At 35.2% G+C, this 57,671-nt stretch carries 52 protein-coding genes and 1 other RNA gene (2 of these 53 cut by a window edge); 48 read left to right on the top strand and 5 right to left on the bottom strand.

The window, feature by feature from the left end:
* The 7 genes from NQ558_RS05220 to NQ558_RS05250 form a co-directional block, all read left to right on the top strand.
* Positions 1–385, top strand: the 3' portion of a protein-coding gene (locus NQ558_RS05220; RefSeq protein WP_040445857.1) for a phosphatase PAP2 family protein. 275 nt of this gene lie to the left of the window's left edge; 385 of the gene's 660 nt are visible here — the last part of the coding sequence; the start codon falls outside the window, past its left edge; the stop codon is at positions 383–385.
* Positions 386–402: 17 nt separating this feature from the next.
* Positions 403–1,449, top strand: a complete 1,047-nt coding sequence (locus tag NQ558_RS05225; RefSeq protein ID WP_040445855.1) for a lysylphosphatidylglycerol synthase transmembrane domain-containing protein — start codon at positions 403–405, stop codon at positions 1,447–1,449.
* On the top strand, positions 1,416–2,147 hold the full coding sequence (locus tag NQ558_RS05230) for a CDP-alcohol phosphatidyltransferase family protein (RefSeq protein ID WP_242652074.1): 732 nt from the start codon (positions 1,416–1,418) through the stop codon (positions 2,145–2,147). Before NQ558_RS05225 ends, NQ558_RS05230 begins: the two co-directional genes overlap by 34 nt.
* Before the next feature lies 1 nt (position 2,148).
* Positions 2,149–2,982 carry a phosphatidylserine decarboxylase gene (locus NQ558_RS05235; protein WP_005358972.1) on the top strand — a complete coding sequence of 278 codons (834 nt, stop codon included), beginning with the start codon at positions 2,149–2,151 and terminating at the stop codon, positions 2,980–2,982.
* Between the two features lie 229 nt (positions 2,983–3,211).
* Complete coding sequence (locus NQ558_RS05240) at positions 3,212–4,069, top strand: transporter substrate-binding domain-containing protein (protein WP_005358969.1); 858 nt, start codon at positions 3,212–3,214, stop codon at positions 4,067–4,069.
* 18 nt (positions 4,070–4,087) lie between these two features.
* Positions 4,088–5,128: an amino acid ABC transporter permease gene (locus tag NQ558_RS05245; protein ID WP_005358966.1), complete on the top strand. Its 1,041-nt coding sequence runs from the start codon at positions 4,088–4,090 to the stop codon at positions 5,126–5,128.
* 11 nt (positions 5,129–5,139) lie between these two features.
* Complete coding sequence (locus NQ558_RS05250; RefSeq protein WP_005358961.1) at positions 5,140–5,913, top strand: amino acid ABC transporter ATP-binding protein; 774 nt, start codon at positions 5,140–5,142, stop codon at positions 5,911–5,913.
* Between the two features lie 182 nt (positions 5,914–6,095).
* Here NQ558_RS05250 and NQ558_RS05255 read toward each other — a convergent pair whose 3' ends face one another.
* Together NQ558_RS05255 and NQ558_RS05260 are read right to left on the bottom strand one after the other, a co-directional pair.
* Entirely contained in the window at positions 6,096–7,028 is a 933-nt protein-coding gene (locus tag NQ558_RS05255) for a DMT family transporter (RefSeq protein ID WP_005358959.1), read from the bottom strand.
* Positions 7,029–7,252: 224 nt separating this feature from the next.
* Positions 7,253–8,224 carry a magnesium transporter CorA family protein gene (locus tag NQ558_RS05260; protein WP_005358957.1) on the bottom strand — a complete coding sequence of 324 codons (972 nt, stop codon included), beginning with the start codon at positions 8,222–8,224 and terminating at the stop codon, positions 7,253–7,255.
* 119 nt (positions 8,225–8,343) lie between these two features.
* Between NQ558_RS05260 and NQ558_RS05265 the strand changes: the two genes are divergently transcribed.
* The 13 genes from NQ558_RS05265 to NQ558_RS05325 all read left to right on the top strand — a co-directional run bounded on the left by NQ558_RS05265 (position 8,344) and on the right by NQ558_RS05325 (position 21,078).
* Positions 8,344–8,814 (top strand): CinA family protein, encoded by a 471-nt coding sequence (locus NQ558_RS05265; protein ID WP_005358954.1) that lies wholly within the window; start codon positions 8,344–8,346, stop codon positions 8,812–8,814.
* Positions 8,815–9,057: 243 nt separating this feature from the next.
* Positions 9,058–9,981 (top strand): homoserine O-acetyltransferase MetA, encoded by a 924-nt coding sequence (gene metA / locus NQ558_RS05270; protein WP_005358951.1) that lies wholly within the window; start codon positions 9,058–9,060, stop codon positions 9,979–9,981.
* A gap of 112 nt (positions 9,982–10,093) precedes the next feature.
* Positions 10,094–11,116, top strand: coding sequence for a DegV family protein (locus NQ558_RS05275; protein WP_005358949.1), 1,023 nt, complete (start codon positions 10,094–10,096; stop codon positions 11,114–11,116).
* 185 nt (positions 11,117–11,301) lie between these two features.
* The gene (locus tag NQ558_RS05280) at positions 11,302–11,820 is read left to right on the top strand and encodes a CarD family transcriptional regulator (protein ID WP_005358946.1); all 519 of its coding nucleotides are present in this window, start codon (positions 11,302–11,304) and stop codon (positions 11,818–11,820) included.
* Between the two features lie 292 nt (positions 11,821–12,112).
* Positions 12,113–12,598 carry a Cys-tRNA(Pro) deacylase gene (gene ybaK / locus NQ558_RS05285; protein WP_005358942.1) on the top strand — a complete coding sequence of 162 codons (486 nt, stop codon included), beginning with the start codon at positions 12,113–12,115 and terminating at the stop codon, positions 12,596–12,598.
* 123 nt (positions 12,599–12,721) lie between these two features.
* Positions 12,722–13,552, top strand: a complete 831-nt coding sequence (locus tag NQ558_RS05290) for a zinc ribbon domain-containing protein (RefSeq protein ID WP_005358939.1) — start codon at positions 12,722–12,724, stop codon at positions 13,550–13,552.
* 219 nt (positions 13,553–13,771) lie between these two features.
* Positions 13,772–15,721 carry an OPT family oligopeptide transporter gene (locus tag NQ558_RS05295; RefSeq protein ID WP_005358934.1) on the top strand — a complete coding sequence of 650 codons (1,950 nt, stop codon included), beginning with the start codon at positions 13,772–13,774 and terminating at the stop codon, positions 15,719–15,721.
* A gap of 86 nt (positions 15,722–15,807) precedes the next feature.
* A complete protein-coding gene (locus NQ558_RS05300) occupies positions 15,808–16,143 on the top strand; it encodes a PqqD family protein (protein WP_005358932.1) in 336 nt (111 codons plus the stop codon).
* 28 nt (positions 16,144–16,171) lie between these two features.
* Entirely contained in the window at positions 16,172–16,516 is a 345-nt protein-coding gene (locus NQ558_RS05305; RefSeq protein WP_005358930.1) for a FeoB-associated Cys-rich membrane protein, read from the top strand.
* A gap of 10 nt (positions 16,517–16,526) precedes the next feature.
* The gene (locus tag NQ558_RS05310) at positions 16,527–17,978 is read left to right on the top strand and encodes an aminoacyl-histidine dipeptidase (protein WP_005358929.1); all 1,452 of its coding nucleotides are present in this window, start codon (positions 16,527–16,529) and stop codon (positions 17,976–17,978) included.
* A 241-nt stretch (positions 17,979–18,219) separates the two neighbouring features.
* Positions 18,220–19,530, top strand: a complete 1,311-nt coding sequence (locus NQ558_RS05315) for an L-aspartate oxidase (RefSeq protein WP_005358927.1) — start codon at positions 18,220–18,222, stop codon at positions 19,528–19,530.
* 123 nt (positions 19,531–19,653) lie between these two features.
* A complete protein-coding gene (gene nadC / locus NQ558_RS05320) occupies positions 19,654–20,508 on the top strand; it encodes a carboxylating nicotinate-nucleotide diphosphorylase (RefSeq protein ID WP_005358925.1) in 855 nt (284 codons plus the stop codon).
* A 12-nt stretch (positions 20,509–20,520) separates the two neighbouring features.
* A complete protein-coding gene (locus NQ558_RS05325) occupies positions 20,521–21,078 on the top strand; it encodes a transcription repressor NadR (protein WP_005358923.1) in 558 nt (185 codons plus the stop codon).
* Between the two features lie 280 nt (positions 21,079–21,358).
* Here the strand turns inward: NQ558_RS05325 and NQ558_RS05330 are convergent, their stop codons facing one another.
* Positions 21,359–22,966, bottom strand: a complete 1,608-nt coding sequence (locus NQ558_RS05330; protein WP_040445851.1) for a CTP synthase — start codon at positions 22,964–22,966, stop codon at positions 21,359–21,361.
* 249 nt (positions 22,967–23,215) lie between these two features.
* Between NQ558_RS05330 and ftsH the strand changes: the two genes are divergently transcribed.
* From ftsH to NQ558_RS05400, 14 genes are all read left to right on the top strand, one after another.
* Positions 23,216–25,189 carry an ATP-dependent zinc metalloprotease FtsH gene (ftsH, locus tag NQ558_RS05335; protein ID WP_005358915.1) on the top strand — a complete coding sequence of 658 codons (1,974 nt, stop codon included), beginning with the start codon at positions 23,216–23,218 and terminating at the stop codon, positions 25,187–25,189.
* A gap of 180 nt (positions 25,190–25,369) precedes the next feature.
* On the top strand, positions 25,370–27,271 hold the full coding sequence (gene uvrC / locus NQ558_RS05340) for an excinuclease ABC subunit UvrC (RefSeq protein ID WP_005358913.1): 1,902 nt from the start codon (positions 25,370–25,372) through the stop codon (positions 27,269–27,271).
* Positions 27,272–27,365: 94 nt separating this feature from the next.
* Complete coding sequence (gene hprK, locus NQ558_RS05345; RefSeq protein WP_040445849.1) at positions 27,366–28,304, top strand: HPr(Ser) kinase/phosphatase; 939 nt, start codon at positions 27,366–27,368, stop codon at positions 28,302–28,304.
* A gap of 9 nt (positions 28,305–28,313) precedes the next feature.
* Positions 28,314–29,255 (top strand): ROK family glucokinase, encoded by a 942-nt coding sequence (locus NQ558_RS05350; RefSeq protein WP_005358910.1) that lies wholly within the window; start codon positions 28,314–28,316, stop codon positions 29,253–29,255.
* 29 nt (positions 29,256–29,284) lie between these two features.
* Complete coding sequence (gene murB, locus NQ558_RS05355; protein ID WP_005358908.1) at positions 29,285–30,187, top strand: UDP-N-acetylmuramate dehydrogenase; 903 nt, start codon at positions 29,285–29,287, stop codon at positions 30,185–30,187.
* A 24-nt stretch (positions 30,188–30,211) separates the two neighbouring features.
* The gene (gene rapZ / locus NQ558_RS05360; RefSeq protein WP_005358907.1) at positions 30,212–31,072 is read left to right on the top strand and encodes an RNase adapter RapZ; all 861 of its coding nucleotides are present in this window, start codon (positions 30,212–30,214) and stop codon (positions 31,070–31,072) included.
* A gap of 20 nt (positions 31,073–31,092) precedes the next feature.
* Positions 31,093–32,058: a DNA-binding protein WhiA gene (whiA, locus tag NQ558_RS05365; protein WP_005358906.1), complete on the top strand. Its 966-nt coding sequence runs from the start codon at positions 31,093–31,095 to the stop codon at positions 32,056–32,058.
* Positions 32,058–32,312: an HPr family phosphocarrier protein gene (locus NQ558_RS05370; protein ID WP_005358905.1), complete on the top strand. Its 255-nt coding sequence runs from the start codon at positions 32,058–32,060 to the stop codon at positions 32,310–32,312. Before whiA ends, NQ558_RS05370 begins: the two co-directional genes overlap by 1 nt.
* A 336-nt stretch (positions 32,313–32,648) precedes the next feature.
* The gene (xth, locus tag NQ558_RS05375) at positions 32,649–33,404 is read left to right on the top strand and encodes an exodeoxyribonuclease III (RefSeq protein ID WP_005358904.1); all 756 of its coding nucleotides are present in this window, start codon (positions 32,649–32,651) and stop codon (positions 33,402–33,404) included.
* 32 nt (positions 33,405–33,436) lie between these two features.
* Positions 33,437–36,922 (top strand): DNA polymerase III subunit alpha, encoded by a 3,486-nt coding sequence (locus tag NQ558_RS05380; RefSeq protein ID WP_259907644.1) that lies wholly within the window; start codon positions 33,437–33,439, stop codon positions 36,920–36,922.
* A gap of 18 nt (positions 36,923–36,940) precedes the next feature.
* Positions 36,941–38,341 (top strand): TrkH family potassium uptake protein, encoded by a 1,401-nt coding sequence (locus NQ558_RS05385; protein WP_005358902.1) that lies wholly within the window; start codon positions 36,941–36,943, stop codon positions 38,339–38,341.
* A gap of 21 nt (positions 38,342–38,362) precedes the next feature.
* Complete coding sequence (locus tag NQ558_RS05390) at positions 38,363–39,010, top strand: potassium channel family protein (protein WP_005358901.1); 648 nt, start codon at positions 38,363–38,365, stop codon at positions 39,008–39,010.
* Between the two features lies 1 nt (position 39,011).
* Positions 39,012–39,779 (top strand): 23S rRNA (guanosine(2251)-2'-O)-methyltransferase RlmB, encoded by a 768-nt coding sequence (rlmB, locus tag NQ558_RS05395; protein ID WP_005358900.1) that lies wholly within the window; start codon positions 39,012–39,014, stop codon positions 39,777–39,779.
* Between the two features lie 238 nt (positions 39,780–40,017).
* The gene (locus NQ558_RS05400; RefSeq protein ID WP_005358899.1) at positions 40,018–40,704 is read left to right on the top strand and encodes a hypothetical protein; all 687 of its coding nucleotides are present in this window, start codon (positions 40,018–40,020) and stop codon (positions 40,702–40,704) included.
* Positions 40,705–40,771: 67 nt separating this feature from the next.
* Here the strand turns inward: NQ558_RS05400 and NQ558_RS05405 are convergent, their stop codons facing one another.
* On the bottom strand, positions 40,772–41,485 hold the full coding sequence (locus tag NQ558_RS05405) for an adaptor protein MecA (RefSeq protein ID WP_005358898.1): 714 nt from the start codon (positions 41,483–41,485) through the stop codon (positions 40,772–40,774).
* A 663-nt stretch (positions 41,486–42,148) separates the two neighbouring features.
* Between NQ558_RS05405 and NQ558_RS05410 the strand changes: the two genes are divergently transcribed.
* The 11 genes from NQ558_RS05410 (at position 42,149) to NQ558_RS05460 (ending at position 54,963) form a co-directional block, all read left to right on the top strand.
* Positions 42,149–43,945: a glycosyl hydrolase family 18 protein gene (locus NQ558_RS05410; protein ID WP_050750928.1), complete on the top strand. Its 1,797-nt coding sequence runs from the start codon at positions 42,149–42,151 to the stop codon at positions 43,943–43,945.
* A gap of 85 nt (positions 43,946–44,030) precedes the next feature.
* A complete protein-coding gene (tadA, locus tag NQ558_RS05415) occupies positions 44,031–44,567 on the top strand; it encodes a tRNA adenosine(34) deaminase TadA (protein WP_005358896.1) in 537 nt (178 codons plus the stop codon).
* 5 nt (positions 44,568–44,572) lie between these two features.
* Complete coding sequence (locus NQ558_RS05420; RefSeq protein ID WP_005358895.1) at positions 44,573–44,695, top strand: hypothetical protein; 123 nt, start codon at positions 44,573–44,575, stop codon at positions 44,693–44,695.
* Positions 44,696–44,754: 59 nt separating this feature from the next.
* Positions 44,755–45,015, top strand: an RNA gene (gene ffs, locus NQ558_RS05425) — signal recognition particle sRNA large type.
* Positions 45,016–45,198: 183 nt separating this feature from the next.
* A complete protein-coding gene (dnaX, locus tag NQ558_RS05430; protein ID WP_040445844.1) occupies positions 45,199–46,779 on the top strand; it encodes a DNA polymerase III subunit gamma/tau in 1,581 nt (526 codons plus the stop codon).
* Between the two features lies 1 nt (position 46,780).
* Complete coding sequence (locus NQ558_RS05435) at positions 46,781–47,119, top strand: YbaB/EbfC family nucleoid-associated protein (protein WP_005358891.1); 339 nt, start codon at positions 46,781–46,783, stop codon at positions 47,117–47,119.
* Between the two features lie 15 nt (positions 47,120–47,134).
* Positions 47,135–47,731, top strand: coding sequence for a recombination mediator RecR (gene recR, locus NQ558_RS05440; protein WP_040445842.1), 597 nt, complete (start codon positions 47,135–47,137; stop codon positions 47,729–47,731).
* Between the two features lie 26 nt (positions 47,732–47,757).
* A complete protein-coding gene (locus NQ558_RS05445) occupies positions 47,758–50,922 on the top strand; it encodes a hypothetical protein (RefSeq protein ID WP_005358883.1) in 3,165 nt (1,054 codons plus the stop codon).
* Positions 50,923–50,941: 19 nt separating this feature from the next.
* Positions 50,942–51,778 (top strand): transketolase, encoded by an 837-nt coding sequence (locus NQ558_RS05450; RefSeq protein ID WP_005358882.1) that lies wholly within the window; start codon positions 50,942–50,944, stop codon positions 51,776–51,778.
* Positions 51,766–52,704 carry a transketolase family protein gene (locus tag NQ558_RS05455; RefSeq protein ID WP_005358881.1) on the top strand — a complete coding sequence of 313 codons (939 nt, stop codon included), beginning with the start codon at positions 51,766–51,768 and terminating at the stop codon, positions 52,702–52,704. Before NQ558_RS05450 ends, NQ558_RS05455 begins: the two co-directional genes overlap by 13 nt.
* 513 nt (positions 52,705–53,217) lie before the next feature.
* Positions 53,218–54,963: an ammonium transporter gene (locus NQ558_RS05460; protein ID WP_156774941.1), complete on the top strand. Its 1,746-nt coding sequence runs from the start codon at positions 53,218–53,220 to the stop codon at positions 54,961–54,963.
* 163 nt (positions 54,964–55,126) lie between these two features.
* Here NQ558_RS05460 and NQ558_RS05465 read toward each other — a convergent pair whose 3' ends face one another.
* Positions 55,127–55,588 (bottom strand): helix-turn-helix domain-containing protein, encoded by a 462-nt coding sequence (locus tag NQ558_RS05465; RefSeq protein WP_005358879.1) that lies wholly within the window; start codon positions 55,586–55,588, stop codon positions 55,127–55,129.
* Between the two features lie 103 nt (positions 55,589–55,691).
* Here NQ558_RS05465 and NQ558_RS05470 point away from each other — a divergent pair, with 103 nt between their 5' ends.
* The 3 genes from NQ558_RS05470 to sdaAB all read left to right on the top strand — a co-directional run.
* Positions 55,692–56,843 carry a serine/threonine-protein kinase gene (locus NQ558_RS05470; RefSeq protein ID WP_005358877.1) on the top strand — a complete coding sequence of 384 codons (1,152 nt, stop codon included), beginning with the start codon at positions 55,692–55,694 and terminating at the stop codon, positions 56,841–56,843.
* 73 nt (positions 56,844–56,916) lie between these two features.
* Positions 56,917–57,282, top strand: a complete 366-nt coding sequence (locus tag NQ558_RS05475) for a hypothetical protein (RefSeq protein ID WP_005358875.1) — start codon at positions 56,917–56,919, stop codon at positions 57,280–57,282.
* A 335-nt stretch (positions 57,283–57,617) separates the two neighbouring features.
* Positions 57,618–57,671, top strand: the 5' end (the start) of a protein-coding gene (gene sdaAB / locus NQ558_RS05480; RefSeq protein WP_005358869.1) for an L-serine ammonia-lyase, iron-sulfur-dependent subunit beta. Its footprint extends 606 nt past the window's final position; 54 of the gene's 660 nt are visible here — the first part of the coding sequence; its start codon is at positions 57,618–57,620; its stop codon lies off the right edge, out of view.

The following is a 57,671-nucleotide window of genomic DNA, read 5'->3' on the forward strand; positions in this document are numbered from 1 at the left end:
AAAACTCATATGTCTTGTTTGCTTTATAATAATGCCAACAACATTAACAAGACCTGAAATTACAGGTACAGGCTTTTGGAATTGGCTTACCTCACTGATATATTCAACGGATGCGGCGGATAATCTTTTCCCGTCCATTCATTGTCTTGAAAGCTGGATATTATTTAGAGGTGTAATGAGATGCGAAAAGCAGGGCACGACAATGAAGATATTTATGTTTGTGTCTGCAATTTTGGTTTTTGCATCTACAGTATTAATAAAGCAGCATGTTGTAATTGATATTATCGGTGGTGTTTTGGTTGTTGAAATAGGTTTATTCCTAGCAAAAAAATTAAATACAAAAAGAATTTTTTATGCTATTGAGAATAAATTAGGTTTAGAGTAGAAAGGCTTGGTAGGATTTTGAAGAGCAATAAGAAACAGATTATATGGTCCTTAATTTTTATAGCTTTAATTGTTTTGACAGTATGGGTTATTGTAAAACAGAATGAATCTTTTTCAATAGAAGGTTTTATAAATTATGTATCAGCTGCAAAATGGCAGTGGATAGCGTTAGCCTTTCTTTGCATGGTAGGATTCATCGTTTTTGAAGGACTTGCTGTTTTACAATTATGCAAGGCTTTTGGATATAAAGAGAAGGTTAAGCGTGGAATAGTTTATTCAGCTGTTGATATTTATTTTTCAGCCATTACTCCGTCAGCTACAGGCGGTCAGCCGGCATCGGCAATGTGTATGATGCAGGATGGAATTCCAGGAGCAGTAACAACGATTGTTTTGTTACTAAACTTGACCTTATACACAATTGCGATTATAGTTATAGGTGCTGTTTGTTTTATATTTAATTTTGATATGTTTAGGCATTTTAGCATTTGGTCAAAATATATGATACTTATCGGATGTGTTGTCCAGTTTGTGTTATTGACGGTATTTCTTCTTTTGGTTTATAAAGAGAAGATTGTTACAAAAATAGCAAATACCGGCATGAAGATATTGCATAAGCTTCATCTGATGAAGAACATAGAAAAGAGACAGGCACATTTGGTCGAAGTGGAAAGACAGTATAAAGAATGTGCGGCAGCAATAAAGAATAATAAAGCAGCTGTATTTAAGGCTTTTATATTTAACCTATTACAGAGAATTTCACTTATTTGCGTTTCTGTATGTGTTTATATGGGCGTAGAAGGAAATATAAAAAGAGCGTTTGATGTATTTTCAGCACAGGGCTATGTGGTTCTTGGTTCAAACAGCGTTCCCATTCCGGGAGCAGTTGGTGCAGCAGATTATCTTTTTATAGATGGATTTGGCGGTATATTAAAAGATCCTGTTAGTATTGAATTATTAAGTAGAGGGATTTCATTTTATTGTTGCATTATAATTTGTGGAATAATTACACTTGGTATTTATTGTACAAAAGCGTGGAAAGGAATGAAGCAGAAGAAAAAATGTTAGGTTTTTATGATTACACTGTTGTTCTTACATATTGCTCAGTAATTTCAGCAGTAATAGGGATTTATGTTTCACTTAGCGGAGCAGGTCATCCATATATTGGAGTAATGCTTTTGTTATTATGTGGTTTGTTTGATACTTTTGACGGACGTGTGGCACGTTCAAAGAAGAATCGTACAGAGAAGGAGAAAGCTTTCGGAGTACAGATTGATTCATTATCTGACTTAGTTGCTTTCGGTGTTTTGCCGGTTTGTATTGGAGTGGCATTATACAACAGAGATAAGTTTGATTTTATTAAAACAGGGAAGGAAAGCCTGTTATTACATATTCCATTTGTAATAATTGTTATTTTGGGAGCGTTATTTGTACTGTGTGCTCTCATAAGACTTGCATATTTTAACATTACAGTGGAAGAAACACAGGGAGACAGCGTAGGCGATGACAAATATTATTTTGGACTTCCTGTTACATCAACAGCATTAATATTTCCAACATTTTTGTTAATGAGACACATTATGCTTATTACATGTCAGATTAACATTTCGTATATTTATTATATTTTGCTAGTTATTGTTGGAATATTGTATATTTTAAAATTCAAGTTAAAGAAACCGGGAACAGCAATGATTTATCTTATGGTTGCTGTTGGTGCAGTTGAATTTTTGGCAGTAGTGTTAATGAAGATTTGTTTTGGAAGATAATATGAAAAAAGAAAGTTCAGGAATTTTAAGATTTTTATATAATACAGTGCCGGGAAGAATGGTACTTAAGATAATTACAAGCCCCACAATTTCAAAAATTGGTGGGGCTTATATGGATTGTAGGGTATCAAAAATTCATATAAAAGGTTTTATAAAAAACAATAATATTGACATGACTCAATACGAAAAAGCTAAATATGGATGTTTTAATGATTGCTTTACAAGAAAGATAAAAAAAGAAATGCGTCCTATTAATATGGAAGAAAATGCATTTATCGCTCCATGTGACGGAAGACTGTCAGCCTATCATATTTCAGAAAACTCGGATTTTTATATAAAGAAGAGTTATTATTCAGTGGCTGATTTAATAAAGAATAGTAAGAAAGCCCCTGATTTTAACGGAGGAGTATGCCTTGTTTTCAGATTGTGCGTAGATGATTATCACCGCTATGGGTATGTGGACGACGGAAAGATAGTAGAGAACAATTATGTGCCGGGAGTTTTGCATACTGTAAGACCTATTGCATTAAACAGATATCCGGTTTTTGTTCAAAATAGTCGTGAGTATTCTGTTATTGAAACTAATAATTTTGGAACAATTGCTCAGATTGAGGTTGGGGCATTAATGATTGGCAAAATCAAAAACCACCAGAAATCAGGCTTAGTAAAAAAAGGTCGTGAGAAGGGTATGTTTCTATATGGTGGTTCAACTATTGTCGTTCTTCTTGAAAAGGACAAAGTTGATATTGATGAAAAGTATTTCCGAAATACTGTCAATGATATAGAAACAAAGGTGAAGTTTGGCAGTACAATAGGAATAAAATCAAGCGATTAGCTAATAGAAAGTTTTATCGTTACATTAATCCTAAATTTATACACGTGAATAAATATTCACAAATTTAGTATTTTATACTTAAAAAAGTTAGGTTTAACCATTAAAAATATTGACACAAAATATTTTGTAGTTTATTATCTAACTTGTGCATAGGAGGAAAGACAATGGTCCAAAGTCCGTTGTCTTTTTTCTACATATAAAATTTATATATTAGAAGGAGATAAAAGTCATGAAGAAGTTTTTAGCAGTAGTAATGACAGCAGTTCTTGCAATGTCTATGATGACAGCTTGCGGTTCTAGCAAGTCATCAGAAGAAAACAAAGACACAACAGCAGCAAAGGCAGAAACAACAAAGGCAGAAACAATCGATGCATCAGGAGTTACATTAGTTTCTGATGGAGTTCTTACAGTTGGAGCAGAAATGGGTTATGCACCATTTGAAACACTTCAGAAAGATGGAAAGACACCTGAAGGATTTGATATTGATATTATTACAGAAATTGCTAAGAGATTAGGTCTTAAAGTTAATTTCATTAACACATCATTTGATGGTATTTTAGGAAAGATTGGAAAAGACTACGACGTAGTTTGTTCAGCAGTAACAATTAATCCTACAAGAAAGAAAGCAGTTCTTTTCTCAACACCATATATTACAAACTATCAGACAGTAGTAGTTAAGAAGGGTAGCGACTTAAAGATTAACAGCTTAAAGGATCTTGACGGAAAATCAGTTGGTGTACAGAAAGGTACAACATCAGATCAGCTTATGTCAGAATACAAGTCAACAAAGACTATTAATGTAGAAGTAGCAGCTAATGACAAGTTATTAAACTGCTTTACACAGTTAACAAATGGTGAAATTGATGCAGTAGTAGTTGATAGTACTGTTGCTGACGGTTTCGTAGCAAAGAATCCTGACAAGTATGAAAAGGCATTTTCAGATAAGACAGAACCTGAAGAATTCGGTATTGCTATTGGAAAAAACAATGCAAAACTTCAGGAAGCTATTAACAAAGCATTAGAACAGATGGATAAAGACGGATTCCTTAAGGATACAGCAGATTACTGGTTCTCATCACAGGAATAAAGGATAGAAAAGGTATTTATGAACACTTTAAAAAGAATTGTAAACGTAAAAGGTTGGAAAAAGAAAACTAAGATAGTTACAATCGTTGTAATTATCGCAATAATTGTTGCAAGTATTTTATCAGCAGTTAAGCCAAGCAGGCTTGAAATGATTAGTCAGGCATCACCTGAGATGCAGAAGATGATTGAAAAAGATGAAACATTAACAAGAAAGAGAGTTTCATCTGCATATAATGACTTAATTATTATTAATTACTCAGCATTTTCAACTTCAGGTGCAACAGAATTAAGTGAAAAGTTTGTTGGTTTTGCAGGAAAGATTTATAAGGCAGACAAGGGAACAGCAGGTATTGTAGGAAAGATGGTAAACTATACATATAGAATGTTAGGCTGTGGAGAGAATATGCTTCATGGTGCAAAGCTTACTATTTCACTTACAACATTCACTGTAATTCTTGGTGTTATTTTAGGTGTTTTCCTTGCATTAGGAAAGATTTCAAAGAACAGAGTGATTAACAAGATTGCAAGTGCATATGTATTCTTCTTTAGAGGAACACCATTGTTGATTCAGTTATTTGTTGTTTATTTTACAGTGCCGGGACTTTTTGGTTTCGCATGGAGAGATTTCTTCTCTGCGGCAGATGCTGACGGTGTATATAAAGGAGCTTTCATTGCGGCACTTATTGCTTTTGCATTAAACTCCGGAGCATATTGTGCTGAAATAGTAAGAGCGGCAATTCAGTCAATTGACAAGGGACAGTACGAGGCAGCTAAGGCTTTGGGAATGAACTATAGCCAGACAATGTCATTAATTGTTATTCCACAGTCAATCAGAAGAATGCTTCCTGCTATTTGTAATGAGTTTATTATGGTATTGAAGGATGCATCATTAGTATTTGCTATTTCACTTATGGATATAACAACTATATCTAACAGTATTATGAATAGTGATGGTTCATACATTGTATTTATTCCGGCTTTAATTATTTACTTAATAATTACGGCATTCTTCACTTATATATTTAACAAGATTGAGAAGAAATTCTCAGTCTATGAATAGGAGGTGCAGTAATGGATAGTAAGTATATTTTGGAAACAGAACATATTAGTAAAAGTTTTGGTTCTTTAGAAGTGTTAAAAGATATCAATTTGAAGGTTAAAAAGGGTGAGGTTATTTGTATTATCGGTCCTTCAGGAGCAGGTAAGTCAACATACCTTCGTTCACTTAACCAGTTAGAAAAGATTACAAGTGGAAAGATTTTCATTAAGGGAGATTTATTCCTTCATAGAGAAAACGACAAAACCGTAGAGCGTATTGCAAAAGAGAAGCAGAAAGAATTATTACTTGAAATGGGAATGTGCTTTCAGAGGTTTAATCTTTTCCCACACAAGACAGTTTTGGAAAACATTATGATTGCACCTATTAAGGTTAAGAATGTTGATAAGGAAACTGCAAGAAAAGAAGCATTGGAATTACTTAAAAGTGTAGGTCTTGAAGAAAAGGCAGATGAATATCCTAATAGATTGTCAGGTGGACAGCAGCAGCGTGTGGCTATAGCAAGAGCACTTGCAATGAAGCCTGAGATCATGTTATTCGACGAACCTACATCAGCTCTTGATCCTGAATTGGTAGGCGATGTGTTGCAGGTAATGAAAGATCTTGCAAAAGAAGGAATGACAATGTTATGTGTTACTCATGAAATGGGATTTGCCAAGGAAGTTGCTGATAGAGTAATCTTTATGGCAGATGGAGTTATTGCTGAAGAGGGAACACCTGATGAAGTATTTAATAACCCACAGAATCCAAGAACACAGAACTTCCTAAAATCAATATTGGAAGCCTAAGGGCTTGATAGGAAATGAATTAATTAGCTAAGAAGTAATAACAGGGCTACAGCTTTGATGATTTAGAATCGTTAAAGCTGTAGCCTTTTTAGTTGTGGTGATAATTGCCCTTTTGCCACCAATTATGGATATTTCGAGGCAAAGTGCTATAAAAATCCGTAATTATACGTATGAAGAGTTATCTACAATGTAATTTTCTTTTTCATTGGTATTTGTGCAAGCACAATTGCCACAAATATAAATATACATCCGAATATTTCCCTTACGGACATTGTCTGGCCCAGTATTATCCAGCCGGCAAGTACGGAGAATACAGATTCCATACTCATAAGCAGTGAAGCCACTGTAGGGTGCAGGCCTTTCTGACCAACTATCTGAAGTGTATAGGCAACACCACATGACAGGACACCTGCGTATAAAAGAAGTATCCAGTTATTAATTGAAGTCAGATTGTGTAGGCAATTCATTATACCTGCAATGGAATGTTTCATATCAACGAAGAACATTGGAATTGATGTACAGATTGCACTTGTCCAAAACTGAATACATGACAGGCGGATGCCGTCAACAAGCGGTGAAAAGTGGTCTATAACAAGTATATGTATTGAAAACGCAAGAGCGCACAAAAGTAACAATGTATCTGCGAATGTTAATGAAAATGAACCATGTATGCACAATAAATAAAGTCCAACCAGTGAAAAGCAAACTCCAATCCAAATATTCAAACCACATTTTTTGCCGAAGAATAAACCAAGTATCGGAACAATAATTATATAGCAAGCTGTTAAAAAACCGGCCTTTCCGGCTGAAGCTCCGAAATAAAGTCCAAGTTGTTGAATATTACTTGCAATAAAGAGAGCTATACCACAGGAAATTCCTCCAATAATTAAGGTCTTTTTTTCTTTTTTAGTCTTAGGTTTCATATAAGTAAGACCGGCGTGATCTAAGATTTTAATAGTAGGTAGCAAAACAATACCACCAATAAAAGCTCTCAGACAATTAAATGTAAAAGGACCAAGGGCATCGCCACCTGAATCCTGAACTACAAAAGCAATTCCCCAAATAAAAGCTGTAAGAAGTAAAAGAAAAGAGTTTTTTAGTTTAAGTGAATTCATAATTTTTTCTCCAAATGTAAATTTAAAAATTATATTTTTGTAAATAAAATATTTGAAAATGTTAAAAAAATCAATAAGATTATCAACTTATGTTAATAAAATATATATGATTCGGTAGGATTGTGAGAGTGCAAAGCAGGTCACAATTTATGCAATAAAGATGTGGGGCGTTTTGACACCCATATCCTAGTATAAAGAAATTGCAAAAAAAGGCAACACAAGAATTACCACCATTTTTTCTTTTTGAAAATTATACATAATATTCCTACAACCAATACACTTATGCCAAATAGCAAAGGATAGCCATATTTCCAATGAAGTTCTTTCATATATTCAAAGTTCATGCCGTACCAGCCGGTGATTAACGTTAAAGGCATAAAAATAGTGGTGACAATTGTAAGAACCTTCATAATGTTATTTTGATTAACAGAAAGTTTCTGCTGATAAACATCTCTTATTTGGGACGTGTATTCCCATATTTGTTGAGACTCATTGCTTAAAGTAAGAATCTGGTCGCAAAGATTTTCAAGTAGCTCTTTGTTGGCATCATTCATAAAAGTTTTCTCTTTTGAAAGTGCCCGACATATATCCATAAGAATAATATAATAGTGGTGAAGTCTAAGTGAGTTTCCACGAAAAGCCAGAATCTGGTCGGCGTTATAGTTATAATTAGAGGAGTCGGTAAGAATATTAAGTTCAAGTACAGACAGATTTTGGCTAATGGAATTAAGGTTTTCAAGGTCATGTTTCAAAATACTTTTTAGCATAAAATAAATAAAATCTTGGCTTTCTTCTATTTCATTAATATTTTCTTCAATAATGTTACTGAAAATATCAGTCAAAAAATTATCGTAATCAACGAAAAGAATACTGCGCCCATTATAAATAAAAGAAAAATTTTTCCGTTCTTCCTGAATGCATGGAATGGAAATGCAACATACAATGGCATCTTTAAAAAAAATAATTTTTGAAAAATTAAAATCACCAATAACAGTTTTGAAGCTGTCAACATAATTCCGGACACTGCCAGAGTTGTAAATATTACCGGAATTATTAGAAAAAATATTATCATTCATAGAATTTTTGTCAGTACTGCAAGAGAGTCTGTTAATATCACTTGCAAGCACAAGCCCGGCGTAGTTTTCATTAATGGAAAAAGTATTCACTTGGGATTTGGCAGATATATCAAAGAACATAAGAACTCCTATAGTTTAATTAAATATTTAACAATATATAGATTTGCCAAAAGTATACATTTTTATTACAAAAAGGTTTATAATAATAATTGCGAAATATTGAAAGGCAGGCGTTTGTAATGAATAAGGCAGAACAGTTAGTGAAATTATTAATAGAAAAAAAATATACAGTTTCTTTTGCGGAAAGTTGCACAGGTGGAAAAATGGCAGCAAGAATAGTTGATGTGCCCGACGCATCAAAGGTTTTGAACGCAAGCATTGTAACTTATGCAAATGAGGCAAAGATGAAGTATGCCAATGTTTCAAAAGACACACTGAAACAGTACGGAGCAGTTAGTGAAAACACTGCAAGAGAGATGGCTGAAGGCGTGGCAAAAGCTAATAACGCAGATGTTGCAGCAGGAATTTCAGGCATAGCAGGACCTACAGGCGGCACGGAGGATAAGCCGGTGGGAATGGTTTGCTTTGGATTCTATATAGACGGAAAAGTTTTTTCTGACACAAAACATTTCGGAAATATTGGAAGAAACAATGTTAGGGACGAAAGCGTTGAGTATGTTTTGGATGTGTTAATCAAAGAATTGTCATAAAGGGATTACAAAAACGATTATAAAAATAATTATAAAAGTAATAATAAAAAATCAGTATATAGGACGAACATGAGAGAATTACTAATAACGGTATTTGCCAAATGCCAAAAATGTGTTAAAATCGTCAAGTATACACTTTATATCAATTAGGGTGAAAGTGCCTGTAATCATATTATTATGTACGAAAATCCGATAAAAACATATTATAGGGTATAAAATAAATTAAAAACAGAGGGTGTTATTATGCCAATAAAAGTTAAACAAAATTTACCGGCAAGAGATATTCTTGAAAATGAAAATATATTTGTAATGACGGACACAAGAGCAATGACTCAGGATATCCGTCCGTTGAAGGTGTTGGTTTTAAATCTTATGCCAACAAAGATTGTAACAGAAACTCAGATTCTTAGAAAATTATCTAATACTCCACTTCAGATAGAAGTTGAGTTTTTGCAGACAGTTACATATCAGTCACAGCATACGGATGAGTCACATTTAAATGAATTTTATAAGACTTTTGATGATGTTAAGGACGATTATTATGACGGACTTGTAATAACGGGTGCTCCACTTGATTTCGTTGACTATGAAGATGTGGATTACTGGGATGAAATATGTGAGATAATGGAATGGTCCAAGAAACATGTACATTGTACATTCCACTTGTGTTGGGGAGCTTTCGCAGGACTTTACTATCATTATGGAATAAGAAAGAGAGACAGGATTCCTAAACTTTCAGGAATTTACGAACATAAATTATTAAATAAGAAGTCACCTTTGTTTAGAGGTTTTGATGATGTGTTTTATGCACCACAGTCAAGAGCTACAGAGGTTACAAGAGAGCAGATTCTTAATGAGCCTGAACTTGAGTTAATGGCCGAGTCAGATATTGCAGGTGTAACAATTGTAAAATCAAAAGACAGCAGACAGTTATTTGTTTTATGTCATTTAGAGTATGATGCAGATACTTTGAAACTTGAATACGAAAGAGATAAGGCTAAGGGAATGAATCCGGAAGTACCATATAATTATTTTCCTGATGATGATCCGACAAAAGAGCCGGTTGTAAATTGGAGATCAGCAGGACAGTTGCTGTGGACTAACTGGATTAACTATTATGTTTACCAGACTACACCATATGACATTAAGGAAGTTGAAAACGAGTAAATCAATAAATATAAATAATTGGTTAATAAAATAGTTTAATCAGGAAAATTATTTTAAAATATTATATAGAAGGTCTTTGACTATTAGATTTTAAATAAGAACGGAGATAAATATGGTTAAAATTATAGCGGACAGCACATGTGATTTGTCAGATGCTACATTAAAAAAATATGATATTGATATGTTGCCTTTATATATTCATATGGGTGAAAACGAATACAAGGACAGGTTAGAAGTTACAGTTGAGGATATTTTTAAATGGTCTGATCAATACAACACTACACCAAAAACTTCAGCACCTTCAATTGAAGATGCGCAGAATGCCATTATTCCATATATGGAAAAGAATGCAGATATTATTATGTTTGCCATTTCAGAAGATATGTCAACAACTGCCAATGTTATGCGACTTGCTGCAGACAATCTTGAATATGAAGATCATGTATTTGTAATTAATTCAGAAAGTCTTTCTACAGGAATAGGACTTTTAGTTGTGGAAGCAGCAGTTATGGCAAAGAAGGGGATGGAAGCAAAAGAGATTGTTGACAGAATCGAATCACTTAAGCCATATGTAAGAGCAAGCTTTGTTGTGGATACACTTAAATATCTTCATAGAGGTGGAAGATGCTCAGCAACATCAGCCCTTGTTGGTAGTGTGTTTAAAATTAAACCACGTATTTATGTTGAAAATGGCAAGATGGATGCCGGAAAGAAGTATCGTGGCAAAATCGAAAAGGTAATTCTCCAGTACGTACATGAAATGGAACAGGATTTGAAAACGGCTAAGAGAGACAGGGTTTTTATTACTCAAACAGGATGCTCCACAGAAGTTGTAAAGTCAGTTAAAGATTATCTTAAAAATCTTAATTACTTTAAAGAAATAATAATTACAAATGCCGGAGGAGTTATTTCAAGCCATTGCGGTCCGGGAACTTTAGGCGTTCTTTTCATTGCAGGTGGGACTAAGTTTGGACCTTACGATAAACAGTTTGACACAAACAAAAACGGTATAATGGAAGATGACGAGAGAGCTGAGGAGGCTGCATACATTCGTCATATGGTTGAGCAGGAGAATATTGAAAACAGTCATGAAGATGACAGTGACGATGAATATGAAAGACAATATGACAATTAAAAATATTTTTTGGATTCAATCATTAACAGTTTGCCTAATATTCTTTTGAAAAAGATTGTATAATATGCCTATGACATTTTTTCACTAAGAAGAGTATAATACTACTTGGAGGAACGCAGAGACTACGTTTACGTCTTTGCGTTTTCTTTGCTCTTTAGGATGTTTTTAGAAGTAGAGGTGACATAATGTTTAACAAAGGAGAATATATTGTACATGGGAGAAAAGGAGTATGTAAGGTAGAGGACATTACCCATTTGGACATTGACGGTGCAGACAAGAAGAGTCTTTATTATGTTTTGATTCCAATGAAGAATCAGGATAGTAAGGTATTTTATCCAACGGACAATGATAAAATACCAATGAGAACTATTCATACCAAAGACCAGGTTGAAGAGATTGTTGAGCATATTAATGAGATTGAGCCTATTTGGATAGACAACGAAAGACAGAGAGAATATAAGTATAAAGAAGTAATAGGATCTTGTGATTGCAAGCAGTTAATAGGAATTATTAAAACATTACATAAAAGAGGACGTAGTAGACTTGCTCACGGCAAAAAGATTACTTATGTGGATGAGAAGTATTTAAGAGAAGCCAAGGAAGTGTTATATGATGAGTTCTCACTGGCACTTGATATTGATAAGCCACAGGTTGAAAAATATATTATAAATAATATTAATGAAAGCGATAAAGCTGCAGAATAAAGAGATAATCTGATAATTGAATTGCAAATGCTAATTGTTATGATAAAGTTACAAATAAGGAAATATTAAGTCGGGGAACAGATTAGCCAATATAAATAATTATGCAAATGACAATGGTCGAAAGGGCTGTTGTCATTTTTTACTTGCCAAATATAGTAACTGTGAATTATAATTAACTAGATTTGTATGCGCTTTTTTGTTAAAAAAATCACAACGTTAGGTGTATGCAATAAAATATTAGGGTTTAGCGTTATACTAATAAGAGCAAAAAGAATAGCAGAAGGTGTTAGACATGAAAAAAAAAGAAAAGACTAATGTTATGAGGGTTCTTGACAGTAAAAAAATAAAATACAATGAGTATTATTACGGCGACACGGAGGCAGTAAGTGGTGTTGATGTGGCTAAGGCTTTGGGACAGAATCCTGAAAATGTATTTAAAACATTGGTAACAACAGGAAAGTCCGGGGAGCATTACGTTTTTATGGTTCCGGTTGCAGAGGAACTTGACCTTAAAAAAGCCGCAAAGGCAGTAGGTGAGAAGTCTATTGCAATGCTTAAGTCGAAAGAGTTGCTTGGACTTACAGGCTACATTCACGGTGGCTGTTCACCAATTGGAATGAAGAAATTGTTTAAGACAACAATTCATAAGACAGCACCGGATTTTGACACTATATTATTTAGCGGTGGAAAAATAGGATTTCAGGTGGAGATACCATTTGAAGATTTTAAGAAAGTAATAAATGTTAACACAGCAGATATAATTGTAGAAGCTGTTTAAAATCTAATAATATATTAATGACAAATGTTATTGAGGTATTAAAGGTTTTATAATTGGAAATACATAAATATTAACAGAGCAGATATAATTTTAAATTCTGTATGAAACACAAGGAGGTAAAAGATGTTTTGTAAAAAATGCGGAAAGTACATACAGCCGGGCCAGAATTTCTGCCCAACGTGTGGAACACCGGTGGAGAACAATAACACCGAAAGTATGGGGGACACAAAAGTTATACCAGGGCTTAATAATATGGAAGATATGGGAGATACAAAGGTTATCCCTAATCTTAATGAATTAGAAAATCAGAAATCTTTTGGAAATAACACAAACTCATTTGACGATATTGATGACAGCGATTTTCCTGAAGAAATCGAATATGTTGAAGATAAAATCGAAGGGTTTGATTTTCCGGAGGAACCTGAAGAAGAATTTGAATTTGATTCAGACGAAAATGAAGAATATGTAGTTGATGATGAAGATGAAATCGATAAGTCAATGATTACAAATGAGAATAAGAAGTTAAACATTATTGCTATTGTAGTTTCAGTTGTAATTGTTATCGGAATAGTAATTGCAGCAATTATTCTTACAAAATCATTTGGAAATGATAACAATAACAACACAGTTGAAACAACAGTAGAAGTAACTACAACAGATGATAGCAGTAATGATGAAAAAACAGATGCAGTAACAGATGACAGCGATGGCGACAACAATGATGATGCCAATTACACAACAACTTACGAAAAGAGTAGTGATGAAACAACAAAGAAAAAGGTGAAAGAAACAACAAAGAAGGATAAAGCGACAAAAAAGCCTAAGACAACAAAAGCACCAAAGGCTACGCCAAAGCCTACGGAAGCACCAAAGGCAACAGAACCACCTGCAACAGAGCCACCTGCAACGGAGCCACAAGTAACAGACGCTTCGGCAGATGAGAAGGTAGAGTAAATAAAATATCCGCCAGGATGATAAAACACGCAAAAGTGTTAATAAATCCGGCGGATTTTTTGCGTGAAGATTACTACTTTTGTTTATTTTATTAAAAAATCACTTTACTTTTTAGTAAAAAGTCCCAGTTGTTCCAGTAAAATAGGGACTTCCCTTTTTTTAATAATTTAGTATAATAGAGTGGTACAGTGAAATATATATTGAGACAGGAGATAAAAAATGGAGAAAAAAAATGACTTTAAGCCATTTATCCCCGCAGACAAGGTATTACCTGAGTTTACAGTAACTTCAGTAATTCTTGGTATGATTTTAGCGGTTATATTTGGTGGCGCCAACGCTTATCTCGGATTAAGAGTTGGTATGACTGTATCAGCCTCAATACCGGCGGCAGTTATTTCAATGGGTGTTATTAGAGTTATTATGAAGAAAGACTCAATCCTTGAAAATAACATGGTACAGACAATTGGTTCAGCAGGTGAATCATTGGCAGCAGGAGCAATTTTCACAATTCCTGCTATTTTTATTTGGGCTTCAGAAAAAGGAAGCGGAATTAGCACACCTTCATTCGTTTCAATTGCATTAATTGCACTTTGTGGTGGTATTTTAGGTGTACTTTTCATGGTACCTCTTCGTACAGCTCTTATTGTAGAAGAACACGGAACACTTCCATATCCTGAAGGAACAGCTTGTGCAGAAGTTCTTTTAGCAGGAGAAGAAGGTGGAAGTAAGTCAAAAGTTGTATTTGCAGGACTTGGAATTGCAGCAGTTTATAAATTTATTGCAGATGGTTTAAAACTTTTCCCTAGTGAAGTTGATTTCTCAATGCAGGGCGAATACACAACAGCAGTAGGTATGGATGTTCTTCCAGCCTTAGCAGGTGTAGGTTACATTTGTGGTGTTAAGATTTCAAGTTACCTTTTTGCAGGTGGTGTGTTATCATACCTTGTTTTAATTCCTGCAATTGCTTACTTCGGTGGCGAATCAGCATCAAAAGTTGTTGATGATGCCGGAAAAGCTATTGCATTTAATCAGTTGTCAGCAAGCCAGATTTGGAGCAACTATACAAGATACATTGGTGCAGGTGCCGTTGCAGCAGGTGGATTAATTAGCTTAATTAAAACATTCCCAACAATGATTAGAACATTTAAACATGCAATCAAGGGATTTGGTAAGAAGGGTGACAGCCAGTTAAGAACAGAACAGGATATTTCAATGAAGTTAGTTCTTGGTGGTTCACTTGTAATTGCAGTTTTAATCTGGTTACTTCCAGAGATTCCTGTTAGCTTCCTAGGAGCACTTATAGTTGTTGTATTTGGTTTCTTCTTTGCAACAGTATCATCAAGAATGGTAGGTATTGTAGGAAGTAGTAACAACCCTGTATCAGGTATGGCTATTGCAACATTAATCGTAACAACATTTATCTTAAAGGCTACAGGCAGCACAGGTGCAACAGGTATGGTATCAGCTATTTCAATCGGTACAGTTATTTGTATCGTAGCAGCTATGGCTGGTGATACTTCACAGGATTTAAAGACAGGTTACATCGTAGGTGCAACACCTAGATTACAGCAGATTGGTGAATTAATTGGTGCTATTGTATCAGCTTTTGCAATCGGTGGAGTTATGTACCTTCTTAACTCAGCATGGGGATTTGGTTCAGAACAGATTCCTGCACCACAGGCTACACTTATGAAGATGGTAGTTGAAGGTGTTATGGGTGGTACATTACCATGGGTATTAATTTTCATGGGTGTATTTATCGCCATCGTTGTTGAAGTTCTTGGAATCCCTGTATTAGCATTCTCAATTGGTCTTTACTTACCAATTTACTTAAGCACACCTATTATGGTTGGTGGTGTTATTAAGTGGTTTATCGATAACAAGAGAAAATATGCTAATGACGAAGAAAGAAAAGACGCATCAGACCGTGGTGTACTTTATGCAGCAGGTATGATTGCAGGTGAAGGTATCGTAGGTATCGTTCTTGCAATATTAGCAGTTGTTAACGTTGCTGATAAGTTAAATCTTTCATCATTATATGGTGAAAGTGGAGCTTTCCAGACAGTTGGTAACTGGGTAGGATTAATTGCATTTGCATTATTACTTTCAACATTGTTCCACTTTACAAAAGGAAAAAAGACTATAGAAGTGGACGCAAAAGAAAAATAAAAAAATAAAAAAAATATGTATTTCAGTGAGAAAAAGGCACTGCTGCAATTATGCAGTAGTGCTTTCTAAATAAAAATGGAGAGTTCATGAAAGAGAAGAAGAATTATATTGATAACATTCCCAGAATTAATGATATGAAATGGGAAGTTTTGGAGGATGGAATAGTAGAAATCACAGTAGAAAATACCGGATTTTATAATAAAGTAGCACAGAGATTATTTAAGAAGCCACGTTACAGTTTTATTAAATTAGATGAATATGGAAGTTTTGTGTGGCAGCAGATTGACGGCAAAAAAAGTATATATGAAATTGGAAAAGAACTTGGAAATAAGCATAAGGGTGCTTCAGATCAGTTATATGAAAGACTTTCAAAATATTTTGGAATATTAGAACGCAATAAATATATTGTTTTTGAAAAATAAAGCCTTAAGGCAGTGAAAAGGATAAAAAATGAAACCATCAACAGTAATTATAGGTATAATTTTATTTGCCATAGTAACAATGATTATATATGGCTGGGGAATTGTAAAACAAAAAAATCAAACAAAGGATTTAATGAATTTGCTTTTTAGCAAAGGACAGGATAAAATAAAAAAGTATTTAAAACAGAATGAATACATTACAATATCGCAAGTTGAGCAGATTTGTGATGGGCTTGAAGCGAAACAGCCTTTTTCGCAAAACAGGGCTGTTGTAAAGAATAAGCAGGACTACGCAAAGAAGCTTATAGAATATATGCTAAAGACTAACCAGATTGAAAAAGAAGGTAGCCGTTATAAATGGCACAAGAAATAAGGAGGACATTATGGCAGTATTATCAGAGTTAGAACCAAACAAAGTGTTTAAGTATTTTGAGGAGATTTGTTCAATTCCTCATGGTTCAAATAATGTAAAACAGATAAGTGATTATCTTGTAGATTTTGCAAAAGCACATAATTTAAAATATAGACAGGATGATGATTTAAATGTAATTATTTGGAAAGACGGATCTAAGGGATACGAAGATTCAGAACCTGTAATTCTTCAGGGACATATGGATATGGTTGCAGTTCAGGAAGCTGATTGCAAGAAAGATATGGAAAAAGAAGGATTAGACTTAGAAATTAACGGAGATTTCATTTCAGCTAAGGGAACATCTCTTGGTGGAGATGACGGAATTGCAGTAGCTTATACATTGGCAGTTTTGGATGATGAAGAAATGGCTCATCCACCAATCGAAGCTATTTTTACAGTAAATGAAGAAATTGGTATGCTTGGTGCAGCATCAATTGATGTTTCAGACCTTAAAGGACGTCTTTTTATGAATATGGATTCAGAAGATGAAGGCGTGTTTACAGTAAGTTGTGCCGGCGGTGCATCAGTAATATGTAAGTTCCCATACAAGAGAGATCTTGTTAACGCTCCTGTAATCGAGATTAAATTACACGGTTTCACAGGTGGACATTCAGGTGTTGAAATTATTAAGGAACGCGCAAATTCAAACTGTGCAATGGCAAGAGTTCTTCTTAACGTATTCCAGAATGTTGGTATGAGATTAGTTTCTGTTAACGGTGGTGAAAAAGACAATGCTATAGCAAAATTAAGTGAAGCAGCAATTGTTGTACTTCCTGACTCAGTAGATAAGGCTAAAAAGATTATCGAAGATACTTTTGCAGAAATTAAGGAAGAGTACAGGGTTACAGATCCTGATGCTAACTTAACTTTAAATGTAAGAAAATCAGATATGGTTGATGCCTTTACAGACGCAGCTACACTTGCAACAATTATTGCAATGGTTAATATGCCTAATGGAGTTCAGAGAATGAATCCTGAAATTGACGGTTTAGTACAGACATCACTTAATATGGGAATTTTAAGAACTGAAATGTTAGAAGTTAAGATGACATTTGCAGTTAGAAGTTCAAGCGAAACAGAAAAGCAGTACTTAATTGAAAAATTAAAATCCCTTACAGAAATCTTTGGAGGAAGCGTAGAAATAGTAGGACCTTACCCTGGATGGGAATATAAGGCAGATTCAAGATTACGTAAGGTAATGGTTGATGCTTACAAGGATTTATATAATGGTGAAGAACCTGTTGTAGAAGGAATTCACGCAGGACTTGAGTGTGGAATCTTTGCATCTAAGTTACCTGGACTTGATGCTGTATCATTTGGACCACAGATGAATAATATCCATACAACAAATGAAGAATTAAGTATTTCATCAACACAGCGTACATGGGAGTTAGTTGTTAAGGCACTTGCAGCGTTGAAGTAGGCAGAAAGCGTTAATGTCAAAGCCGGGTGTTTCCAGATAAATAAGAATTTTTTAAAGAGCGGATGTTTCAGTTGAGCATCCGTTTTTTTTGGAAAAAATCATCTGTAATGACAGAACTTTACAGATTTTCTTCATATGTATTTACAACTGTCTTGTCAGTTCTATATGTTTGTGCTATACTAAGTGACAATGTAGAAAAAATATGGCAATTTAAGTCCATATAGCACATTAGGAGGAAGAAATGCAAACAGATATTTTGATAGTAGGCAGTGGTTGTGCAGGTTTATATTGCGCACTTAATTTGCCGAAGGACAAAAATATATTAATGATTACAAAGGATATAGTAGAACATAGTGACTCCTATTTAGCACAGGGTGGAATGTGTATGCTTAAAGATCCTGATGATTTTGACAGTTATTTTTATGATACAATGAAAGCAGGCCATTTTGAAAATGATACTGCAGCAGTAGAAACTATGATAAAGGAATCACCTGATTTGGTGAAAGACCTTTTAAGTTATGGGGTTGATTTTCAGAGAGATGAAGATGGAAATCTTGCCTATACAAGAGAGGGCGCCCATGCCAGAAACAGAATCGTTTATCACGAGGACATTACAGGCAAGGAGATTACAAGCCATTTATACGAGCAGTGTAAGAAACTTGATAATCTTACAATTAAGGAACACTGGACAATGGTCGATTTGTTAACTAAGGACAATTGCTGCTATGGTGTTGTTGTAAGAAAGGATGACGGTTCACTTGATACAATAACTGCTAATTATACAGTTTTGGCTTGTGGTGGAATCGGAGGTATTTACAGATATTCAACTAATTACAGACATTTAACAGGTGATGGTATTGCAGTTGCAATTAAACATGGTGTAGAATTAAAGAATGTAAACTATGTGCAGATTCACCCAACAACTTTTTATTCAGAAAAAGAAGAGGACAGAAGTTTCTTAATTTCTGAGTCTGTAAGAGGTGAAGGTGCCAAGTTATATAATAATAGTAAGGAAAGATTTACAGAGGAACTTCTTCCAAGAGATATTCTTACGGGAAATATCAGAAAGGAAATGAAGAGAGAAGGCAGCGAACATGTATGGCTTTCAATGAAGACTATTGATCCTGAACAGTTGAAGGAACACTTCCCTAATATTGTTGAACATTGTAAAGAACACGGATATAATGTGCCTGATGAAATGATACCTGTTGTTCCTGCTCTGCATTATTTTATGGGTGGAATAAAAGTAAATCTTCAGAGTAAGACTTCAATGGATCAGCTTTATGCAATTGGCGAAACAGCCTGCAACGGAGTTCACGGAAGAAACAGACTTGCCAGCAACTCATTATTGGAAAGCATGGTTTTTGCTAAGAGAGCTGCAAAAGAAATGACAGCAGAGTTTGATAAGACCAAAACAAAAAGTTTTGACAATGTTGATTTCACACCATATGAAGACAAGAAGAAGCTTGAAGAAGAATACAAGCAGTTAATTAGAGATGAAATCGATAAAGAAAATGCAAAAATGAATGATGAAGAAAAACAGGAAAATTAATCTTCACAATGCTTAAAAAATTGAAAGATTATTTGAAAAGTTGATAAATTATTTGAAAAACATAAAAAAATATTTAGAAAACTAATCGAAATTTAACATAAAAACTAGGAGGAAAAATATAAAATGTTTGATCCAATTACATTAAAATTATCAGTAGATCCACTTATTTTAAGTGCATTAAAGGAAGACGTAACAAGCGAGGACGTAACAACTAATTCAGTTATGAGAGAGGCTTGCATGGGACAGGTAGACCTTATTTGTAAAGAAGACGGAGTTATCTGCGGACTTCAGGTTTTTGCAAGAGCTTTTCAGTTATTAGATGAAAATGTAGAAGTTGATTTGTTAGTTAAAGATGGCGACCAGGTTAAAAAAGGTCAGCTTATGGGAACTGTAAAAGGTGACATCAGAATTCTTTTAGTTGGTGAAAGAACAGGACTTAATTATCTTCAGAGAATGAGTGGTATTGCAACATATACTAATTCAATTGCAAAATTATTAGAAGGCAGCAAGACTAAGCTTCTTGATACAAGAAAGACTTCACCTAATAATCGTATTTTCGAAAAATATTCTGTTAGAGTTGGCGGCGGAAATAACCACAGATACAACCTTACAGACGGTATTTTGCTGAAAGACAATCATATCGGTGCAGCAGGTAGCGTTGAAAAAGCTATCCAGATGGCTAAGGAATATGCTCCTTTCGTAAGAAAGATTGAAGTGGAAGTTGAAAGCTTAGATATGGTTCGTCAGGCAGTTGAAGCCGGTGCCGACATTATTATGTTAGACAATATGGACCATGATGTAATGAAGGAAGCTATTGAAATAATTGATGGAAGAGCTGAAATTGAAGTATCAGGAAATGTAACTAAGGAAAATATTTCTAAATTAGTAGATTTGGGAGTTGATTATATTTCAAGTGGTGCTTTAACACATTCTGCACCTATTATGGATATCTCATTAAAGAATCTTCATCGTATTTAATAGAGGTGAGAAATGGGCGGAGAAAAGAGAAGAGAGAATCTATTAAAAATTTTACAGGAAAGTGAAAGTGCAGTATCAGGAACAAAACTTGCCACAAAGTTTCAGGTAAGCCGCCAGGTTATCGTTCAGGATATAGCATTACTTCGCGCAAAAAATCACGATATAATATCAACACACAAAGGCTATGTACTTCTGGACAAAGGAAACATTCAGAGAGTTTTTAAGGTAAAACACAGTGCCGAAAAGATGCTTGATGAATTAAATCTTATAGTAGATTGCGGTGGTAAAGTGGAAGATGTATTCGTATACCACAAGCTTTATGGAGTAATACGTGTTGAGATGAATATAAAATCCAGAATGGATGCAAAGAGATATGTTGATGGCATAAAAGGAGGTGTTTCTGTTCCCCTTGAACAAATCACCTCAGAATACCATTATCATACAGTAACAGCTGACAGTGTGGAAACATTGAACATAATACAGGACCAGTTAGACAAGCAGGGTTACCTTGTGGCACTGAGAGACTACGAGCCTGTAGACTTCTGGAGTAATACAGAGGCAGAGAGTTAGAAAAATTTTCGGTTGGCAAGAATATAATAATATATAAGTGAACAACAACAAATCAAGCCGGAAATAGCATTTGTAATTGTTAGTAAATAAAATATTGATTAATATGGTTGCTCCGTTGGAATATTGGAGAATGTTCCGGCGGGGCAGCTTTTTTAAATGATTGTAGTGTGAGTGGTGTAATGGTAGGATAGGTATAGTGGTAGCCATAGAAAAGCCGGATTCATTATGAATCCGGCGTATAAATTCATATATTTAATTAGTACAATTCTAATCCAGGGATTTATTTCTGCTTTCCTTTTTCGATTGCTGCATTTACAAATCCTAAGAATAAAGGATGAGGTCTATTAGGACGGCTCTTTAATTCAGGATGTGCCTGTGTTGCAATGAAGAATGGATGTGAAGGAATTTCAATCATTTCTACAATACGTCCGTCAGGAGAGATACCTGATAACTTCATTCCCTTTGAGGTAAGGGCTTCTCTGTAATCGTTGTTTACTTCATAACGATGACGATGACGTTCATGAATTAATTCTTCCCCATATAATTTATAAGCAAGACTTTCTGTATCCAAGTGACATGGATAAGAACCAAGTCTTAAAGTTCCACCGATATCTGTAATACCCTCCTGGTCAGGCATAAGACTGATAACAGGATGTGTAGTTGCAGGATTAAGTTCAATACTGTGAGCATCACGGAAACCAACTACATCTCTTGCAAATTCAACAATTGAAAGCTGCATGCCAAGGCAAAGACCAAGGAATGGAATATTGTTCTCTCTTGCATATTTGATAGAAGCAATCTTACCGTCGATACCACGGCTGCCAAAACCACCTGGGACAAGAATACCTGAAACATCACTGAAGATTTCAGCAGCATTCTCATTAGTAACTTCTTCTGAGTCAACCCATTTAATATTAACAGTGCAACGGCTTGGATAACCGGCATGTTTCAAAGATTCAACAACACTAATGTAAGCATCATGTAATGCAATATATTTTCCAACTAATGCAACTGTAACTTCCTGAACAGGATGCTTAGCTGCGTCAACCATAGCCTTCCATTCGTCAAGGTCAGGTTCAGGACAATCAAGCTTTAAGCTCTGGCAAACAATTTCTGCAAGATGTTCTTTTTCCATTGCAAGAGGAGCTTCGTAAAGCATATCAACTGTAAGGTTTTGAACAACGTGGCTTGCGGGAACATTACAGAAAAGACTGATTTTGTCTTTAAGATTGTCGTCAATTTCGTATTCAGTACGACAAACAACTACGTCAGGCTGAATACCAAGTCTCTGTAATTCCTTAACACTCATCTGGATAGGTTTAGTTTTCATTTCTTCAGATGCAGGAAGATAAACCATAAGAGCTACGTGAATAAGAATACAATTCTCACGTCCAACATCATGCTGGAACTGTCTGATAGCTTCAATATATGGCTGTGATTCAATATCACCAACTGTTCCACCTACTTCAATAATAGCAATTTCAGTTTCTTCTGAAAGACTGCGGTGGAAACGACTTTTAATCTCGTTAGTAATATGCGGAATAACCTGAACAGTTCCTCCACCGAAATCACCATGTCTTTCTTTTTCAAGTACAGACCAGTAAACCTTACCGGTTGTAACGTTAGAATTTCTTGTTAAACTTTCATCAATAAATCTTTCATAATGACCTAAATCAAGATCAGTTTCAGCACCATCGTCTGTAACGAAAACTTCTCCGTGCTGAATAGGGTTCATAGTACCTGGGTCAATGTTAATATAAGGATCAAACTTCTGCATTGTTACCTTGTAACCACGAGCTTTCAAAAGACGACCCAAAGATGCAGCAGTGATACCTTTTCCGAGACCGGAAACAACACCGCCTGTTACAAATACATATTTTACTGCCATGAGACATTCCTCCATTTGTATAATACACTATGATGTTTAGTAGTATTGGGGCTAAACATCATCTAAACATAAAAAATCACCTTACTAGTGTACTACAATCAAAAAATTAATTCCATAGGAATGTAAAAATTTTAAAAGTTTAAATTTTTTTTATCAAAAATTCACATTATTTACAAAGTATATGGTATATTATTAAAGTCTAAAGATATACATAAAAGATATGCAGAATGTAAAGAAAGGGAAGACTTGATGGATAATAATACTAATAGAAATACTAATAGGAATAATTCGAAAAACGATAGGGATAACAAGAATCAAAAGAAAAATCAAATAATAGGCATAGTGGTTGCACTTGTAGCCGCATTTCTTTTTACAACATTAAGCTCATATATAGTTGATTCAATGACTACCAAGGAGATTAGTTACAATCAGTTTATAGCTTTGCTTGAAAATAATAATGTGGAATCAGTTGTTTTCAATAACAATAAGATAGAAATTACACCTAAAGATAATAATGGAAACATTATAAAAGTAAAATATTGGACAACAGAATTAAATGACCCTGAACTTATTCAGGAATTAAAAGAAAAATATACACAGGTAAAATTCAAAGGAGAACAGCAGAGTAGTTCTTCAAGTCTTTTACTTATTTTGCTTGAATGGGTATTACCATTTGTAATGTTCTATGTTTTGCTTACATTCATAATGAAGAAAGCAGGCGGCGGAGCCGGTGGTGGAATGTTTGGTGTTGGAAAGAGCAATGCCAAGGTATATGTTCAGAAAGAAACAGGAGTTACATTTAAGGATGTGGCGGGACAGGAAGAAGCTAAGGAATCAGTAGTAGAATTAGTAGATTTCCTTCATAATCCGGGCAAATATACAGAAATCGGTGCCAAGCTTCCGAAGGGAGCATTGTTAGTAGGACCGCCGGGAACAGGTAAAACATTGTTGGCTAAGGCAGTTGCAGGAGAGGCTAAGGTGCCATTTTTCTCATTGTCAGGTTCAGACTTTGTGGAAATGTTCGTAGGTGTAGGTGCTTCAAGAGTAAGAGATTTGTTTAAGCAGGCAGAACAGAATGCACCATGTATCGTATTTATCGACGAAATTGACTCAATAGGAAAGAGCAGAGATTCAAGATATGGCGGTGGAAACGATGAAAGAGAACAGACATTAAATGCACTTTTGGCAGAAATGGATGGTTTTGATACATCAAAGGGTATTTTAATACTTGCTGCAACTAACAGACCGGAAGTACTTGATCCGGCACTTTTAAGACCAGGACGTTTTGACAGAAGAATTATTGTAGACGCACCTGATTTTAAGGGCAGACTTGAAACTTTAAGAGTTCATTCAAAAGATGTTAAATTAGATGAAACAGTAGATCTTGATGCTATTGCAAACATTACAAGTGGTGCAGTAGGTTCAGACCTTGCCAATATGGTTAACGAAGCAGCAATTAACGCAGTAAAATGTGGTAGAAGAGCAATTTCCCAGGCTGACTTAATGGAAGCAGTTGAAGTTGTAATTGCCGGAAAAGAAAAGAAAGATAGAATTCTCAGCAAAGAAGAAAAGAAGATAGTTTCTTACCATGAAGTAGGTCATGCATTAGTAACAGCATTACAGAAACATGCAGAACCGGTACAGAAGATTACAATAGTTCCAAGAACAATGGGTTCATTAGGATATGTTATACAGGCGCCTGAAGAAGAAAAATATCTTATGTCAAAAGAAGAATTAAATGCAAGACTTGTAACATTCCTTGCAGGTAGAGCAGCAGAAGAAATTGTATTTGATTCAGTGACAACAGGTGCATCAAATGATATGGAAAAGGCTACAAAGATAGCCCGCTCAATGATTGCACAGTATGGTATGTCAGAAAAGTTCGGCTTAATGAGTCTTGAACAGGTTGAAAATCCATACTTAGGCAACAGAACAACACTCAACTGTAGCGACAAGACAGCAACAGAGATTGAAGAAGAGGTTAAGATTCTTCTTAAAGAAAAATACGAAGAAGCTAAGAAGCTTCTTAGAAATAACCGTGCTAAGCTTGACAAGATTGCAAAATTCTTATACGAAAAAGAAACAATCACAGGCAAGGAATTTATGGATATTTTTGAACAGTGCGAGAGAGAAGAAGCTGAAAAGGCAGAAGCTTCTAAAACACAGAATACAGAAAACAATGCAAATGCTGAAAATTTAGATACACAGAATACAGAAGCATAGAATGCAGGTAATTTAGAAACTACTGAAATGTAGAATACAGATTGTTTGTTCAAAAACAAACAGCACAAAGATTATTACCGGATGACTATATGAAAGCTGGCACCTTTGATTATTCAAAGTTGTCAGCTTTCGTAAGTTAGTCTATAGAATAAATACGATTTTATAAAAGCAGGTAGAACAATGGGTGAATTTAATTTTGCGGAAGAACTAAAAAAAATGCCACAGACACCGGGGGTGTATTTAATGCACGATGCCCACGATGATGTTATTTATGTGGGAAAAGCTGTTAATCTTAAAAGGCGTGTAAGCTCATATTTTAGAAAAAGCACAAAAAGAACAACAAAAATAGAATCCATGGTTTCAAAAATAAGAAGGTTTGAGTATATTCTTACAGATTCAGAACTGGAAGCATTAATACTTGAATGTAATCTGATTAAAGAATACAGACCCAAATATAATACAATGCTTATGGATGACAAAACATATCCTTATGTAATGATTACAGTAAGTGAGGATTATCCACGAATTGTTTTGGCCAGAAGGATGAAGAAGGACAATAATAAATATTTTGGACCTTTTACAAGTAGTGCAGCAGTTAAAGATACCATAGATTTGTTACAGAAAATGTATCAAATTAGAAGTTGCAACAAGGCTATTGTAAGTGATGGCACGTATACTGCTGATGGAGAATATAAGAATATTCCAAAGATTAATGGAAGGCCTTGTCTTTATTATCATATTGGACAGTGCAAAGGTCCCTGTCAGGGATATATTTCCAAAGAAGATTACAGGGAAAATATTAATAAAGCCATTAAATTCTTAGAAGGCAATTACACTCTGACAATCAAGGAGTTGGAGGAAAAGATGCAGGAGGCATCAGCTAATCTTGATTTTGAGAAAGCAATGGAATGTAGAGATTTGATTAATAGCATTAATCATGTTGCGGGAAATCAGAAGATTACAACTCATCAGTTTGAGGATAGGGATATTATTGCTTATGCAGAGGAAGGAAACGATGCAGTTGTACAGGTGTTTTTTGTTAGAAATGGTAAGCTTATCGGTCGTGAACATTTTTATCTTACAACTGTTCCGGGAGATACCGGCAAAGATATTCTTACAAGTTTCATAAAGCAATATTATATTGGAACGCCTTTTATTCCAAGGGAGCTTTTGGTGCAGGAAGAGGTGGAGGAGCCGGAACTTTTGTCACAGCTCCTTAGCAGAAATCAGAATTATACAGTTAGAATTGTAAATCCTAAAAAAGGAAGTAAGGAGAAGCTTGTTGAACTTGCAGCAAAGAATGCAGGCAATCTTTTGGAACAAAATAAAGAAAAATATAGAAGGGAACAAAAACGTACTGTAGGTGCAGTGGAGGAAATAGAGGAACTTATTGGTATTACGGGAATCCATAGAATGGAAGCCTACGATATATCCAATACTAACGGTTACGAGTCCGTTGCATCAATGATAGTTTATGAGGACGGAAAACCGAAGCGTAATAATTATAGAAAGTTTAGAATTAAGTCTGTTAAGGGTCCTGACGATTATGCCAGCATGAGAGAAGTTCTTACAAGAAGATTCCGTCACGGAATAGAAGAACGTGAAAAGCTTGATATGGAAGAAAAAGACTACAAACTTGGAAGTTTCAGTAACTTCCCGGATATTCTTATGATGGATGGTGGAAAAGGTCAGGTAAACATAGCTCTTGAAGTTTTGGACAGCCTTAATCTTCATATTCCTGTTTGTGGAATGGTAAAGGACGATAACCATAGAACACGAGGACTGTATTACAATAATGAGGAAATTCCTATAGCAAAGAATTCGGAAGGATTCAGACTGATTACAAGAATGCAGGATGAAACTCATAGATTTGCAATAGAGTATCATAGAAGTCTTAGAAACAAAAAACAAGTACATTCAATACTTGATGACATTTCGGGAGTAGGTCCGGCAAGAAGAAAGGCATTAATGAGAGAATTTAAATCCATTGAAGGAATTAGGGAAGCTACAGTGGAACAGCTTAGTCAGGTTGATACTATAAGCGAAAAAGTGGCAAAGGACATATACAAATTTTTTCATTAATTAATATATACAAAAAAAAGCTGTAATGTTAAAATAATGTATGACAGTGAAAAATGGTCGTGAAGATTATACTTGTAGCGAAAGGAGCAAATTTATGGAAAAAATTAAATTTACAAAAATAATAGAAAACTACAATTTAAAGAATTATATACCTGAAATTGATACGGATAAGATTTATATTAATACTCCGGAAGTTAATAGACCGGCGTTACAGTTAGCAGGTTTCTTTGATCATTTCGATAAGGAAAGAGTACAGATTCTTGGAAACGTGGAATATGCTTTCATTGATAGTATGGAAAGACAGAACAGACTTTGGGTGTACGAAAAGTTAATGAGTAGTGGAATTCCATGTCTGATTTTATGTAGAGGGCATGAAGCAGATGATGATTTGATTGAAGCAGGAAGAAAATATAATGTACCTGTTTTAATGACAGAATGGACTACATCAAGGTTTGATGCAGAACTTACAAGATGGCTTAATGTTCAGCTTGCACCGTGTATTACAATCCATGGTGTTTTGGTAGACGTTTATGGTGAAGGTGTTTTGATTATGGGTGAAAGCGGAATCGGTAAAAGTGAGGCAGCCCTTGAATTAATTAAGAGAGGCCATAGACTTGTAACTGATGATGTTGTAGAAATAAGAAAGGTAAGTGATGAAACATTAATTGGTGCATCACCTGAAATTACTAAGCATTTTATTGAATTAAGAGGTATTGGTATCATAGATGTTAAGGCTTTATTTGGTGTTGAAAGTATTCTTGACACAGCCAATATTGACATGGTTATTAAGTTAGAAGAATGGGATAGAAGCAGAGAATATGATAGACTTGGAATTGAAGATAATTACACAGAATTTCTTGGAAATAAAGTAGTTTGCTATTCTATTCCTATCAGACCGGGTAGAAATGTAGCAGTTATTGTTGAGTCAGCATCAGTAAACCACAGACAGAAGAAGATGGGTTACAATGCTGCCAAAGAATTATATAAACGTGTAACTGACAATCTTATGAAGCAGAATGACGAGGAGGAATAGAAAAAAATTATGAAAAAGTATTGTTTTGGAGTTGACGTTGGAGGAACAACAGTTAAAGTAGGACTTTTTACAGTAGAAGGTCAGCTCCTTGATAAGTGGGAGATTATTACAAGAACAGAAAATAATGGTGAAAATATTTTATTTGATATATGTGAATCATTAGAAGCTAAGTTAGACGAAAAGTCTATTGATTTAGATGAAGTTAAGGGAATCGGCATTGGTTTGCCGGGACCTGTTTTAGATGACGGAACTGTATTACAGTGTGTTAACTTAGGTTGGGGCAAGTTTAATGTATCAGAAAAAATGTCTGAAATGTTCCACGGAATAGAGGTTAAGGTAGGCAATGATGCCAACGTTGCAGCTCTTGGTGAAGCGTGGAAAGGTGGCGGAAAGAATTTTGATGATATCGTTATGGTTACACTTGGAACAGGTGTAGGCGGAGGTGTTATTTTAGAAGGAAAAATTCTTACAGGACATAACGGTGCAGCAGGCGAAATCGGTCACATGCATGTTGAAGATAGTGAAGAACTTAACTGTAACTGCGGCGGTTGCGGATGCCTTGAACAGTATGCATCAGCTACAGGTGTAGTAAGACTTGCAAACAGATATATTGCAAAGAATAGTGAATCAACTAAGATGACAGAATTTGGTGAAGACATTACAGCAAAAGATGTTTTCGACTTGGCAAAAGAAGGAGATAAGGGTGCTGTAGCTGTTGTTGAACAGATGAGTACATATCTTGGAAAAGCCATGGCAAGTATTGCAACAGTAGTAAACCCACAGGCATTTATTATTGGCGGTGGTGTAAGTAAGGCAGGTCAGTATCTTATTGATGCCATTGCAGATGTTTATGTTAAATATGCTTTCCAAGCTTGTAGAGAAGCAAAAATTGCTCTTGCAGAATTAGGAAATGATGCAGGAATTTATGGTGCGGCAGCACTTATAGTATAAAAAGTAACTAGAGGTTTTAGGAGGATTCAATGGATAACGCATTCATAGAAAAGATTAAAGAAGTAGTTGGAGAAAAATATGTAAAAGAGAATGAGAGCATGGCATCTCATTGTACTTTCAGATGTGGAGGAAACGCTGAATTATTCGTAACTCCGGGCAGTATTGATGAGTTAACACAGGTTGTAGCACTTTGTAGAGAGAATGATGTGGAATTTCTTGTTATAGGAAACGGAAGCAATCTTTTAGTTAAAGATGAAGGCTACAAGGGTGTAATAATCGAAGTTAATTCAAGAATAAGTTTTATTGATGTTATTGGTGAAGATATTGTAGCCGACGCAGGAGCAAAGCTTTCAGCAGTGGCAGTTACTGCAATGGAGAACGACCTAGGTGGTTTTGAGTTTGCTCACGGTATTCCGGGCAACATTGGTGGTGCCGTAATGATGAATGCAGGTGCTTATGGTGGAGAAATGAAACAGGTTCTTAAATGGGTTAAGGTACTTGATAATGAAGGAAACATTATTACACTTGATGCATCTGAGCTTGAAATGGGATACAGAACAAGCATTATTGAGAAGAAAGGTTATATTGTTCTTCAGGCAAGAATTGGTCTTAACATTGAATTCTCAGAGGATATTGGTTTGATTATGCAGATGTTTATGCAGAAGAGAAGAGCAAGTCAGCCACTTGAATATCCAAGTGCAGGAAGTACTTTCAAGAGACCTGAAGGATATTTTGCAGGTAAATTAATTGACGATGCAGGGCTTAGAGGATACAAAGTTGGTGGAGCCATGGTATCAGAAAAGCATTGTGGTTTTGTAATTAATTACGATAATGCCACAGCAACAGATGTTATTAATCTTATGAAGGATGTACAGGCTAAAGTTAAAGAGAAGTTCGATGTACAGTTAGAACCTGAAGTTAGAATTATCTAAAGGTCTAAGTATGAGGGAGTACAAATGCGATTAGTAATAGTAACAGGTATCTCAGGGGCAGGCAAAGTAACTGCCCTTAAGATTTTTGAGGATAACGGGTATTATTGCGTAGATAATCTGCCAATAGATTTAATTGAAAGTTTTGCAGATATTCTTTTTGGACAGACTAATGAAAAGAATAAAGTTGCAATTGGAGTAGATATCAGAAGCGGAAAAAATCTTGAGAAGATGTCAGAAGTTCTTAAGAATATGAAAGCAAAAGAACAGAATTATGAGATTTTGTTCTTAGACTGCAACAATAATACTTTAATAAAGAGATTTAAAGAAACACGAAGAAGTCATCCAATGGGTGACAGAGATAGTGTTGAAAATGAAATTAATGAAGAGAGGGCAAAGCTGGAATTTTTAAGAGAACAGGCTGATTATATAATCGACACCAGCAATCTTCTCGTAAAAGAACTAAGAGGAGAAATAGAAAAGATATTTGTTTTAAACAGAGATTACAGAAATCTTTTTGTTACAATAATGTCTTTTGGTTTCAAGCATGGTGTTCCGGCAGATTGTGATTTGGTATTTGATGTAAGATTTCTTCCAAATCCATATTATGTGCCTGAGCTGAAACATAAAACAGGTAATCAGAAGGAAGTACAGGATTATGTTTTGAACTCGCCTGTGTCACACGAATTTCTTGATAAATTAGTAGATATGATTAAATTTCTTATTCCAAACTATATTGAAGAGGGAAAGAATCAGTTGGTTATAGGAATTGGTTGTACAGGTGGTCATCACAGATCAGTAACAATAGCTAATGAATTATATAATCAATTAAATAGTTCAGACGCTTCTTATGGAATCAGATTATCTCATAGAGACATAGACAGATAGTAGAAATAGTAGGAAGTGGCATGAGTTTTTCAAGTAAGGTTAAAAAGGAATTAGCAGGTCATATCAGTAATGCAACACATTGTAGAATAGCAGAAATTGCAGCTATTATTTCTATGTGCGGAAGTGTACTGATAGACGTTGATGAAAAGTATTCCATAAGAGTCAGAACTGAAACCGATTCAACGGCAGAAAAGTTTAAGACTTTGGTGTGGAAAACATTTCATATAGATGCAAAAATTGTTGTAAAAAAGAATGCATATTCAAAAAATGCAGAGACATATACTATTACCATAAAAGATCACAATCAGGCAATGAAAGTCTTAGAGGCAACTAAATTAATTGATGATCAGGGGCAGATAGGAGAGAATCTTTCAGTGACCAATAATGTTGTTATAATGAAAGATTGTTGCAAGAGAGCCTTCATAAGAGGGGCATTTATGGCAGCAGGTTCCATAAGTGATCCTAACAGCTCTTATCACTTTGAAATTAAGTGTAATAACGAAAAAAAGGCTGAGCAATTAATAAAATTACTAAATAAATTTAATATTGAGGCAAAAACAGTTGCAAGAAAAGGTCATTTTGTGGTATATATCAAGGAAGGCGAAGGAATAGTTGATGTTTTAAATGTAATGGAGGCTCCGGTAGCTTTAATGGAAATGGAGAATGTCCGAATCCTAAAAGGCATGAGCAACTATTACAATAGGCAGGTTAATTGTGAGACTGCCAACATTAAGAAGACAGTAACAACTGCATGTAGACAGATAGATGATATTAATTATATCATTGAAAATGAGGGCTTAGAATATTTGCCTGATAAGTTACAGGATATAGCAACATTGCGAGTTGAAAATCCTGACGCTTCGTTGCAGGAGTTAGGTCAGATGCTTGAACCGCAATTAGGAAAATCAGGGGTTAATCACAGATTGAGAAAGATTTGCCAGATTGCAGAGGAAATAAGGGGAATCCCCAAGGAGGAAAGGTTATAATGATAACAAAGGATGTAACAATTGATATTAAGCAGGCTACAGATGCAAGTCCAGTGGCAAAATGCGTACAGTTAGCTAGTCAGTTCAAGAGTAAAATATATATTGAAAATGGAGCTACAAAAGTTAATGCTAAGTCAATCATGGGAATGATGGCATTAGGAATTCTTTCAGGAGAAGAAGTAAAAGTATCTGCTGAAGGAGACGACGAGCAGAATGCAATTGATACAATGGTAAATTACTTAACAGCTAATTAATCGAAAATAGCATGAAATAAAAAATCCTTTCTGTCGGTGACGGAAGGGATTTTTTTGTGGTGATTACGTGTCGTAGATATAAAGCTTGTCCACATTCACACTTATACATATCTGCCCATGGAAACATATTTCAAGCTTTATAGTATAAATTCAAAGGCGATTAAACCTGGTAATTCCCCATAAGTCTTTGCTCTTAATTCTAAAATATAGTATAATTATTTAGTTAGCAGTAAGGTTAATGAGAAGAATATAAAAGAATTAAAGAGTAACATAAAAGTAGACTATAAAAAGAAGAATAACAGTGAACATATATTACCAAAAAGAAAGGAAAAGCTTATGAAACTCATATCATGGAATGTTAATGGAATCCGTGCCTGTGTTACAAAGGGCTTTATGGATTTCTTTAATGAAATAGACGCGGATATTTTTTGTATACAGGAATCAAAGATGCAGGAAGGACAGCTTGAACTAGAAATGCCGGGATATTATCAGTATTGGAATTATGCTGAAAAGAAGGGATATTCAGGAACAGCGATTTTTACAAAGAAAGAGCCAATGGATGTGAAGTATGGTATTGGCATAGAGGAACACGACCACGAGGGAAGAGTTATAACGTTGGAGTTTGAAGATTTCTATATGGTTACATGCTATACGCCAAATTCACAGAACGAACTTAAAAGACTGGATTACAGAATGCAGTGGGAAGATGATTTTAAGGCATATCTTAAGAAGCTTGAAGAATCTAAACCGGTAGTTTTATGTGGTGATTTGAATGTGGCACATAAGGAAATAGATTTGAAAAATCCTAAGACTAACAGAAAGAATGCAGGCTTTACAGATGAAGAACGTGAAAAGATGACTAAGCTTTTAGATGATGGATTCATAGATACATTTAGATATTTCTATCCTGATTTGGAAGGAAAATATAGTTGGTGGTCATATAGATTTAAAGCCAGAGAGAAGAACGCAGGTTGGCGTATTGACTATTTTATTGTATCGGAAGCATTAAAGGACAAGCTTGAAGGTGCTGACATTCACACAGAAATACTCGGCTCAGACCACTGCCCAATTGAACTTGACTTGAATATATAAAGACAAAATAACAATTAAACAGGTGATTATATATGAATTTTGCACATTTACATGTCCATACAGAATACAGTCTGTTGGATGGATCAAGTAAAATTAAAGAAATTACAAAAAGAGCCAAAGAGCTTGGAATGAACAGCCTTGCCATAACAGATCACGGTGTTATGTATGGATGCATAGATTTTTACAGGGCAGCACTTGAAAATGGAATAAAGCCTATTATCGGATGTGAAGTGTATGTGGCACCAGGTTCACGTTTCGAAAAAGAAGCAGGGGACAACGAAGACAGATATTATCATTTGATTTTGTTGGCAGAAAATAATGAAGGATATGCAAACCTTTGCAAAATAGTTTCAAAAGGATTTGTGGAAGGATTCTATTACAAACCACGAGTTGACTATGAAGTATTGGAAAAATACCACGAAGGAATTATTTGCCTAAGCGCCTGTCTTGCAGGAGAAGTACAGAAGTATCTGGCAAGAGGGGAATACGAAAAGGGAAAAGAAGCTGCCTTAAAATATGAGAAAATATTTGGAAAGGGTAATTATTTCCTTGAAATGCAGGACCACGGTATTCCGGAACAGGCAACAGTTAACCAGCAGTTAATGAGAATGAGCGAAGAGTTGGAAATTGACCTTGTTTGTACTAATGACGTAAATTACACTTTTGCAGATGATGTGGAGGCACACGATATACTTCTTTGTATTCAGACCGGAAAGAAGAAAGCTGATGAGGACAGAATGCGTTATGAGGGGGGACAGTTCTACCTGAAATCACCGGAAGAAATGTACCAGCTTTTCAAATACGCACCTCAGGCAATGGAGAATACACAGAAAATCGCCGACAGATGTAATGTTACATTTGAGTTTGGAGTAACAAAGATTCCAAATTTCCCTGTGCCGGAAGGCTACACATCATGGACTTACCTAAAAGAACTGTGCGAAACAGGACTTCACAACCGCTATCCTGTTTTTAAGGGAGAAGTTGACCAGAACTGTCATTTGACAAAAGAAGAACTGGAAGAAAGATTAAATTACGAATTAAATACAATAAAGAACATGGGATATATTGAATATTTTCTGATTGTTTGGGATTTTATTCATTATGCCAAGTCTAACGGAATTGCAGTTGGACCGGGAAGAGGTTCAGCGGCAGGAAGTATAGTTTCTTATTGTTTGGAAATAACAGATATAGAACCTATGAGATATAATTTGCTCTTTGAAAGATTCCTTAATCCTGAGCGTGTATCCATGCCCGATATTGACGTAGACTTTTGTATTGAAAGACGACAGGAAGTTATTGACTACGTAGGTAGAAAATACGGAAAAGACCATGTGGCGCAGATTGTGACTTTTGGAACATTAAAGGCAAGAGGTGTAATAAGAGATGTTGGACGAGTTCTTGATATGCCATATGCTCAGGTAGATAATATAGCAAAAATGATTCCACAGGAGCTTAACATTACTCTTGATGGAGCTTTAAAACAAAATAGAGAATTAAAAACATTATACGATTCAGATCCAGAGGTAAAATACCTTATTGATATGTCAAGAAGGCTTGAAGGACTTCCACGACACGCATCAATGCATGCGGCAGGTGTAGTTATTTGTGGAAAACCGGTAGACGAATACGTGCCATTGTCAAGAGCGGCAGACGGTTCAATTACAACACAGTATATAATGACTACTTTGGAAGAACTTGGACTTTTAAAAATGGACTTTTTGGGGCTTAGAAACTTAACTGTAATACAGAATGCCCAAAGATTCATAAAGAAGAACAGAGGCATAGAACTTGACCTGATGAAAATAGACTACAATGACAAAAAAGTTTTGGATTATATTGGAACAGGAAATACAGAGGGAATATTCCAGCTTGAAAGTGCCGGAATGAAAAACTTCATGAAGGAACTTAAGCCTCAAAGCCTTGAAGATATTATCGCCGGAATAGCTTTGTACCGTCCGGGGCCAATGGATTTTATTCCTAAATATCTTGAAGGAAAAAATAATCGTGATAGCGTTACTTATGACTGCCCACAGTTAATTCCAATACTTGAGCCAACCTATGGATGTATTGTTTATCAGGAACAGGTAATGCAGATAGTTAGGGATTTGGCAGGATATTCACTTGGCCGAAGCGACCTTCTCCGTAGAGCAATGTCAAAAAAGAAACAGGCAGTAATGGAAAAGGAACGCCAAAGCTTCGTGTATGGAAACCGGGAAGAGGGCGTAAAAGGTTGTATCAAAAACGGCATAAGTGAAGAGATTGCAAACAAAATCTACGATGAAATGATAGACTTTGCAAAGTATGCATTTAATAAGTCCCATGCGGCAGCTTATGGCGTGGTGGCTTACCAGACAGCATACCTTAAATATTACTATGCAGCAGAATTTATGGCAGCAATGCTTACTTCTGTAATGGATATTTCAACTAAGGTAGCAGAATATGTTTACTCATGCCGTTCAATGGGAATAGAAATTCTTCCACCGGATATTAACGAAGGTGAAAGTGGATTTTCGGCTAAGGGCAACAGCATACGATATGGACTTACAGCCATAAAGAATGTTGGTAAAAACATTATTGACGGCATAGTTGAGGAAAGAGAAAAACACGGCAAGTACACTGATTTGGAAGACTTTATTACAAGAACAGCCAATCTTGGTGTAAACAAAAGAGCAATAGAAAACTTTATCAAAGCCGGTGCCTTTGATTCACTTAATGCCACAAGAAAACAGATGATGATGGTTTACATTCAGATTCTTGACGGGGTAAACAAGGAAAACAAAGACGCATGGGAAGGCCAGATGTCTATTTTTGATATGGCAGATGACAGTACCAAAGAAAAGTATAAAGTAAAAATGCCTGATGTAGGAGAGTACACCGTTGACCAGAAATTAGCTTTTGAAAAAGAAGTTATTGGAATATATGCCAGCGGTCATCCACTTCAGGCACAGGAACAGAAATGGCGTAAACACATAACAAATATGTCAATTGATTTCACCGAACCTGAAGAAGGGGAAGAGTCAAAAGTTCCTGACAAGAGCAAAGTTGCCGTAGGCGGAATCATTAGTGCCATAACAAAGAAGTTTACAAAAACAGGACAGCAGATGGCTTTCATAACATTGGAAGACTTAGTTGGAACAGTTGAAGTTGTAGTATTTCCAAGACAGTTTGAGAGAAGTCGAATGTTAATGGAAGAAGGTCAGAAGATTTTTGTAAAAGGCGAGGCAAACATAGAAGAAAATTCTGCAGGAAAAGTTTTGGCTAACTCAATTGTATCTTTCGACCAGGTTCCGTCAGAACTTTGGATAGCCTTTAAAGACAAGGAAGAGTACATGGCAAAGGAGAAAGAACTACTTGAAACATTACTTCTTCACAAAGGTGGCGACAAGGTAATGATAGCTTTGGCAAAAGAGCGTCAGCAGAAAGCATTGCCAATAGAATACAGAGTTGATGCCAATAATCAGTTTGTTGAAGAACTAAAGAAAACTTACGGACAGGATTTTGTAAAATTAAGAGTTTAATATTCAAAAGGAATTATAATGACTAATTTAAATATAAATTTTAAGAAAATGCTTAAAGAAACAAAATTCAACGCTGCCAGAATAATAATAGTTGGATTTCTTTGGGTGATAATAGTTGGAACATTAATGCTAATGTTGCCGGTAAGTTCAGCTAAAGGGCAGTGGACGGATTTTGTGACAGCATTATTTACAGCTACCACATCAACCTGCGTAACAGGATTGGTTGTGGTGCCAACTTATGCCTACTGGAGTCTTTTTGGAAAAGTAGTCATATTAATACTTATACAGCTTGGCGGGCTTGGAATTATCAGCATAGCCACAGGCGTATTAATTATAATAGGCAAAAAAATAAACTTAAAAGAAAGACGATTAATTCAGGAGTCATACAATCTTGACACAAGTCAGGGCGTTGTTTTGCACATAATAAGAATATTTTCGGGAACCTTTGCAGTGGAAGGCATTGGAGCAATACTTTACAGTTTTAGATTTATTCCAAAATACGGAGTGGCTAAAGGCGTGTGGTATTCTGTGTTTCATGCAATTTCAGCTTTTTGCAATGCAGGAATCGACCTTCTTGGAGACAACAGCTTTATGGCGTACAAGGGAGATGTGCTGATTAATATAACGACAATGTTCCTTATTGTGGTAGGTGGAATGGGCTTTATAGTATGGTGGGATATTTTGAAAAACATAAATAATATTAGAAATAAAAAGTACCCACTTCGAAAATTCTCTGAAAGGTTGTCACTTCACTCCAAAATAGTTCTTACAGTAACGGCAATTGCAATATTTGGAGGAGCAATCTTAACATTTGCTTTTGAATACAACAATCCTGAAACATTGGGAACTTTAAAGACAGGTGAAAAAATTCTGGCATCATTCTTTCAGTCAGTAACTCTTAGAACAGCAGGTTTTTGCACAATAAATCAGGCGGGGCTTAGAAATGCCTCAGTGCTTCTTGCTTTTCTCTTAATGCTAATGGGTGGCTCACCAATGGGAACTGCAGGAGGAATAAAAACAACAACAGTAGCTTTGTTATTCCTTGATGTAAAATCAGTTGTTACGGGAAAAAACGCAACAGAGGCATTTAAGAGAAGAATAAACAGAGACAACATTAAGAACGCATTGGCAGTGATGACAATGGCCATTAGCATATTAATGATTGCAGTTATAGCACTTACATTTACGGAAACAGGTTCTCTTACCAAGATATGCTATGAAGCATTTTCGGCAATAGGAACGGTAGGTTTAAGCATGAACTTTACGGCAAGTCTTTCTCTTGCAGGCAAGCTAATAATTATCGTTTTAATGTTTTTTGGAAGAGTAGGACCTATAACAATAGTAATAGCATTGGCGAGAAAACGAAGAATAGACCAGCACATAAAGGACTTACCTGAGAAAAAAGTGCTTATAGGATAGATTAAAGAAAGGACAGCATTAATGAAAGAAATCGCAGTATTCGGACTTGGAACTTTAGGAAAAAGCCTTGCCATATCATATTCAAATATGGGTGGAAAAGTTATAGCCATAGACAAGTCACAGGAAAAAGTAGATGAAATATCAGATTATGTTACTTTTGCCATTCGTGCAGACCTGACTGAAGAAAACGTAATTAAAGGTCTTGGAGTGTCAAATGTGGACGTGGCAATAGTTACAATAGGTGAAAACTTTGAGGCAAGCATAATCGTAACTGCCGTATGTAAGGAAATAGGAATCCATTATATAATAGCCAAGGCAAGTGACAAATTACAGGGCAATATTTTAACTAAAGTTGGGGCAGATGAAATAGTTTATCCTGAAAGTGAAACAGGAATCAGAATGGCAAAGAACCTTGCTCACGGCGAAAAGTTTATGGATATTGCAGAAATATCTGACACATTTAGCATAATAGAAGCAAAAGTTCCTGAAAGTTGGGTTGGAAAGAACCTAATGGAATTAAGCCTTAGAAAAAAATATAAATTTAACATTATAGCAATAAAAGAAGAAGGAAAATACAAAATTAATCCTGACGTTAACATTCCTTTTAACCATGGAATGCATTTGGTAGTTTTAGGCGAAACAGAAAAAATGGCAAAGGTATTTAAGTAAAATGGTAATAACATCAACATCAAATGAACAAATAAAAAAATTAATACAGTTAAAAGAAAAATCAAAAGTACGAAAAACAACAGGAACATTTACAGTGGAAGGCAAGAAAATGTTTGTTGAAATACCGGCAGAGGACCTTGTAAGTGTATATGTTTCAGAAACTTTTTTGAAAGAAAACGGTGAACTGGTAAAAGAAAAAAAATATCAGATAGTAAGCGACCAGGTATTTAAGAAAATATCAGACACAGTTACACCACAGGGAATAGTTGCCGTTGTAAAGCAGAAATCATATAGCATAGACTATATTATAGAAAAAAGAAACAAAGAAAAAAGTTGCATAGTAGTGCTTGACAGACTTCAGGATCCGGGAAATATGGGAACAATTGTAAGAACCGGGGAAGCAGCAGGTATATCAGGCATAATAATGAGCAAAGACAGTGCAGACATATACAATCCTAAAGTTATACGCTCAACAATGGGCTCAATATTCAGAGTTCCTTTTGCAATAGTGGATGACTTGGCAGCAGCAGTTGACACATTAAAGGACAACGGCATTACAACATATGCTGCCCACTTAAAGGGAGAGCTTTACAATTCAGGAAGCCTTACAAAGGACTGCGCACTTTTAATCGGCAATGAGGCAAGGGGCTTAAGCGAGGAAATATCCGCAAAGGCAGACAAGCTAATAAAAATTCCAATGCACGGAAAAGTTGAATCCTTAAATGCGGCAATTGCCACGGCAATATTAATGTACGAAGCGGCAAGATAAAATAAGCTGATGAAAGGTAGTAGAAATTAAAGTGAATTGGTTATGACAGAATTTAATGGATTTAACTGATTTCGTGAGTTAATATTATGGTAGTGTATGATGATAAAATTTTAGAGGAGTTAATTGTAGAAAAAAGAAATATAAAAGAACTTTAAATCAACAAGATGATAAAGGTGTTTGGAAAAAAATAGGAAGTTCAAAGCGATTTTCGATTATTTTCAAAAGAAAAAATATAAAAATGGTTGAAAAAATATTCAAAAATAAAAAGAGGAACGTTATGAATGTTATATTGAAGGGAAACGGTGAAAAAATTATTTGTATACAACAAAAAGAACAAAAAGTAATATATAACGGAGAAAATACTCTAATAGATAACAGAATGCCGATTTCTCTTTCGTCTGTCAATACGAAAACAATAGAATTATTTTATTGTATATGTAAATTTCCGCTACGATTAATAGTAGCAATATTTGATATAATATTTATGAATTATGAATGGGATTGGATAGATAACTTTGAACCATGTATATTCCAGGTTGACAATTATATATGTGAAGCCTGTAAAACATTGGAAATAGAATATAATAAGTCAAAGTATGATAAAGAAAACAGAAAAATTGTTTTACCTCAGATTATTATTAATGGAAAAGAAATAAAAATAGAAAGTTTTTTATACCTGGAAAACTTGAAATTGTGTTTTTTAAAGTGTTGTTTGAAAATGGTGGGAATGCTAATTTGGTGCTTAATACCTTTGATTATTATTACAATAAATGCCGGTAAATATAGTATTTATATATGGATTATAGATTGTTGCATAATTTTTGCTTTAATAGTGAAAATATCATTAGAGTATCATAAATTTTGCAATATCAAAAGACAACTCAATCTACAAAAAAAGAATAAGAATGGGTTTGTAAATTATTAAATTAGAATAAAAAGAATAAAGAACCCTGTGTTGTACCGATTCGATGTACAACACAGGGTTTTGTTTATTATAAAGCACCAAGTGTTTCAATTGCTTTGTTTGCAAGTATTTCGTCAAAGTGTTCCATATAGAAAAGTTCTTTGGCATATGTTGGATTCTCACGAACTCCGTGCTCAGTAAGAATACTGTATATACGGTTAAGTTTCTTACCCTGTGAAGCTTCAACACATAGAGATAAGTAATACTTGTCATTGAATGGTGACTTGTATACTGAGCTGTCACCTTTAAATGTTGGAGCAATCAATCTTGAAACATCAATTACCTGGCTTAAACTGTCGAATATATAAATGCTATACAACAATGAATCATCGTTGTCATCTTTCTTGTCATTAGCGGAAGCGTCAATATCTTCCATGTCATCATCAAATTCTTCGAAATCTGTAAGGTCCATATCGGAATCTTCTAAGCGTGAAAGAATACCGTCTTTCATCTCCTTAGAAAAGAATTTTGAGAGATGTTCTTCGGTTTCGGAAGGATTCTCAACCTTGGTTATAACAAGGACGATGGTTTCAGGAGAAACAGGTATTGCTTCTACCATTAGTGGGATGTCATTGACCTCAAAACCGAAATCATCATTAGCCTGCTGCATCATATCCTGAAAAAGTTCACGGGTTTTGCCTGTTCCGTAAGCCAATTCGCTAAGTTTAATGTTGCGGTCAGCTAAGTCTTCCTTACTCAGAGTGCAACGAATCTGATTATCATTGATTTTTTCAATTTTCATAAAAATCACCTCTCTATCATTAGATTCGTGTAAATTCAAAATAATTAAAACAACTATTTCTTGCTATTAGTATATCCAATATCTTAAATAGTGTAAAGTTATTAAGGTAGTAAAATCTTACAAATTGTAGTAAATAAAGCTTTTATGTAAAAAAATATATAAAAAACAAGTATTTGCAAAATAAAAAATTGCTGTAAAACAAAAATCCAAAATGACATTATCCCAATTGCATAAGCAAATATGAAATAAGACCTTTTAATACTGTAATATAATATATATACGAAAAAAATGTACGAAATATTACAATTTTTTGAAAAATAATAAATTAAGACAAAAAACTATTTGAAAAATGATTGAAAAGTACATTCAATATGTGTATAATAAAAACACGGATAATACGAATACGGAAATGTACACATAATAACAACTGTTTAACTTAATATATATCACAAGGCATTGACCGCCTATTTAGTTAATATAGTTAGATTTATTATGGAGTTTCCCTAAGAACGAGAAAGAGTCATATTTTGTGGCTCTTTTTTCATTAATAAAAATTACGAAAAAATTTATATTAATGAAAAAACCTACCGTGGATATTTATTCTTTTTTTATGTTGAATGTGGTATCATAGTAGATAGACATTAGCTTAAGGAGGATTTTGATTTGAGAAAAACTATAAATAAACTATTTTTGATTATAACCGTAATATCAGCACTTCTGCTAACTACAGGATGTGACTTGTTTATAAAGACTAACAAGGGGCAGGTTGACCAGAAATGGTACATGGGACTTACCTACGAGGATGACAATGGCAACGACACGGATTACACAATAGGGACAGATGGAACTATTGCAGCAGTGGCTTTGGAAGATGGATATGGTGATGAGTTCGGGATTATAAAGGGCGAGGAAGCTTACCTTAATATCAACACCATTATAAAAAATATTGACAAAAGATTTTATGTGGATGCAACCAACAACCTTGTAATGTTTACTGACGCCACAAAAACTTACAAAACTAAAATAGGTGGTAAGACAATAAATGAAACTGAAAATACAGACTATGTTATTTCTTTTATGGACGGAAAAAATTGCTATGTTAATGTAAAGTTTGTTAAGAAATACGTGGATTTTGATTATAAAGTTGTGAAGGCGGAGGGAAAATCTCCTGCAAGAATTGTTCTTAAATACACATCAGGCGAGAAAAATCAGATGACTGTTAAGAGCAACATTGAAATGCGTACAAAGGCAGATTACCAGAACCTTATTGTAACTACTTTGAAGAAAAATACCAAGGTTACAGTATTGGAAGAAAGCGGCGACTGGACAAAGGTTGGAACTGACGACGGTTTCATGGGTTATGTGCCTGCAAAGAAATTAAAAGATAAAGAAACAAAGAAGACTGAGTTTAAATCTGACGCAGATACATATACACATGTTTTGATGAATAAAAAGATTAGTTTAGGTTGGAATGCAATAACGAATCTGACTGCTAATGGCAATTTGGAAACAATAATTGAACATACAAAAGGTTTAAATGTTATTTCTCCAACATGGTATTCTTTGTCTGACAATAAAGGCAACTTAAGATCATATGCTTCAGCAACTTATGTTGAAAAGGCTCACAGCAAAGGGCTTAAAGTATGGGCGTTGGTTAATGATTTTGGAACTCAGGACAAGGCAAGCAAGGAATACACGAAGAAAGTGTTAACAGATACTACTAAGAGAGAAAATCTTGTTGATAACATTATGACAAACATAAAAGATTATAATCTTGATGGCATTAACATTGATTTTGAGTTTATTAATAAGGATATTATTAACAGTTATTTGCAGTTTTTGAGAGAACTTTCAATTGAATGCAGAAAAGCAGGAAAGGTTCTTTCAATAGATAATTATGTGCCATCATCAGGCTCAGAATATTATGACATTGCACATCAGTCTTTGGTTGCAGATTACATTATTATAATGAGTTACGATGAGCATTACGCAGGAAGTAAGGAAGCAGGTTCTGTTTCATCAATGACTTTCACGGAAAAAGCCGTAAACGATGCCATTGCTTTAACAGGTGATGCGTCAAGAGTAATTAACGGTATGCCTTTCTACACAAGAGCTTGGATTACAACTCCTGCAACTGATGGCAAAAAGGGCGAAGGCGTTTATGTGGAAGATGCAACTAATGGCAATTACTACCTTTCAAGTCAGGCAATTACAATGGATAAAGCCAAAGAACTTTACACTAATGCAAAAGTAAAGGCGACATTCGATGAAACAACAGGTCAGAATTTTGTTTCATATGAAAAGGGAGACAGCACAGTGAGCATTTGGCTTGAAGATGCTACATCTGTAAAATCAAGACTTGATATTATGGAAAAATACAAGCTTGCAGGTGCAGCTTATTGGAGATTAGGTCAGGAAACAGACAGCATATGGGATACAATTTATCCGTATTTCAAATAGGATGTTTTCACAAACTAATCTAAATAAGGATGAAAAGGATAATCGGAAATCGTTTATTAAAAAGTGGTTTTCGCAATGACTATTTATGAGTGGTAAGGTTAATGATTTAAATAAAGATATTAGTAACAATGTTGATTTAGAAGAAAGTTATGATTCTAAGAAAGCTAATAAGTACATGAAAGAAGCAATTAAGCAGGCTAAGAAAGCCGCTTCAATAGGTGAAGTGCCAATTGGCTGTGTAATTGTTTATCAGGACAAGATAATAGGTCGTGGTTACAATCGAAGAATGGTTGACAAGAACACGTTATCTCATGCAGAGCTTAACGCAATAAAGAAAGCCAGCAAGAAACTTGATGACTGGCGCCTTGATGATTGCGAATTGTATGTAACTACTGAGCCTTGCCAAATGTGTGCAGGTGCCATAGTTCAGGCAAGAATTAAAAAAGTCTACATAGGTTGTATGAATCCAAAGGCAGGTTGTGCCGGTTCTATTATGAATCTTCTTCAGGTTGATAAATTTAACCATCAGGTCGAAATGGAAAAAGGCATACTTGAAGAAGAGTGCAGTAATCTGCTTAAAGATTTTTTTAGAAATTTGAGAAAAAAGCAGAAGGATGAATAACCAATATGCATAGTAAACATATTGGTTATTTGCAGAAAGATGCAAAAGAGATTGAACAGAAAGAACAGAGAACGTTGTCTGAAAAGTTAGGCAAAAAATTCAAAATCTTTATTGACAAAGAAAATTAGTATAAGGTATACTATATTTCTGACCGACAGTTGTCGGTACTAAATTTGATATAACATTTCCGCGCAGCCGGGAAGATAGCGGCGTCCTGTACCTGCAATCCGCTACAGCAGGGGTGATGGTCGGCCTCGGGTTTATTTTGTAGGGCTGCCCTTTATAAGTGATGTTGACGTTTGGGTCTTATGCAATGGAATCCTGCGAACCGTGTCAGGTCAGGAATGAAGCAGCACTAAGCAGATCATTTCATGTGACATGAGGAAGCCTAGACCGAGTTAACTGTAAAGGTAACGCTTATGGAATACTCACAAAGCAGATCGCGCGGATTTAATAATTAATAAAAAGGTGAAACACAGAAAGAATTGTGTTTCACCTTTTTAAATGCCAAATTACCAAAATATATTGCTTGTAACCATTTCCAGTTTATTATATAATAAACTCCAAAGGTGTAAAAGGGCTTACAATGCCCTTGGAATCCATAGCAGTTACTTTTAGGAAAGGAGATATTATGTCTTATACAGCATTATATAGAAAGTTTCGACCTTCAACATTTGATCAGGTTAAGGGACAGGACCACATAGTTCAGACATTAAAGAATCAGATTAATGCCAACCGTATCGGACATGCCTATCTTTTTTGTGGAACAAGAGGAACTGGTAAAACAAGTGTGGCAAAGATTTTTGCCAAGGCTGTCAACTGTGAGCATCCCGTTGATGGAAGTCCCTGTAATGAATGTGAAACATGTCGTGGAATAACCAATGGAAGTGCCATGAATGTTATTGAAATCGATGCAGCATCCAATAACGGTGTGGATAACATTAGACAGATTCGAGATGAAATACAATATTCGCCTTCAAGTGGTAAGTACACAGTGTATATCATCGACGAGGTACATATGCTTTCCATAGGTGCTTTTAATGCATTATTAAAGACACTTGAAGAACCGCCGGCATATGTTATTTTTATTTTGGCTACAACAGAGCCACATAAAATACCCATAACAATATTGTCACGTTGTCAGAGATATGATTTTAAGAGAATATCAATAGACACAATTGCGGCAAGATTGTCCGAATTAATGGAAAAAGAATCAATTGAGGTTGAGGACAAGGCCATAAGATACGTTGCGAAAGCAGCAGACGGTTCAATGCGTGATGCCTTAAGTCTTTTAGATCAATGCATTGCTTTTTATTTGGGACAGAAGTTAACATATGACAATGTGCTTGACGTTCTTGGCGCTGTAGACAATGAAATATTCAGCAGACTTACAAGAAGAGTAATAGATTCAGATGTAACAACAAGCCTTAATATTTTGGATGAAATAATTATGCAGGGCAGAGAGCCGGGACAGTTTGTTAATGATTTTATATGGTATTTGAGAAATCTTATGTTAATTAAGACATCAGATGATGACGAAATAATGGAAGTAATTGATGCGTCAGCAGAAAGAATAGAAGCTTTGAAAGAAGAAGCACAGATGGTTAATGTAGATGTTATTATGCGATACATTAGAATTCTTTCAGAATTATCAGGACAAATCAAATATTCGTCACAAAAACGTGTTTTAATAGAGATTGCATTAATAAAGCTTGCAAAACCGGCAATGGAAAGAGACGTAAGCTCACTTAATAACAGAATCACTATTTTGGAAAAGAAAATAGAAGAAGGAAACTTTACGGTTAATGTTGGGGCAGCTCCACAGGCGGCAGGCAGTTCAGGTGCAAATCCGGAACCAAAGCCTAAAAAGGTATTTGAAAAGGCTATACCGGAAGATGTGCAGTATGTTGTGGATAACTGGGGTTCAGTTAGAAGACACATATCCAATCCGTACAAGACTTTCCTGCAGGATGCAAGATTTAGCGTAAAAGGGGAAAACACACTTTTAATAGTTTTTAATCCGGGAGCAATAGGCTACGAAGGCTGCTCGAAACCGGAAGTAATTGAGATGCTTAACACTTTGATAAGTGAAGAAATAAAGAAGCAGGTTAAAGTTGAAGTAACTATGCTTGAAAATAATCAGACTTTCAGCGATTACTATCAGGAAGTCGTAAGCAAAATAAACATGGACATTGAAGAGGAGGATTTTTAAAATGGCAAAGCGAGGAGGATTTCCGGGAGGAATGCCTGGAAATATGAATAATATAATGAAACAGGCTCAGAAGATGCAGAAGCAGATGGAGCAGGCACAGGCAGAATTAGAAAGTTCAGAATATACAGCAACATCAGGTGGTGGAGCTGTTGAAGTGACTATTTCAGGCACAAAAGAAATAACAAAGATTAAATTAGATCCTGAAGTAGTAGATCCTGATGATATAGAAATGTTAGAAGATCTTGTTATGGCGGCAGTTAACGAAGCTATCCGTAAGATGGATGAAATGTCAACACAGAAGATGTCGAAGATAACAGGCGGGTTAGGTGGACTTTTCTAGAAAGAGGTAAGCACAGTGGATTACTACAGTGGTTATATAACAAAACTAATCGAAGAATTATCAGGGTTGCCGGGAATAGGACCTAAAACAGCAGGGAGACTTGCTTTTCATATTTTGGATATGCCCAAAGAACAGGTTGAAAGTCTGGCAAATTCTATGATAGACGCAAAGAAGAATGTAAGATATTGTAAGTGTTGTTACACACTTACAGACCAGGATATTTGCCCAATATGTAGTAGTAAGGAAAGGGACCACAAGACCATTATGGTAGTGGAAACAACAAAGGATATGGCTGCATATGAGAAAATAGGTGAATACAAGGGCGTTTATCACATTCTTCACGGAGCAATTAATCCCATGGCGGGTATTGGCCAGAATGACATTAAACTTAAGGAATTGTTTGAGCGTTTGAAGGACGATGTTAATGAAGTAATTATTGCAACTAATTCAAGCGTGGAGGGCGAGGCTACAGCTATGTACATTACAAAGGTCATAAAGCCACTCGGAATAAAAGTTACAAGAATAGCAAGTGGTGTTCCCGTAGGTGGGGACTTAGAATATGTGGACAACGTTACTTTGCTTAGGGCTCTTCAGGGAAGAGTTACAGTTTAGAATTGACAAAGGAATGAGGAAGTCAAATGGATAAAAGCGAGTACAACTTAAAAATAGAAGAGTTAAAAACAGCTATGCACGCTCACGATTTTGAAAAGGCAGTTGACGTGGCAGATTCATTGGATATCAAAAAAATCCGTGACAACAATCTGTTAAGTCTTATTGCCGACGCCTATGAATTAACAGGCGATAATGAGCAGGCTAAGAAAATATTGCTTATGGCATATGAGAATACTAACACAGGAAGACAGTTAGCATATAGATTATGCCTTATTTCCATAAAATTAAAAGAACTTGATGAGGCAAACGAATTTTATCAGGACTTTATTGAAATGGCACCAAGAGATTCGGCAAGATTTATTTTAAAATATAAAATGGCAAAAGCTAAGAAGAAGCCGGTGGAAGAATTAATAAAGATTCTTGAAGATTACGTTAACATTGACATGGAAGAAAAGTGGGCTTATGAACTTGCAAAATTATATGATATTGCAGGCGAGGGCGAGAAATGTGTCAATATGTGCGACGAAATAAGCTTATGGTTTGCGGAAGGAAAATACGTTGTTAAGGCAATGGATTTAAAGAAAAAATATGAATCTTTAACATCCACACAGCAGGACAACTACAATAAAAAATCAGAAAATAAGTCTAAAGAGCAGGAAGAAAAGAAAGCTTCAACTCAGGAACTTATGGATAAAATAATGGAAAAAACATCTATTAAGTCAAGAATAGATGAAGCTGTAAAAAAAGCCAACGAACGTAAGGCGGAATCTAAAACAATAGAAGAAGTTACAGGCACAGAGAAAAATATAGATAAGATAAAAGTTGTTGGAAAAGAAGCGGCAGATACAGAATCTTTTGATTTTCCGGAAATTAATGAATCTGTAGTGGAAGAAATCAAGCCTTATGATGATATAGAAGGTGCAACAATTGATGTTAACAGCATGACTCATCCGCAGGAAGTTGAAGAAATAAAAATTCCGGGAATTAGTGATGATCTTAATGAGCTGGAATCAGATTCAAGTGATAAAGCTGAAGCTGAGAAGGAAGATGTTGTAGCTAAGACTGAAAAAGAGAAGAAAAGATTGAAGCTTAGACCTTTTAGTGTTAAACCTAAAAAGACAGAAAATCCTTTAAAGGAAGATAAAAAGGTAGAAGCACCGGTTAATGCAAACGTTCCACTTGAAGAAGATGAAGATTTCAAATTGATTAACCCGGATGATGTGTCTAAAGTTGAAGAACCGGTTATAGATGACTTAGGTGAAGATACAACAGAAACGGTTGATATGGAATTTGATGAAGATATGGATATGGTTATGAAATCAGATGAAGAGAAAGAAGACATATTAAATGTTGATGATGTAGAAGATATACTTCATCAGTTGCAGGCAAGAGGGATTCTTAAAGCAGAAACTGTTAATAGTGCCGTAAGCATTATTGAGAATGTAAGAGAGACTAAGAAAGAATCTAAAGAAGAAAAGCCTGATGAAAAAGACGTTAGTACTCTTGACAGATGGCAGGAGGATAATGTTGAAGTAGATAAGCCTTTGGAAAAAGAGCAGACTTCAGTTGAAGACAATACTTCAGATAATGAGGAAAAAGAGCAGACTTCAGTTGAAGACAATACTTCAGATAATGAAGAAAATAAGGCATCCCAGGTTGAGATTCCTGATTTGGAAGAAATACCTGATGAAGTAGAGGATTTGCCGGAAGAACCTGAAAAAGAAGAAGTTGAAACCACAGAGAATCAGGATGCATCTGAATTGGAAGTAATAGAAAGTCAGGAAGAAGAACCTGAGGTTGATATTGAGAAGATAGCAGAAAGCATACCTGATATAGAAGAAATTCAGGTAGCAGAAGAGGCTCAGCCGGAAGAAATTCCGTCTGAACAGGAAGTAGCTGAAAATGTTCAGAAAGAAGCTTCTGAAACAGCAGAAGATTTAGGCAAAACAGCAATATTTACTATACCTAAAGCCGACATTGAAACAGGTAATAATACAGGTGAGGTTGTAGTAGATGAGGAACTTCCTAATATTGATGCACCTGAAATAGATTTAGAAACAGGTATTCCTGAGCAGGATTTGGGTGAAGATACTAAAAATGCAGAAGAAAGCACAGAAAACGAAAATGCAGAGAGTGTAGATGCTGAAAAATCAGAAAGTACTGAAAATGAAGAAGCTGTACAGGAAGAACCGGCACAGGATAATTCAATTAATTTAGATATACATTCAACTAAGGACTTAAGTGCCAAGGTTGAGGTGATTTCAGGGACAGACTGGGAGCAACCTGAGTATGAGGAAAAACTTGAAGAGGAAGAAGAGCAATTAGAGGTAGCAAAGGAGGAAGCAGAAGAAGGCACTCCTGAGCGCACAAGTGAAGGTGAGTTACTTAACAGAATATTGAATAAGAACAATGAAGAAATTCCTGAACCGGAATTAGTAGCTACAGAGGAAGAATTAAGTGTATTTAAGAACTTCTTTAATGTAGAAGGTTTGGAAGACAATATTCAGGAAGTAGTTAAGGAACTTATTGCAGGTTATACACCTAACGGTAAATCAACAGATGGTAATGTGGTTATTCTTGGCGAAGAAAAAACAGGAAAAACATCATTAGCAGTTGAAATCATAAAATTAGTAAATAAGAAACGTGGCAGACGTAACAGAAGATTGGCTAAGATTGATGCTACAGCACTTAACAAGAGAGGATTTAGAAATTCACTTAACAAATTACTTGGAAGTGATTTGATTGTTGAGAATGCAGAAAAGCTTGGTGCAATGATTTTAAGTGAAGTTGTGGACGTTTCAGGAATGTTTACTGACGATATGCTTATAATACTTGAAGGTGAAACTGAGCCAATGGAAAAAATGCTTAAGGACTCACCGCGCTTATCAAAGGTATTTAACCACGTTATCCGTATTAAACAGTACGATATAAAGGAATGGGTTGAATACGGAAAAAGATATGCTAAGGACAAGGGATATGTAATGGAAGAACTGGCAAGTCTTGCCTTTTACAAGGCTATCGATGATTACTTTGGTGAACACAAGGGAATCGGAAGAGCTGATGTTGAGAAACTTGTAGATACAGCCATTGCTAATTCTCATAAACTTGGCAGAAAATTATCAGGTTTATTCTCATCAAATAAAAATGATGATGGATTATATATATTAATAGAATCAGACTTTATTTTTTAACACAGGAAAGGATGTAAAAATGGAAAATTTACAACTTGCAAAAATTGCAAACCAGGTACGTAAAGACATTGTAACAGGTGTTTACAATGCAAAATCAGGTCATCCGGGTGGATCTCTTTCAGCAGCAGATATGTTAACATTTTTGTATTTTGAAGAGATGAATGTATCACCTGAAAAGGCAAAAGATTCTAACAGAGACAGATTTGTATTATCAAAAGGTCATGTTGCACCTGCACTTTATAGTGTATTGGCAGAAAAAGGATATTTTCCAAGAGAAGATATCAAAACATTAAGAAAACCTACATCATACCTTCAGGGACACCCTGATATGAAGAAAATACCGGGAATCGATATGTCTTCAGGTTCATTAGGACAGGGAATCTCAACAGCAGTTGGTATGGCTATGGCAGGAAAGATGGACAATGCCGATTACAGAGTATATACAATGGTAGGCGACGGTGAAAGTGAAGAAGGTCAGGTTTGGGAAGCTTCAATGTTTGCCGGATTCAGAAAGTTAGACAATCTTGTAGTTATCGTTGATAACAACAACCTTCAGATTGATGGTGCAATTGATGAAGTATGTTCACCATACCCATTTGACAAGAAGTTTGAAGCATTTAATTTCCATGTAATTAAAATAAATGGACATGATTTTGATGAAATTAGAAGTGCTTTAAAAGAAGCAAGAGAAACTAAAGGTATGCCTACAGCTATTATTATGAATACTGTAAAAGGTAAGGGAGTTTCATTTATGGAGAATCAGGTTTCATGGCATGGTTCAGCTCCAAACGAAGAACAGTACAATATCGCTATGGAAGAATTAGAGAAAGCAGGTGAAGCATTATGTCAGAAGTAAAGAAAATCGCAACAAGAGACAGCTATGGAGACGCTTTAGTTGAATTAGGAAAAGAACATGACAATCTTGTTGTTTTAGATGCAGACCTTGCAGCAGCAACAAAGACAGGAAAGTTTAAAGCAGCTTTCCCTGAAAGATTTATTGATTGTGGTATAGCTGAATGTAACATGGTAGGTATTGCAGCAGGTATGTCAACATGTGGAAAAGTTCCTTTTGCAAGCACATTTGCTATGTTTGCAGCAGGACGTGCATTTGATCAGTTAAGAAATACAGTAGGTTACCCACATCTTAATGTAAAGATTGGTGCAACTCATGCAGGTATTTCAGTAGGTGAAGACGGTGCAACTCATCAGTGTAATGAAGATATTGCATTAATGCGTACAATCCCAGGAATGACAATTATTAACCCTTGTGATGATATTGAAGCCAAGCAGGCTGTAAAGGCAGCTTACGAAATGGAAGGACCTGTTTATTTAAGATTTGGTCGTCTTGCTACACCTATCATCAACAGTGAAGATTACAAATTTGAAATCGGTAAGGGTGTTAAATTAAAAGAAGGAACAGACGTTACTATTGTAGCAACAGGTCTTATGGTAGCAGCATCTTTAGAAGCAGCTAAGAATCTTGAAGCAGACGGAATTAATGCAGAAGTAATTAACATTCACACAATTAAGCCTTTAGATGAAGACATTATTGTTGAATCAGCTAAGAAAACAGGCAAGGTTATTACAGTTGAAGAACATTCAATTATTGGTGGTTTAGGTAGTGCAGTATGTGATTGCTTAAGTGCTAAATATCCTGTTAGCGTTTCAAAGATTGGTGTTGAAGATGTATATGGACATTCAGGTCCTGCAGTGGAATTATTAAAAGAATTTGGTCTTGACGCAGAAGGAATTTACAATAAAATTAAAAAAATCATGGCATAGTTTTAAATTCTTAAAAGATAACATATTTTAAAAACAAGTGAGTTTTGGGCAGAAAATTCACCAAATTGATTAATAACTGAAATGGAAAATTAGCGTAGGGTTAATTTTTAAAAGTTTAAAATTAATAATTTTAATAACCGGTTTTAAATTATTAATGAGAAAACTAATTATTTAAGTTATGTCAAAATCACAGTTGCTTTTTTAAAAAATGATGTTATACTAGCCATTGTTAAACGAAATGCAAGGGAGCAGACGTAAAAAGTCTTGCTCTCTTTTTCTTTTGTTTTAGGTTAAAAAGTTAAGTAGGAGCTAACGGATTAGCCAAAGGATTTAAGAAATTAAATCAGACAAAAGATAAGTTTTTCAATGAAGAAAGCAATCCCCTTTTAAGTAAATAAAGTTAAGTTCATAGAATTATGACAACAAAGTTGGAGTGATTTATGAAGGGACAATATTTACAATGCTTTCTTAAGTAAAATAATAGGACAATGGAAAAGAATGGAGGAAGGAACTATGAACGCACAGGAAATTTTACAGGAAGCTACAAACAGTAGCTTCGCAATTTGGTTCTTAATTGGTGCCGGTTTAGTATTCTTTATGCAGGCTGGTTTCGCAATGGTTGAAACAGGATTTACAAGAGCAAAGAATGCAGGCAACATTATTATGAAGAACCTGATGGACTTTTGTATTGGTACATTAATGTACATCATTTTAGGTTTTGGTTTGATGATGTCAGAAGATTATGTAATGGGAATTATAGGTGTTCCAAATCTTGATATCTTCACAAACTATAACAGTTTTAACTGGTCACAGTTCGTATTTCAGTTAGTATTTTGTGCCACAGCTGCAACAATCGTTTCAGGAGCTATGGCAGAAAGAACAAAGTTCAGTGCTTACTGTATTTACTCAGGAGCAATAAGCTTGATTGTATATCCAATTGAAGCCGGCTGGGTATGGAACTTAGGAGGCAACGGTTGGTTACAGCAGTTACATTTCGTTGATTTCGCAGGTTCAGCAGTAATCCACTCAGTTGGTGGTATGGCAGCTTTAGTTGGAGCAATAATTGTTGGACCACGAATTGGTAAGTATACAAAGAGATCTAATGGCTCAATAAGATCAAATGCCATTGCAGGTCACTCAATAACACTTGGAGCACTTGGTTGTTTCATACTTTGGTTTGGATGGTATGGATTCAACGGTGCAGCAGCTACTAACGTAGATAGCTTAGCATCAATCTTTATGAATACAACAATCGCTCCTGCAACAGCCACAGTAGTTTGTATGTTATTTACTTGGATTAAAGATGGAAAACCTGATGTTGGTATGTGTTTGAACGCTTCACTTGCAGGTTTGGTAGGTATCACAGCAGGTTGTGCTTCAGTTGATACAATTGGTGCATTAATAATTGGTGCTGTATCAGGTATCTTGGTTGATGTAGTGGTTGAAGTACTTGATAAGAAGTTCCACATTGATGACCCTGTTGGTGCCGTTGGTGTTCACTGGGCAAACGGTGTTTGGGGAACAATCGCTGTTGGTTTATTTGCAACAGGCAGAGGCGATACAGTACAGGCTTTCGCAGATGGTTCAACATACGCAGGTTTGTTCTACGGTGGTGGAGCAAAACTTTTAGGAATCCAGATTTTAGGTATTGTTGCAATTGATGTTTATGCAGCAGTAATGATGACAATAGTGTTCCAGTTAATTAAGCATACAATAGGACTTAGAACAACAGCAGAAGAAGAAATTATTGGTATGGATATTTCAGAACATGGTCTTGCATCAGCATATGCAGACTTCCTTCCGGCAGCACCATCATATGCAGGTGAGAGCGAAGGCTCAGTTGATTTATCAGATGTGAAACCAGTAGCACTTACACTTGGAGAAAGAGCAGAAGGCAGATATACAAAAGTATCTATTATCTGTCCTGAAGAACGATTTGGAGTTCTTCGTGACACAATGAACGCCATCGGAGTAATGGGTATGACAGTTTCTCAGGTAATGGGTTGTGGTGCTGAAAAAGGAAAGACAGGTAGATACAGAGGTGTATCAACAACAATGAACCTTTACAGAAAGGTACAGGTTGACATCGTGGTATCAACAGTTGATCCGGGACTTGTAGTAGCTGCTGCAAGAAAAGCACTTAATACAGAACACTATGGCGATGGTAAGATTTTCGTGACAAATGTAGAAGATGTTATGAGAGTTCGTACAGGAGAAGTTGGTGTAGAAGCATTAGCTTACAAGAATGAAAGAAAATAACAGATAATTGATAACAGCTATGAATGTAGTTGGAAATACAGATAGAATTTGAGTTTACATAACTATTAGATAACAACGATATTTTGGAACTCTGTTCTTAAATATATATTTTACTTAATCTCATTAAAAGGGCCGGTGGGAAACCACCGGCTCCTTTTAGAATTTACCCCAGTGGTGCTTCCCCGAAATCATCCAGTGTAATATTTAAATCGATGATTTTTTGATTATTTTCAAGACCAAATATAATAATGCTGTCTCTTTTGATTTTCGGATAAAGTATGCCATTGTTTGAAAGGTGAAGCAGGCGGTTGGTTTCATCCAAAGTCAGCTGCATTGCAAGTGCAAGGGCAATAACTTTGTCGCGGGATGGTGTTTTTGAACCATCAAAGATTTGGTAGCCGTAGTTTTTTTGGATGTTTGAATCAGTGATTACCTGAGCTTTTGTCAGACCTTTTTCATCTAAAAGTTGAGTTAGATATTCATGAAAACTTATGTTACTAATGTTTGAATCATTGTCGGTTAAATAAGAATTTATGTCATTAGAGTTTTGTAAAATTTTAAGAAGCTGGTCTGTAGTTTTTTGTGATTTGTCATTATTAAAATTTGAAAAATTATTTGAATTCATTATAAATATCCTTTCCCCATATTAAAAAATGTGTCGAATAATGATATTATATACGTAATACTGTTAAATTAACAGACTTTTACATAAGGGAATATTATAGAAAATGGACTTTAAGGAAAATTATTATTTTGAAAAATACGAACAACTGGCAGTTTTGGCGGACACGCAAAAGTGCAAGACTATTTTGTCAAGAAATACAGATACTAATGAAATAGTGGTGTTTAAGGTAATGGACAAACACGGTTTGGATGTGTACGACAGGCTGAAAGATTTGGATAATAGCAACATTGTTGATGTAATGGATTGTTTTTTACATGAAGACAAATGTGTGGCTGTTGAAGAGTTTGTTAATGGAAAAAGATTATGTGATGTTTTGCAGAAAAATATTCCAGTAGAAGTAATTGTTGATTACGTAAGGCAGATTTGCAACGGCTTAAAAGAAGTCCACAACAAAAATATTGTACACAGAGATTTGCAACCGAAAAATATAATTGTGGACAGACACAATCATATTACAATCATTGATTTTGATATTGCAAGAATTAGAAAAGAAGAAGCCGATAGTGACACAGAATTTCTTGGAACGGCGGGCTATGCATCACCTGAGCAGTTTGGTTTTGCCCAGACAGACAAGCGAAGCGACATTTATTCCTTGGGCGTGCTTATTGGCGATATGGTCAAGCCTTATGCTAAAACCGTTAGGGAGGTCTCGGGGGAAGAAATTGTGTACACCGGTACCAGTCTTACATTAGAAGAGCACAAGATAGTTGAAAGACTTGTGAAAATGAGCAGGAAATGTACTGAGATAGCTCCCGAAAAAAGATATAAGTCAATTGAAGAAATTGAAAAAAAATTGAAATATATTAAACTCTACAATCAGGATATTTTAGAACCGGATGAATTAGAAGAATTAAGCTTTAGGGGGATAATCAGAACCGTTCCGGGATTTAGGAAAAATAATATTTTGCACAAGATAATTGCAATAATAATGTATGTATCTGTTTTTGCAACATACATTGAAATAGGAACAAGCGTAATAAATGTCAAAAAAGGCTATAAATGGCTATGTGTTATTTTAAGCGAAATGTGTTGGATTATTCCATATATATATTTGACAAACATAGGGGATGTTGTTTATAGAATAAGAAAAAGAAAATTTAAGTACAAATTTTTTGAATATTTAAACAGAATAGGGATAGCATTGGTAATATGGTTGGCTATTTTAATAATTTTGTCAATTATAACTTTAAAATAAAAGTATGCCGCCAGCATAACAAAACAAAAGTGGAAAAGTGTAGAATAATGTAAGAAGAAGGAGGTATTATATTATGAAGACTTGGAAACTGGTATCAGGAATACTGTCAATAATTATGTTTGTATTTGTAACATTTCAGTCATGTGCAGCAGGCATAAGCAACAGTATAGAGGACAATGGAGAAGTTGGCGGAAGCGCAGGAATCATTGTTGCAATTATGTTATTGGCAGGTGGAATTGTATCAATAGCCACACGTAATTCAAAAGGCAAAGGCGGAAATATCGCAGTAATCGTATTATTTGGATTGGGCGCAATCATGGGATTCACAATGGCTGGAAGCTACACAGACCTTATAATCTGGGCAGCTTGGTGTGCAATCTGTGCAGTATTAGCACTTATCTCAATGATAAAAAAGCCAAAACAGATAGAAGAAAACTAATAAAAACTGCTATTTTAAAACAAATCCGAGGACAACGGATTAAATTAAAAGAACTTATACCAATGTAAAAAGGGGAATACCTCTCGTTATATGGATAAGTTCTTTTTTATTGTTCATTTTATGTAGCGTGGAGAATTTTTTTGGTGGCAAACAATAGGCAACTTTTTGAAATTTTGCGAGCATAGCGTAAGGCAAAAAACAACTGTTTGAGCCGTAGGCGAGTTTTGTTTTTTGTCTTACAATAGGCGGCGGAGCAAAATGATAAAAGTAACGTGTTTGCCACCAAAAAAATTCCCCACGCGAATCAAAAAATGTACTAAAAAAGGAGGCATAATATGGATATTTTTGATATTGTAGGCCCGATTATGGTTGGCCCTTCAAGTTCCCAT

This window comes from Eubacterium ventriosum (assembly GCF_025150745.1).
Taxonomy (GTDB): domain Bacteria; phylum Bacillota; class Clostridia; order Lachnospirales; family Lachnospiraceae; genus Eubacterium_G; species Eubacterium_G ventriosum.

Coding starts and splice junctions, on each gene's coding strand:
- NQ558_RS05235 (WP_005358972.1), top strand. CDS start 2,149: ATGAAAAAAGAAAGTTCAGGAATTTTAAGATTTTTATATAATACAGTG.
- NQ558_RS05240 (WP_005358969.1), top strand. CDS start 3,212: ATGAAGAAGTTTTTAGCAGTAGTAATGACAGCAGTTCTTGCAATGTCT.
- NQ558_RS05245 (WP_005358966.1), top strand. CDS start 4,088: ATGAACACTTTAAAAAGAATTGTAAACGTAAAAGGTTGGAAAAAGAAA.
- NQ558_RS05250 (WP_005358961.1), top strand. CDS start 5,140: ATGGATAGTAAGTATATTTTGGAAACAGAACATATTAGTAAAAGTTTT.
- NQ558_RS05255 (WP_005358959.1), bottom strand. CDS start 7,028: ATGAATTCACTTAAACTAAAAAACTCTTTTCTTTTACTTCTTACAGCT.
- NQ558_RS05260 (WP_005358957.1), bottom strand. CDS start 8,224: ATGTTCTTTGATATATCTGCCAAATCCCAAGTGAATACTTTTTCCATT.
- NQ558_RS05265 (WP_005358954.1), top strand. CDS start 8,344: ATGAATAAGGCAGAACAGTTAGTGAAATTATTAATAGAAAAAAAATAT.
- metA (WP_005358951.1), top strand. CDS start 9,058: ATGCCAATAAAAGTTAAACAAAATTTACCGGCAAGAGATATTCTTGAA.
- NQ558_RS05275 (WP_005358949.1), top strand. CDS start 10,094: ATGGTTAAAATTATAGCGGACAGCACATGTGATTTGTCAGATGCTACA.
- NQ558_RS05280 (WP_005358946.1), top strand. CDS start 11,302: ATGTTTAACAAAGGAGAATATATTGTACATGGGAGAAAAGGAGTATGT.
- ybaK (WP_005358942.1), top strand. CDS start 12,113: ATGAAAAAAAAAGAAAAGACTAATGTTATGAGGGTTCTTGACAGTAAA.
- NQ558_RS05290 (WP_005358939.1), top strand. CDS start 12,722: ATGTTTTGTAAAAAATGCGGAAAGTACATACAGCCGGGCCAGAATTTC.
- NQ558_RS05295 (WP_005358934.1), top strand. CDS start 13,772: ATGGAGAAAAAAAATGACTTTAAGCCATTTATCCCCGCAGACAAGGTA.
- NQ558_RS05300 (WP_005358932.1), top strand. CDS start 15,808: ATGAAAGAGAAGAAGAATTATATTGATAACATTCCCAGAATTAATGAT.
- NQ558_RS05305 (WP_005358930.1), top strand. CDS start 16,172: ATGAAACCATCAACAGTAATTATAGGTATAATTTTATTTGCCATAGTA.
- NQ558_RS05310 (WP_005358929.1), top strand. CDS start 16,527: ATGGCAGTATTATCAGAGTTAGAACCAAACAAAGTGTTTAAGTATTTT.
- NQ558_RS05315 (WP_005358927.1), top strand. CDS start 18,220: ATGCAAACAGATATTTTGATAGTAGGCAGTGGTTGTGCAGGTTTATAT.
- nadC (WP_005358925.1), top strand. CDS start 19,654: ATGTTTGATCCAATTACATTAAAATTATCAGTAGATCCACTTATTTTA.
- NQ558_RS05325 (WP_005358923.1), top strand. CDS start 20,521: ATGGGCGGAGAAAAGAGAAGAGAGAATCTATTAAAAATTTTACAGGAA.
- NQ558_RS05330 (WP_040445851.1), bottom strand. CDS start 22,966: ATGGCAGTAAAATATGTATTTGTAACAGGCGGTGTTGTTTCCGGTCTC.
- ftsH (WP_005358915.1), top strand. CDS start 23,216: ATGGATAATAATACTAATAGAAATACTAATAGGAATAATTCGAAAAAC.
- uvrC (WP_005358913.1), top strand. CDS start 25,370: ATGGGTGAATTTAATTTTGCGGAAGAACTAAAAAAAATGCCACAGACA.
- hprK (WP_040445849.1), top strand. CDS start 27,366: ATGGAAAAAATTAAATTTACAAAAATAATAGAAAACTACAATTTAAAG.
- NQ558_RS05350 (WP_005358910.1), top strand. CDS start 28,314: ATGAAAAAGTATTGTTTTGGAGTTGACGTTGGAGGAACAACAGTTAAA.
- murB (WP_005358908.1), top strand. CDS start 29,285: ATGGATAACGCATTCATAGAAAAGATTAAAGAAGTAGTTGGAGAAAAA.
- rapZ (WP_005358907.1), top strand. CDS start 30,212: ATGCGATTAGTAATAGTAACAGGTATCTCAGGGGCAGGCAAAGTAACT.
- whiA (WP_005358906.1), top strand. CDS start 31,093: ATGAGTTTTTCAAGTAAGGTTAAAAAGGAATTAGCAGGTCATATCAGT.
- NQ558_RS05370 (WP_005358905.1), top strand. CDS start 32,058: ATGATAACAAAGGATGTAACAATTGATATTAAGCAGGCTACAGATGCA.
- xth (WP_005358904.1), top strand. CDS start 32,649: ATGAAACTCATATCATGGAATGTTAATGGAATCCGTGCCTGTGTTACA.
- NQ558_RS05380 (WP_259907644.1), top strand. CDS start 33,437: ATGAATTTTGCACATTTACATGTCCATACAGAATACAGTCTGTTGGAT.
- NQ558_RS05385 (WP_005358902.1), top strand. CDS start 36,941: ATGACTAATTTAAATATAAATTTTAAGAAAATGCTTAAAGAAACAAAA.
- NQ558_RS05390 (WP_005358901.1), top strand. CDS start 38,363: ATGAAAGAAATCGCAGTATTCGGACTTGGAACTTTAGGAAAAAGCCTT.
- rlmB (WP_005358900.1), top strand. CDS start 39,012: ATGGTAATAACATCAACATCAAATGAACAAATAAAAAAATTAATACAG.
- NQ558_RS05400 (WP_005358899.1), top strand. CDS start 40,018: ATGGTTGAAAAAATATTCAAAAATAAAAAGAGGAACGTTATGAATGTT.
- NQ558_RS05405 (WP_005358898.1), bottom strand. CDS start 41,485: ATGAAAATTGAAAAAATCAATGATAATCAGATTCGTTGCACTCTGAGT.
- tadA (WP_005358896.1), top strand. CDS start 44,031: ATGAGTGGTAAGGTTAATGATTTAAATAAAGATATTAGTAACAATGTT.
- NQ558_RS05420 (WP_005358895.1), top strand. CDS start 44,573: ATGCATAGTAAACATATTGGTTATTTGCAGAAAGATGCAAAAGAGATT.
- dnaX (WP_040445844.1), top strand. CDS start 45,199: ATGTCTTATACAGCATTATATAGAAAGTTTCGACCTTCAACATTTGAT.
- NQ558_RS05435 (WP_005358891.1), top strand. CDS start 46,781: ATGGCAAAGCGAGGAGGATTTCCGGGAGGAATGCCTGGAAATATGAAT.
- NQ558_RS05445 (WP_005358883.1), top strand. CDS start 47,758: ATGGATAAAAGCGAGTACAACTTAAAAATAGAAGAGTTAAAAACAGCT.
- NQ558_RS05450 (WP_005358882.1), top strand. CDS start 50,942: ATGGAAAATTTACAACTTGCAAAAATTGCAAACCAGGTACGTAAAGAC.
- NQ558_RS05455 (WP_005358881.1), top strand. CDS start 51,766: ATGTCAGAAGTAAAGAAAATCGCAACAAGAGACAGCTATGGAGACGCT.
- NQ558_RS05460 (WP_156774941.1), top strand. CDS start 53,218: ATGAACGCACAGGAAATTTTACAGGAAGCTACAAACAGTAGCTTCGCA.
- NQ558_RS05465 (WP_005358879.1), bottom strand. CDS start 55,588: ATGAATTCAAATAATTTTTCAAATTTTAATAATGACAAATCACAAAAA.
- NQ558_RS05470 (WP_005358877.1), top strand. CDS start 55,692: ATGGACTTTAAGGAAAATTATTATTTTGAAAAATACGAACAACTGGCA.
- NQ558_RS05475 (WP_005358875.1), top strand. CDS start 56,917: ATGAAGACTTGGAAACTGGTATCAGGAATACTGTCAATAATTATGTTT.